This is a genomic window from Agarilytica rhodophyticola (assembly GCF_002157225.2).
Taxonomy (GTDB): domain Bacteria; phylum Pseudomonadota; class Gammaproteobacteria; order Pseudomonadales; family Cellvibrionaceae; genus Agarilytica; species Agarilytica rhodophyticola.
In genome coordinates this window covers 1,245,687-1,303,357 of the sequence record NZ_CP020038.1, presented here as the reverse complement: position 1 = coordinate 1,303,357, position 57,671 = coordinate 1,245,687, and the positions used below count along the sequence as shown (strand labels likewise).

Here is a 57,671-nt window from a genome sequence, read left to right as displayed (position 1 = left end):
TTTTTGGTGAGCGTCCGCCGGAGGCAAAGGCAAGCAGAGCGCGGCAGACGTTAGAGATTGGAAGCCCTCTAGTCCTGCTGTCCTTTAACAGAATGAGCGACTAGCGAAGGTTGGAAAACTCGACCCCGCTGAGGCGGGGGAACACAAAAGTGAAATCTATTCCTATACAGCGCTTTTCCCAAAAACCACCATCACCTCATGTAACTTCCACATAAAGCAACACTCATCATGAAAGGACACAGATATGAGCAAACATATTTTTAAGCAGACCCTAAATGGCATCGAACATCAAATACAAATCGGCTGGGATAAACCACAACGGCAATTTTACGGTACGATCCTCGCCGCCTCAGAAGACGACACGCCCGATGGCAAAACCTATTATGATGATATTGTCTGGATGAATATCTATCCGCCTGTGGTCTATTCCCTTGAGGGGATCATACAAGAAATCACGCGGCAAGGCTTTACCATCCCAAACCAACTATTTGAGAATGTATGCGAAGACTTTTACAACAACACGGTCAATAGATTTAAATATTACGAGACAGACACACCGAAACAACAGGAACACGCACCACAACCACCAAGCTTTTAGAATAACAACTCTAAACAACCACCCAAGCCTCACACAGGCTTGGGTTAAAAAACAAGGTATGTGACAGCTTTCACAAAACCTATTATGTCTGACATCATAAACACTATCTTACATTTTCGCGCCAAACTGATAGTAAACCGGGCATGTTAAAGTTTAGCCATTCATAATCAAATTCTGCATAAGGATATTTATGGCTCATCTAGAACCATCCGATCATATAAAAAACACTCACCTTAAGTCCCTCCTTGATGTTGTTTTTGAGCAATCACAAAAAGAATTAAAACATATGCGCTCACAGCTAGATTCAGATTCTCAGGAGCTTGCAAAAAAAGAGCGCGAATTTATGTTTAAAGAGTGCGCCAAGCTTGAAAATATTGGAAAGCTACAATCAAAACTTGACGCATACCGAGAGGCTAACTCAAGTATGACACCTGCTCAACGAGCTAAAGAATGCTTGGCTACGGATAACTCGGAAAAACTTGGCAATCATTTACGTGCGATTGGACAATTTCGGTGTGGTTTTCGGTGGCAAGCACATCATATTGTGTGTAGCCGTCACGGATCACATGCAGCAGCAAGGTTTATTCTGCTGGCTTATATGCTCATTAATGATCCATTTAATGGCTGTTGGTTACCGCAAAAACACAAATATGCTCAAGGAACACCCTATCCTAATGCGGTGGGGCATGTATATCTTCACACAAATGACTATGCACAATGGGTAACAAGAGAAATTCGACCTGCAAATAACCTCAGTGATTTAATCAGGCGTTTGCAAGGAATACGGCTAAAGCTTATTGATGCACGGAATTTACCTGATATCCTAACGGCAAAAGGCAAACAGGATTTACGAACAATCCGCTAGGACATAAGTATTTATGAGTATTTACCGCATTCATTCCGACATTCAAAACTATATGCTTTTCACTGTTGACGATCTTGATGTTTACACAAAAATGGAGAGTTTTAATATTCAAGCATTTGGACAATCATTACCTTTTGAATGGCAAGCACCTAAAGCTAATTTTCTACCAAGTGATAGCGGCTCAACTGAGAAGCCAGATATGACACAGTGGACTGATACTATCTTAGTCTTAAACAAAAAAGCTGTAGATCATTTAAAAAATATACTGGAAACAACCGGAGAACTATTTCCGTTAGTTGGGTCATGTAAAGATTACATGTTGTTTAACTCTACGCAAAGACAAGGCAATGACATTATTAACCTTGAGCAAAGCACATCATCATATTTTGAAGATGGCGCATGGGAGCGTGTTGAAAAGCTCGTTTTTACCAAGGCTGCACCAAATATTGTACCGCCCCTGTTTACAATCGAATATGACAGGGGATGTGTTTTATATTGTACCGATGCTTTTCGTCATGATGTTCAAAGACTAGGACTATCCGGGCTTGCCTTTCAATTAGAAATTTGTGAATAGCGGCTATTTCTCAAATCCTTCCATCCTTATTCATCCTCGCATCCAAGGACGTTTCCTTGGCCGTTATCCACTGGCGACACAGTGGTCAAAGTCCAGAGCCGAAACGCTGGCGGCATCCAATCGGCGCACGGTTGGGTGACCACCGGAAATAATGAAGTGGCAATGACACTCTGTATTGGGGCGAGGATCACATTGCGCTTCCATAAATTCAGCTAACTTCGAGGAGTTATGCTTTTCTTCTAATCGCTGGCGCTCTGTCATTGACATAGCGCCCATACGGTACTGCTCAATACCACTTTGAATATCTCCTTGGGTCTTAACAAAATTCAAACCTGATATCGTCGGGTTTTTAATATTTGCAAAAGCTTCGATCGTCCGGTCAACCCGGTTAATCTCGTAAACTTTTAAAGTGGTCGACGGAATGGCCATAGATAAATCCCTGTCTCGATTATATAAACAGGGGATTCTATCAGTTGAAAAATATGGTAAATCATTGATTTTCAATAGAATGTCGCTTTTCGTGCCTTTGATTAGTAGTTCTGATTTGAATCACATTGTATGTAGGCTTGACTCAAATTATTACCACTAGTAAGATTATCTTACCACTCGTAAGAAAAGGAGCGCGTCATGGATATAAAAGAGCTAGAAAATGCAGTAATTCTTTGTTTGCAAGAAAACCTCGAACTTTCAGGAGAACCAGTTCCTCCTATTACAAAACACACAAAGCCAGCCAGTGACCTTAGTGGTTTTGATAGCTTGAGAACTATTGAAGTTCTGATATCTTTGGAGGACAAAGTAGGTTGTGATCTTCCCCCCGATAAGCTGTTTGCGGGTAAAAAGTTTGAAGAGTTAACTGTTTCGTCAATTGCACAAGCAATTGACAAAGTAAATAAAGGTAGTGGTAAATGAGTAAAATAGAAATCGCCGGTAGGCTCCGTTCAGCACGAGAGATGGCAGGCTTGTCACAGGGACAGGCGGCCAAAAGGCTTGGTATGCACAGGCCGACTATTAGCGAGATCGAGGCAGGTCGAAGAAATGTAAAATCGGATGAATTAACAAAATTTGCTGATTTATATAGGGTTGAAATAGTGTGGATAGCTGAAGGCAAGGTCAGTGAAGAAAAAATAGACCAGTCTATTCTCGCTGCGGCAAGAGAACTAAGTTCAATGAAGGATGAGGATATAGAAACTCTGATTAATACCATCAAAATGATCAAAAGTTCAGGAGGCGCGGATGGAAAAAATTAGGGCGATACAAATCTCTTCCAAAGCGCTTAAGGTTCGTAAGACGTTTCTTGGAGCCGCCGCCCATCAGCCAATTTGCCCTTATGCACTCTGTGAAGCAATGGGGTTTGAACTTAAGTTCGTAAGGATTCCGTCTTTTGAAGGGATGTATGTTGCAAACCAAAACCTTGTCCTCATATCAGCAGAAAGACCTGAAGGCAGAAAACGTTTTACTTGTGCCCACGAAATTGGACACCATGTTTTAGGACATGGGACAGCTATTGATGAAATGCTGGAAGATGGCTCAGATAAACAAGAGGAGCAGGAAGCTGATTTCTTTGCCAGTATGCTTCTTATGCCCTCATCCGCAGTAAATCTGACATTAAAAAGATACGGGGTCGAGGCAGAAAATATTACACCAAAAGACGCCTATATACTCTCCAAATATTTTGGTGTTTCGTATCGAGGCTTTATTGGCCACATAACTTATAACCTTCGTATCATTACGTATAAACACTATCAATCACTTAAAAACGCAAAGCTGCCGGATATTCGATACGAAATAATCGGACAAAAAACAAAAAATCAGATATTTTTCGTAGATCAATGGTGGGACGATAAAGCGATAGAACTAGAAGTCGGTGACTTTATAGTATCCAAAAAATCGCTTGCAGTAGATGGTCCTAATATAATTGAGCTTGCATTAAGTGATACCTTCAACATATACACTGCCGTAGCACCTGGCATTACACGCCTATTCAATGACAACTGGAGTTGTTTTGCAAAGGTTAGCCGTCTTAAATTTCATGGGTTTTATCAATACAAGTATGACGAGGATGAAGAATGATCTTTCATGGAGACACGGCTATTGAATGCTGGCTAAAAATTTTGATAGAAATCGCTGACGGGAAAGGAAAAGAGTTATCACCTGTTATTGCTAATTTTTCAACCGATAAAGAACCTCCTCCCTATCAAGAAAGCCTTGAAGAAGATCTAAACGAATTGCTTGAGGATGTCGGCCAAAACACTATTGAAACGACAGCAAGCACAATATTTCCTCAGAGCCTTTCAACTGGCGACCCTAAGACGCTATTCGACCGCTTCGATAACATATGGAAGTACGTCAAAAAAGACAGTCAAAATTATAAAGGGCATTATTTTAGACGGATGGTCGCTTTTAATGAAAAAGAAGGAAAGCCCATCAACCAGCTTAAGCATATCATCGATACTTACAATGGAATCGAGGGAGGAAGAAAACCAGTACACAGAAGGTCGGCACTGATTGCGCTCACCTTTGATCCAAAACTTGATCACAAAGCTCAGAAAATGCGTGGGTTTCCCTGTTTACAACAAGTATGCTTCGTTCCTAAAAAAAATGGCAAGATGGCTATCAATGGGATTTACGCAATGCAGCACCTATTTGACCGAGGCTACGGAAACTACTTAGGGCTTCAAAATTTGGGAAATTATATGGCTAGCCAAATGGAGCTGGAATTAGACGAAGTTAACTGCATTGCTAGCGTTCTTGCATTAGGAAACATGAAAAAAACGCAAGCGAAAGAATTTGCAAATAAGTATAGAGAATATGCCAAAAAAGACTAACATAATTATAAAACTTGATCCGGCCAAACCCACTAAAGCTTACGATACCTACTGGAAATTTGCGTATGAGAGGCAAAATGTATTTTATAATCGATTGAATAACTATGAGCCATATACTCTTGATTCGATCTTAAAAGAATACAAATTCACAAATGTCTATCGAGCGTGTGATAGAGTGAGCCAGTTCCTTATAAAAGAAGTTATATACAAGCACAAGGGCGATCTGTCTCATGATGATTTATTGTTGAGAATCTTTCTTTTTAAGCTTTTCAATAAAATTGAAACATGGCAATTGCTTGAAAATAAATTTGGGGAAATCACAACTACCAGCTTCAAAGTTAGCGCTTTCAAGAAGTTTCTTGATGGCGAAATGAATCGAGGTCGGACACTTTACTCAAACGCATATATGATGGCGTCTGGTTGCAAGGAGTTTGATGTCACAAGAAAGCACCACGCGCACTTAATGCTTTTAGATATGATGCTGAAAGACAATCTTGCCGATAAAATAGCCTCATGTAAAAAAATGAGAGAGGCTTATTCGATACTCCTAGAATACCCCCTTATTGGAAGGTTTCTCGCATACCAATACGTGACTGATTTAAATTACAGCACTCTGACTGACTTTGAAGAAACTGAGTTTACCATTCCCGGCCCTGGTGCGAGGGACGGGATAAAAAAATGTTTTTCAAAGCTAGGCGGATTATCCGAAACTGAAATAATTAAAATGATGTCAGATCGACAGGAGCTAGAGTTTGAAAGGCTTGGTTTAGATTTTAAAAGAATTGGCGACAGGCCGCTTCAGTATATTGATATACAGAATATTTTTTGCGAAGTAGATAAGTATTGTCGTGTAGCACACCCTGACCTTTTAGGATTTTCAGGTCGAACACGAATAAAGCAACGCTTTAAACCAAACGATGATCCAATTAAGTATTTCTTTCCACCGAAGTGGAAAGTTAAATTAGGAAGGTAAAATGGAAGTCGATGAGTACCAGGCGCTTGCCGCTGAAACTATGCAGTTTGATAAAAAGGAAAGCACTGCGCTTTCAATTGTTATGCTCGGCTTGAATGGAGAGGTTGGAGGCCTATCTACAGAGTATAAGAAAAAACTGCGTGACGGTGATAATTACGAGATATTTAAGGAGAAACTTATTGAAGAACTCGGTGATATCATCTGGTACTTAGCTTCGATTGCCACAATTGAAGACATTCCACTCTCACAAATTTTGACACATAACCTCAAGAAAACTCAAGACAGGTGGGAAGACTTGACCGACAAGGCTCAGTTAGAGTTGGAGGGTGAGTTTTTCGATGATAACTATGATGAAGATGAACAACTCCCACGGGAATTTGTTGCGGAATTTCGGGAGGGAACTGATAAGCACAATAAAAAATGTGTCAATATTTTCGTCAATGGGGAAACGTTCGGTAATACTATCCGTGACAATCATTATGAGGGCGATTACTACAGATATCATGATCTCTTTCACTTCTCGTATGTGACGGTATTGGGTTGGTCACCAACATCTAGAGGATTAATGCACAAAAAGCGTAGAAGCGATGAAAAAGTAAATGAGATTGAAGATGGTGGGAGAGCAGTAGTTATAGACGAGGCAATCTCTGCACTGGTCTTCGAGCATGCAAGAAACCATAATTTTTATGAAGGCGTCACTACAATAGATGAACAGCTACTCCAAACGATAAGGCTGTTAACTCGACATCTTGAGGTGAGCAAGGCAACTCCCAAACAGTGGGAGCAAGCCATACTGACAGGGTTTGAAGTGTGGCGGAAAATGCGTGTAGAAAAAACAGGACGAGTAATTTGCAATCTTCACGAAAAAACTATGCTGTTCGAGCCTCTAGATAATGAAGAGCATTCCTGAAAACAAGCTAGAAGTTGTCCTATAAAACCCTGTTTTCTGCATCCAAGGACGTTTCCTTGGTCGTCATCTACTGGCGACACAGTGGTCGAAGTCCAGCAGCCGAAACGCTGGCGGCATCCAATCGGCGCACGGTTGGTCTCCATGAAATGGTCATGGGATTGTTAAGGGAGCAGGAACGCTCCTTTGGCTGGTGATTAATCTGCCATCAGATTATGCAAAGGTGTGGTGCAGGAGGATATGCATATATCCTAACCCTGCGCGTGATCCAACGGTAAGACGTTGGGCATGGGGGATGCAACGGGGGCGCGCAGCAAGCCCCCTTGCCAAACTTTGTGTTTGTCTAAATCGGCACGATTTTGTCAGACAAACACACAGCTTGCCTTCGTCAAAAAAGCCATTTTTAAGCGATACAGTAATTTCTCATCAAGCGAGCATGACACGTTCATGCCGCGTCAAATGACCCTATGAAACACTTTTCCCGAAATGACATCAACCGCCTGATATTGTTCTGACCTCGATGAACCAGTAACACAAGGATGTACATATAATGACAGATGATGACATGATTAACCAAGCCCTGAATATTTTAGAAACCCGGCTATATAAACCGGAACAAAATCTTTCCAGTAGCCGAGATACGAAGAACTATCTCACCCTAAAATATGCCGAAAAAGAAAGTGAGAGTTTTAATGTTTTGTATCTTGATAACAAGCATAGGCTCATCGCATTGAAAGAAATGTTTCAAGGAACGATCAATACCGCCGCTGTGTATCCACGTGAAATTGTAAAAGCCACATTAGCATTTAATGCATCGGCGGTGATTTTATCCCACAATCATCCCTCCGGTTGCGCTGAACCTAGCGGGTCAGATAGAGAACTGACACAACAGCTATCAAAAGCATTAAAGTTAATTGATGTAAAAGTGCTAGATCATATAGTGGTGGGTGGCATGGATACCTATTCTTTTGCCGAGCATGGTATATTATAAATAAGACGTAGCGGCCTAGGAGCACTCCAAAGCCGCTACGATAATCCCCTAAGTCCCCGATTTTTACTTACCAAAATGTCGAGCAATAAGCGGGTGTTTGATACGGAAATATAAATCTAACAGCCGCAAGCGCTCCATTTTACGGCTTATACTATTGGGATGGATGCCTGTTTTATCCTCACGCAGGTAATAACCGAGCCAACGTAAATCTGGGTCGTTGCCAAAAACATCATCAAGACAGGGAATAATGAAGGGATGACCATTACGTTGTAAAACATGCCCCGGAAAATCCCGGAATGTATCGGCAAGCTCATCAAGCCATAAGCGCCGCGAAATATTGATATTTTTCACCGCCATCCACAATCGTAGATAGTAGCAGTGGCATGACAGCTCTTCCCGTGTTGCAATATAAATTACTCGTTTTGTATCTGAAATCATTTAATTTACCTTTCTGTTTGATTACGAAAGGCAGCAACTTAAACGGGTAATGACATAATGCTGGGAAAAACTGGGGAAAGTTTTGTATGTTACATGCGGGTGTAGGCATTAATATCAATAAAAGTAAACAACTTGATAAGTTACGACTTATCCTAAATTGTAGTAGCTATGACTCGAAATTATTTAGTACACTATGCTCAAGCAATAGTTTTATAATACCTAATACCCACGTTTACGAGCAATCAGTAAGGACGTTTTCAATTGAAGGAAAGCATCCAATTTTATGTAGGCATATCTTCCTTATAAAACCTTTCAAAATAACTTACATATGCAGCCGTAAGAGAAATAAACGTGTGAACTGAGTATTTGTCTTCGTTTTCTAAAACATATTGTTCGAAGAGATGATATAGAGCTTTCAGATCACCTTCTGTATCAGAATTCCTAAGCTCTTGATACTGAGTCAAATACCTTATATATATCCCTATTGAGTTTGAAAAAGAATCTCCATACATTCCGAAATTACTCTTTGCAAGCTGTGCATAATGAATGAGAACTGACTGTATCGCAAAAAAACCATATTTTTCAAAACCCGTAGCTCTCCTTTCAACAATAATATGACTAATAGTGTAATACCTGCTTGCCAATTCCAAACCAAACCTTTCAAAATTGTCATGTGCTAATGGTTGGATAATGTCAATTGCTCTCATAATTGGCTTAAGAACGGTAGCGTTATCGGCTTCACCTGCGTGATGAAGCGACATGGCGTAGTTGTTGAGTGCTATAGACAAATGAGGTGCGTATAATTGATAATCCTCTCGCACTAATTTTTCATATATATCAATAGATTCTTCGGTAAACTTTCCCCCTTTTTTGGCGCTTTGTGGGTTGTATGGATCAGTATATAAAGTACCTTGTTCCACTAAGCTTTCAGCAAGCAATTGCTTATAGTATAACTTGTCATGTAATGTGACTAATTGCCTTAATATACGAACAGACTCCTTTATACAGTTCTCAGCATTTTCAAAACTATTTAAGCTACTTAACAAAGCTGTTTTTATCTTCAAGTCCTGAGCATAATTTAATCCATACATCCTGACGTTCTTTTCCAGCAAAGGTTTCGTAATATGTAAAACTTTGTTTATTTCTTCAAGCCCGCTTTGAAAAGCATTTTTGTTGAAATAGATGTTCGCTAACAAACGTAAGCAATACAGATACTCTGGTGCATACGTTTCACCGAACATCTTAAAAGTTTTCTCATAAACTGGAAGTATCTTTTTAACAAGGCTAAAGGCTTCATCAAATTTATTCTCACTGAAGTAAAGAACTGATAAATTAAAGCAATATCTTGCCAGTTCAGCTGCGGTTATTTCCTGCTGCATATCAGGGTGATTATGGTTATCCAAACAGTAATGGAGTGAATAGGCAACCATTGGACTGAGATGGTAGGGCATATCTCTACCGGATAGATATTTAGCTATCCAAAAAGCCTTGGCAGGAAGATCTTCGACAAGAGGCTTTAAAATGCTGTCTTGCCACTCTAAACTTAAACGCACCCTCATATCAAAAACCAATCGTCCCAATTTATTAAAGTTTTCGATTACTTTTTCGTTTCTAGTCTGTAACTGCTTATCATTATCCCACATGATAACAGCTGATATCCAATTATGTTCTTGACCACCCGCCCATTTCTCAAAGCAATAAAATAAAAAGTCTGCTGCAAGGATGTCAGGAGAAACTTGCAAGAAATTGTCACCTCTAGCAAACCCACTTACTATATGATCCGCATCTGGTAACTGATATTTTAAACTCATTTCATTAATTCTTTTCACGATAACAACAAGCTCCCCTTTTGCAAACCCCTCAGAAATTGCTGCTACTGCTCTAAGTAAAAAGATACCCTCTACGGGGTAATCAACGAGCTTTTTTAGGCCAAAATATTCGGACACCTCCTTTCGAATAAAACGAATTTCTCTCTTGGTCATATAACGAATGATGTTTTGGGCGGTTAGCTCTAAAATCCCACTAGCTAATGAATCGGGTTCACTATTTATATAGTAAATGAGCGCCATAACCATTAATGGTGTTTTATGTATCAATTGGCGTTCTTGCCATTCTAGAAATTCATTTTTTTTCAAGGCTAATAAATGTTCAGGCTCATTTGACCATCGAGACTGTTCAGTATTTTTTCTTTGATATTCTAATCCATCCCACATATTTTGAGCTAATGCCCACTGTAGGTTTTCAGTACTTAGCCCCTTAAGATGAATAGGTCGATTAGACAACCTTGGAGCTTCCTCTTCAACGAGATCGATAAATTCATCATCACGAGATAACAACAACACTCTAAGTCGTTTGCTTTTAGGAATATCATCCATTTCATATACAGCTTTTAAAAATTGACGAACTGTTGTCTTGCGCTCCTCTGGATAATCAATAATCAACAAAATACCTTTGTCGTTCCAGTGCCAATGGCCTCTTAAGTCACTTGTAGCCTGTCCAGCATCCCAGCCTTTATCAATGGCGATTTCTTCAGCAAAATGGAAAGCCAATCTAGTTTTTCCAGTTCCGCCATCACCAGAAATAAGTTGTATTGACTTATCAGCATCACTATCAAGCCAATCTGTTAAATGCTTTATCTCATCATTACGACCAATAAACGGGGTGATTTGAGATGACCAGCCTAAAACAGTAGAAGGTTGTTCCAAATCGATGTTGTCATATGTGTTAGGGATAATGAGTTGCTTTTGGGCAAAACCTGGTTCAATTCTACAAATTGGAGGTTCATGTTTATTATTCGGCTTTTCCCAAATAAAGCTCAAACCATCAAAAGATTTACCTGATATGCTTGATGTTATTCCTAAACGGAGGAATTCTTTGGTGAGATAATCCCTTTTGTCTTCAATTTCTTTTAGCAATGTTTCTTGACTGTAATTAAATGCTGAAAATAAAAAGCCTCTACCTTTATTTTCTTTACTGCAAAATTCAAGGAAATTTAAAAAGCATTCAAACAACGAAATCCCTTGAGCTCGGCTAATACACTTAAATACATTCTCTATATCTTCTTTGTTCCTGAGTGTTTGATCTGAGCCGTACCTTTGAAGTTTACTTATTGACCATTTGAAAGGCTTATAAATTTCGTTGAGAGTATCATCATCTGCAATTTTATTCTTTGTATAGGTTGTAAATTTAACAAGGTGAAAACCTTCCCACTTTCCTTTCAGAGATTTTCTATCATAATTTTTATTCGGAAATTTTGCGAAGGCAGCATCTAGTCCAGTTTGTGTCATTGAAACACATATTTTATCGAACTGTTCGCTATCGTTTTCTCTAAAGGGTAAGTCATAAGGATTCACGTATATTTACCTTTCCAAGAAATTTATAGAAAGGTTAACGGTAAGCTTCTGTTATATAAAGTATATGATCTAAATAGTAGGGAAATTGACGTTTAGATCACTGTTGGGGCGCGACACTCATCCAAGTCTAATATCCTTACCATACTTAGGTTCTTCTAAATCTATTGCTGCTTGTTTTAATACGGCTTCTTCTAGTTTGACCAAAAGTTCACCAGTTTCCAATGCTCCTTCTTCTGGGTTCTCTTGGTCACCATAAAACAGCTCGGCTTTGCTTGTTACTTTAGCACTTAAAAAATCTGCGATAGTATAATCGGGGTGTTTTTCAGCTATATCCGCTTGAAGGGCGTATAAAAGTAATCCAATATCTACGGGTACTTCCATATTAATAGTCATTGTGGCTTTGCCATCAACATTTTCAAGAATGTGACGTTCTTCCTCTGATAGACCTCCTTTTTTGCTTCGTAGCTTAAACGCCTGTGCTAGCTCTTCTTTCAAATCTTGGTCGTATGTTCCAACAATAGTTTTGATCTTGTCTTTTAAAAGAGAAGTGTGCCTTTCTACCAAATAACGTGTTTTCTCTTCAAAAGCTAGTTCTCTCCAGTTTACATTTTTTTCAAATTCTTTTTTCACTATCGATATTCACTTTCTTTCCTTGTTAAACCAGTACTCCTTCTTTTTTGTACCAATATTTCAATTTTATGTCAATAAAAATGAAATATGCGCCAAAACACAGTTTTTAAGCTGTTCGGAGTGCACAGGGAGCGATTACTCCGTAGCTCCGTTTGAATTTTGGGGGACTCGTTTGAAAATAGCCCTACCTTCTGATTTCAGCAGGTATCAGCAAATAGGCCACTTGCTGATCGAAACAAAACGTACGACTGAAGCAGGTGCCTGCTTTCTCCAACTTAATAGGCGAAAGCGAAATGAAGAGAACAGATTTAAGAAAAGATTCAAACGAAATAGCAGTTAACAGAGAAAGCAAAGATACCCCCATCATTATCGCACCGTCACATATGGTTTTAGATCATGACGCTTTTCAAAGAAAACTGCGAGATGAGATTAATAGGGAATATGCGGAGGCAAAGCTAGAATATGAAAGCCGTTTTGAACTGGCATATTCCAGCCGTAAATTTTACCGTTTCATTGGTGACACGCTTTATGACTATCCGGGCGACATTTACACCTGTGATGAGCAAGGCTGTTTTCGTAAGCATCAATTCCCTGATGTCTCCGAAGCACTAGGCGATGATGCGCGTTGGCTAAGAGGTTTTATGAAACAGCACCGCCCACGCCGTGATCGCTACAAACTTATGTTGCTCGCGGTCTTTATTGGTATCCGTAAACCCTTCTCCTATGAATGGCTGATAACCATTTATTAAATCTAATCCCACCCGTGCCTGAATTGGGTACGGGTGGTTTTTTTAAGAGTGCAAATTCGACCAGCTCTATTTCCCAAAACACGTTGTCATGTGTCTGACAATTTGGATCAACATCGATGAATTTACCAAAGGATTTTAAAGATGAGAACGAAAAAACAAGCACAAGATGCTGTCTTACTCGACCCCACCAAACGTCAAGCATTGGACAACGACATGGATCGTTTTATTGCAAAAGCCCGACGCTTACCCAAAGATGAAGCGATAACATTAGTAAAAGCACAAGCTCCAGTATTATTTGATAGTTACTTCCCGTTCTTAAATGCATTGGAAGAGGCAAAGATACAGGCTGAAAAAAATAAGAAAATTGCTGATGCGCGTAGAGACGCGATAGCTAACGCTCTGCTCGAAACACCTAAGCGATTAGACGCACCGCCTGAAAACGCAAAAGGTTTAATCGGTGGTTTAAGTCAAATAAGCCTCTCCGATTTTATTCAACTTGGGCTTTATGGTGGTCTTGCAACACTTTCTATGTTTACCGCTTACAGTAATGTACTTGCTAACCTGTTGGGTACTGGTTTACCGATTTTTATTGACGACCCATCAAAAGCAAAATTTATAGCTTTGTTGTCTGTGGGTGCAGCGGCAGCTATTAAAAACTTGCCTTCTATGTTTAAAAGGGAGACCGAAAAGTCTCTGTGCAAACGTGTCATTACCGGTATTACTGGACTCTCTGCATTTGCTTGGATGGCATTGTTTTCAGCCGAATATAACGGTTTATCCAGTGATCTCCCTGATCTCGACTTTTCACTAGAGAGTAATAATTCAGGCAATTGGCTTAGCTTCACACAAATCTTTACTGAGGTGATGGTATCAGCCTGCCTATTCATGCGCGTGACAAGCATTTTAGATACCTATCAGCCGCCCCAAAAAAGAGACAACACGGAGCACGGTATGCTCGAAGCCGATCTTGTCGAAGCAGAGGTGATGTGCACGCCTAATAATAACACCTCCGCCCAAGCCAAAAATGCAAACACCCAACTTAAAGCTGAAAAAGAGGCTTTTACCAACGATGCGCTTGCTCGCCTCGCAGTGGCACAAGCTCAATATAACGACCTTCATAAATGAGGAAAATAACATGTTAAATGTATTTAAAGCTTTACCTATCACACTTATTTTTTCTGCTGTTGTATCTCTGCCTGTCAAAGCGGAGACGATACTGGCTGTCATATCACCGCACCAAACTCAAGACAATGCGCTAAAGGATATTAACTTATTACGTTCTTGGCTGTTCGAACAACCCAAGGGAGACAGCATCATTGTGCTTAATGGTTGGAACAGTGACAGCATTGCAACCTTAACCCGTCCAGAAAAGCAGCAATATCAAGCCAAGAGAACGATCTTAATTAAAAACCAAGAAGGCTTTTCCAATCTCAAACAATTTGCAAAAAGCCGCACCACACCCAAACACACAGCTGGGACATTACATATCCCCAAATTAATGAGCGTTATTAGCCAAGATTATCCGCAAGTCAAAGACATTGTGTTAATCGGCTCAGCCAGTTTTGACCTACCAGAAGTCGATGATGAGGCCATCACCAAAGGTCAAACATATCCGGCGGATAGCAATCTTATGCAATCCTATTTTAAAGGTCTGTTCGGAATTAATGATGTGCGTGATCGTTTAAAAGGCAAGCGTTTTCATTTTTTATTATCCAATACCCTCAAACCTTATCATTACGGTCAAGGCGTAGAGCGGTTCTATCATTTATACCTGCATAAGCAACAAGGCAAACTCGTTACCTTTAGCACAGATAAAAGTGTCGTAACAAAGCGGTTATTTAATAACGCTAAGCCGCTCCCCATGAAGTACAAGCTGCGTAGTGATACATCCTCACAACCGCTCAGCAGTTTATTTACTCGCACACCCTCGGTTAATCCTGTCGTTAGTGCCTATAAACCTGTGCGGGTACGTCTTGGCATTATCTGGGAGGGTAAAGTTGATCTGGATATTTACGGGATGCTGAGGGAGGACAGCATACCCGTTTATTACGGTAATAAAACGAGTCGTTATGCCACCCATCACAAAGATATTATGAGTGGCAAACATGATCAGGTCAGTATTTACGAACTCATTACCTATCAACTCCCTATCAGCATCTGCAATCTACGTATTGGCATTAATCACTATGGTGGCAATGCATCAAAAAAAATCAAAGGGACGCTCAGGGTTGAAGTGGGTGATGCCTTAATTGCTAAAGAATATCAGTTCTCCGCCGGGCAAGGCAATCAAGGCGGGGATATGCTCAGCGTACTTGAGACAGGCCACTCAACCATTTACTCCCAGCGGTTTTTACTCCGTGATGTGATTAACATTAAGGGGTGTCGATCATGAACCGAATGCCCCCTAAAGTTCTTAGTAATGCATTAGGAAAAATTCTAGGGATTATCGTTGGCCTGCTTTATACCAAGCCGATTTATGAGCTGACATTAGACTACTTCATCGCACAAATCAGCGGACTATTAAGTCTTGGCTATGTGATGTGGTCGTTTATTTGGCTGGTGCTCGTATTTCTTGCAGTCGTCACCTTAACCCGCTGCACTATTGTCATGCTCATAACATTTTTTGCTCATTTTTTCACGGGGCTTTTGGTACGTCTAAGCCTCCCACGCAGACCAAAGAGGTAAATCTATGAATAATGCGAATGAACGTTACGGCTCTGCCGACCTCGCTAAGGCAGAAGATTTGGAAAAAGCGGGGTTACTTAATAATAACGCCGTGCAAATGGGTTTTACGGATGAAGCCCAACCACGGCAAAGCGAGTTTGATGAGGATAAACCCACCCTTGTAATAGGAGGTGCTGGCTCAGGAAAATAAGTCACCTTGATTAGTTACCAACCGCTACATCCTGAAAACACCACCGTGCTGGATTTAAAGGGTGAAAGCTATGCTATTAGCGCTATGACCTCACCGGATCTTAACGGTTATGCATTTAACCCGCTCGATGTCTTTCAACAAGGCTTAACAAACTTGTTTGAAGAAGTCGATTCATGATCTGACATTGGACTACTTTATTGCACAAATCAGCGGACTATTAAGTCTTGGCTATGTGATGTGGTCGTTTATTTGGCTGGTGCTCGTATTTCTTGCGGTCGTCACCTTAACCCGCTGCATCATTGTCATGCTCATAACATTTCTTGCCCATTTTTTTACGGGGCTTTTAGTACGCCTAAGCCTACCACGTAAACCAAAGAGGTAACTCTATGAATAATGCGAATGAACGTTACGGTTCTGCCGACCTCGCTAAGGCAGAAGATTTGGAAAAAGCGGGGTTACTTAATAATAACGCCCTGCCAATGGGGTTTACGGATGAAGCCCAACCACGGCAAATCGGGTTTGATGCAGATACCCCCATCCTTGTGGTGGGGAGTGCCGGAACAGGGAAACAGACAACACTAATAAGCTACCAGCTTTTACATCCCGAACATACCGTGGTTTTAGATATGAAAGGTGAGAGCTACGCAATCAGTGCGATGATGCAGGCGTTTTTTAAATGCTACGGGTTTAATCCCTATGGATTGTTTACGGACAAACCTTGGTATGCGCCCACGAATTTTAAACTTAATCCGCTTGATGTCATAGAACAAGGCTCTGCAAGCAAGTATGAAGAGTGCATGTCAATGGCGCAAAATCTTATCGCCAAACCCTCAGGCGGTGACGGTACTTCACAACACTTCTATGGTAAAGCCGTACAGATACTTACAGCTATTTTAGTCGTACTTAAAGATAATAATAATCACGCATCATTGGTGGATGTCTATCACGTAGTCGGCGATATTCGGACAGAGGCATTCGAAGCCTTGCATTATCCCGCCATGATCGCCTCACCTTATCACGCCGTTCGACAAGTCGCAGAAGAGCTTTTAACAAAACAAAGCCAAGCCCCCGCAGAATTTGAAAGCATCATGTCCACGGTTTCTAATGCGCTGCAAATTCTCGGCAGTCCGGCGCTACAAATGGCACTATCCAGTCCCTCAACAATAACCCCTCAAGAATTTTGTGCCTCAGAACAAGTCAGCAAATTATTTTTAATGATCCCTGCACATTTAGTCGAAGCCTGCGCCCCTGTTATTCGTTGTATTTTCGCCTCTCTTACTATTGCTCAACAACGCAAACCGACACAAAGGATTCACCTCTTACTTGATGAGGCCGGGCAATTAGGCAATTTTGACGCCATGCCGCGTATGTTTAGCTACGGTAGAGGAAGCAAATCCAGAGTGAGTGCTTACTTTCAAAATATCGGTCAAGGCTTGCAACACTACGGCAAGGATGGTTTTGATACAATTTTTTCCAACGCACAAACGAAACTGATTTTAGGCGTATCCTCAAAACTTTCTGCCGAAATGATCAGCGATTATTTAGGGCAAACCACCTATGAGTATTACCCTAAAAGTAAATCCATTGAGAGGCACGCTAAACAAGTGAAACTTATGCATGACATGTTAAAAAGCGGAGACGTACTTCCCGCCTTACCTGAGATTCAGCGCGAACATGAATTAATGGACTTACCCGAAGCGGTTAAACGTCCCCTTATCACACCAGACGAACTGATACGGATGCCCCCCGATAAAGGATTAATGGCGTTTCAAGGGTTAGGCATACATCCCTATGTATATAAGAAAATCCCTTATTTTAAGAACCCAAACGTCGCTCATAAGTTTTTGCCTAATCCTTATCATCCACCTTTTGATAAGGTGACGTTACCTAAAGGTTTATGGGGTAAAAAAACCGTTCCTATTATCAGCGAACCAGTTCCCAACTGCCTATCCCATCTCCCGCAATATAGCAGCGGTATGTGGTCATACCCTAAGGGCTATCCACCTTATACACCCAGCCTATGGCAACGACTAAAAGGTAAACGGTGAAAGAGTTTAACGATAAAGCAGCCTATCCCCCAAAGCAGAAGAAGACACGGGGTAAGGCTCATCACGCCCAAGAAAAAAGCATGGTGGAACAAGAACAACCTGTTCCGGTTCTCAAACCAAAAGGGATGGAAGAGGTTGACCGTACAAAATATAGGACACGTCTTACCCGTGAACATAATCGTGTGGAGCGGCTCAATGAAAAAGCCCAACAGCTTTATCATAAGTCGCTTTCTCAAGTCCAACAGGCCGCCGCCAATAAACAACGTCATAGTGCCATATTCAATGCTCAGACAGATAGAACGGTATTACCCCCGTTACATCGTGATCAAGCAAAGGGAAAAAAGAAAGTACTGACAAAAGAGGAGGAAGCCGCAGAAAAATACAAAGACTATATTAACATCCTCAGTGATTTAAAACGCTATTATCAGGGGATTGAGAAGCTACAACGTTCCGCCTCAACAATGATGACCTATATGCGCGGAAGTGCTGATATGCTTAACATAGCGAATGATGTTAGCGAGAGCGCAGAGATTATGCTGACTTCTGTCAGGCATCTTCATCATAAAAAAAGAGAGATAGAAAAATCCTATCCTGAGTTTCAGGAAAAAGCGAAAATATTTGGCAAAACACTTAATCGTATCCAAGAAAAGCGCATGCAGCAAAGCCTATAGCGGGACAAAATAAAAAAACGTCTATTTCCCAAATAAAGGCACATCTCCTAGTAGATTGGTGATGTGATGATGGGAAAAGCAAAGTGCTGACATCATCGAACTTAACTAAAAATCTGAAAGGAAATGACAGCCATGTCTAATGACTACGACAACCTATCACCAGAGAAGCAACACTATGTCTCTACATTATCCAATAAGAAACGCCTATATCAGGCCAATACGCAACTGCAAAGTGCGGTGACTGCTGCCTTAACGATGAAGGACAATCCACAAGCGTTAAAGCTAGCGCAAGATATAAGTGCCGCGTCTCAGACGGTGCAAAGCATTGCTAACAACTTGCATCAGCAGCAAAAAGCGATTGAGGAAAAACATCCTGAACTAAAAGCACAAGCGGTGGAATATTCACAAAACCGCCAACATAAAAACGCGCAACAAGTGCATGAAGAACCAAAGCAAAGACAACAGCATCACCCGCAACCTCAGCAAGGCTTTTAATCTGTAGTCGCGTATGACGCAATACCACTCAAAAGGCAGACAATATCCAGTGTCTGCCTTTTTTTATACGTATTTTATTATCAATTATCGGCTTTTATCTTTTTTCTATTTCTCTTCCATTTCCCATTTATTGTCACACATACCTGTAGATTAATCCTCTTGACTACCATTCGTATAAGAGGGTTCAGATGTGACCACAAAGAAAGAGAAACAAGCGTTTTATAAGCTCACTTTTTGGATCAATGAAACACAGTATCATCAACTCGTGAAACAAACTCAAGGACGGGATGTAAGTGCCTATGCCCGTAGGCAACTTTTTCACACCAAAAGGAAAGAGATCAATTTAGGTCGGGAAGATGCCGCCCGTATCTTAGCCTTATTGGGTAAGACCCGCCAACATAGCAATATGAATCAAATCGCTCATGCCATTCATTGCGGCACGGTGTCATTCTCTGATCAGACGGAGACCGCCATTCTTGAAGCCACGGTCGATATTAAAAAGATACGCCAAATTCTGATCACCATGGCAAGTAAAAAAATATAAAAAACAAAATATAAGAATAAAAGCACCATGATTATTAAAGCATCACAGCGTGGCAATGCCGGGGAATTAGCACGGCATCTCTCAAACACACAGGATAATGAGCATGTGACGCTTCACAAGCTGGAACAGATGAGCGCGGATACGCTTCGTGATGCCCTCATGGAAATAGAAGCCACTGCCGCAGGGACGCGCTGTAAACAACCGTTATTTCATTGTAGTTTTAATCCCCCTGCTAATCAGAATGTGTCAACACAAGAGTTTGAAGAAGCAGCAAAGGCCACCGCCAAAAAATTAGGCTTACAAGATCAACCCTACGCCTTTGTCTTTCATGAAAAGCAAGGCCGCCGTCACGCGCATGTGGTGTGGTCACGGATTGATGCCGAGCATATGCGGGCGATTCATCTTCCGTTTTTTAAAAACCGTCTGACAGAACTCACCAAAGAAATTTACCTTTCCAAGGGCTGGACATTACCACATGGTCTGATTGATAAATCTCTTAGAAATCCATTGAACTTTACCCTCACTGAATGGCAGCAAGCCAAGCGCAGTAAAAGCGATCCACGCCTGATTAAACAGATTCTACAAAAGCATTGGCTGCATTCAAAAAATCAAAAAATATTTGAGCACAATATTGAGCAGCACGGCCTCAAACTTGCTAGAGGCGATAAGCGCGGCTATGTGGTAGTGAATTGGCAAGGGGAAGTACATTCGCTCTCACGACAGCTTGGCATGAAAGCCAAAGACTTAAAAAGCCAGCTTGACCCAACCGACACACTGCCAAGTGTAGATGAAGTGAAAGCGGCCTTTGATCAAGAGAAAATTAAAAAACTTAATCATTTCCTTAAAGAAGTGGAAAAACGTTATGTTCCTAAATTTAAAGATTTAAGACAGCAACGACAGGCAATGCAACGCGCCCATAAACAAGCGCGGCATCATTTAAAAGAAAAACAGCAGCGCCGACAACAGGCCGAACAAGAAGAGCGCCAGCAGCGCTTTAATAAAGGCTTGAGGGGATTTTGGGATAAAATCATAGGCCGTAAAAATCGCATTGAACAACGCAATCAATATGAAGCGTACCAAGCCCTGTTACGCGACCAACAAGAAAGGGATCATCTCATTTATAGCCAACTACAAGAACGACAAGAGTTACAACAGCAGATAGATAAACAGCGTGCAGATATACACCAAGAAAGAGAACATGCTGTAACAACCATGTTTGAACAAGAGCGCCCCAAAGAAATAGAACAACACTTACAACGTACAAAACAACGCTCAATTAAGCGAGATTTCAATTTGAGTTTATAGATGTAATCAATAGGTACTTAATTGATTTGCCTTTGTCTATTTCCCAAATGTTATTTCGTTTCTTTCGATAATCCCCAGTGAATTTTTCAAATTCATCAGATCAATACTAAGGGGATTTAATGCGTGTTTATTACAATGAATGTAACAAGAAAAAATGTTCAATGCTTAACGCTCTTATGTGCGACGGGCATATTTCAAAAGGAGACATAGATGATAGATCAATCAAAGATGTTGAAGCAAAAGATTTGCACGGTTATGACCGGTGTCACTTCTTCGCAGGCATTGGGTTGTGGGATTACGCCCTTAACCTCGCAGGATGGAAAAATAATTTACCCGTTTGGACAGGCTCTTGCCCATGCCAGCCATTTAGTACAGCAGGTCGACAAAAAGCTCAGGAAGACGATAGACACTTATGGCCTGAATGGGAACGCCTCATTAAAGAGTGTCGCCCTGCAACAGTCTTTGGAGAACAAGTTGCAAACGCAATTACCAAAGGGTGGCTTGACGATGTTTATCAAGGGTTGGAAACGCAAGGCTACGCCGTCGGGTCGGTTGTATTGCCAGCTTGCAGTGTCGGTGCACCCCACAAACGAGACCGATTATGGTTTGTGGCCGACACCGAATACGGGTGGCAGGGGCGCAACAAAGCTAGACTTAGTAGAAAATGGCTCGACTATTCGAAGAAGGAAGAGCGGTCAGCGGCGAGGCATGAATTTGGAAACGGCTGCTCTATGGGTAACAACAAAAATACGGGATTACAAAATTGGAGAAAAAAAACCAGTATTCAATCCTCACTACTCAAGCAACAATTTGGACAGCCACGCAGTAACGATTTCTGGCAAGCAACGGAATGGATCAATTGCCCCGATAACAAACCAAGGGCAATTGAACCCAGCATTCCCCTGTTGGCTCATGGGGATACCGAGCGAATGGGTCTTATCCATGCGGCGGGGGATGCAATCGTACCGGAAGTCGCAGCAGAATTTATAAGCGCCTATATATTGGCTCAAGAGTAAGTTAAATTAGCAAGGACGTACTTAAAAAAAGAACACGCTGTAACAACCATGTTTGAACAAGAGAGACCCAAAGAAATAAAACAACACTTACAGCGTACACGAAAACGCTCAATTAAGCAGGACTTTAATTTAAGCCTTTAATGTACTATTAAATTAAGGGTATACGTGGAAGGAATTTTATTGACAAATCCTTAATCTTTAGGCCATATAATAAGAAAAAGCGGTGATGATTGCCGCTGAGTTAAGACATATAATCTACTATGCTATAAAAGCACTTCGATTAATAATTGGAGTGCTTTTATCATATGATAAAGAAACTCCAACAAAAGCAACAAGTCTGCTGCCATGCCATCACCTCCTTTCTGCTGTTATTCCAGAAAGGATTTTCTGGAAACCCGAAAAATTCTTACGCATCCGCTTAAGATTGAGTTTCACAAAAAAGACGGCAACCACCACCGCTTATGGTTATGCCTATTTTTATAGGACTAATCAAGTCATCAAAATTACACAATTAATTCTCTCCGTTTCCCAATATTCGCCGCACTTTTTTTTATAACAAGCATATCAGCTAACCCCCTTAACTCTAAACTGATGAGGCAATAGATGAATTGTAATCTTGATGATTATCGCGGTGATATAGCCGAGTTCAATTTAACCAAAGAAGAGGAAGACGAACTCTTACTCACGCTGTGGGAGATGATGAGAATGTTTGTTCAAATAGAGCATGGTATAGATTCTACCAATATGTTTTCCCCTGATCTTTTAGAAAATTCTGATCAATCCTGAAAGCTTCAATTCGTAATACAGAAAGGATATTGTCTATGAAGCATATGCGGCAAAAAGTGCTTATTTATTGCCGGGTGAGTACAAGGCGACAACTTCATGAGGGGTCGGGCTTGACCTCACAAGAAAAACGTTGCCGTATTCATGCGGAACAACAAGGCTATGAGATTGAAGCGGTCTTTCCTGATGATGTCACAGGTAGCGGAAATTTTATGGATCGCAAAGGAATGGTAGCAATGTTGGAGCATATTAAATGTCACCCCAATACCTCTTATGTTGTTATCTTCGATGATTTAAAGCGTCTTGCTCGTGATACCAAATATTATCTTATCTTGCGTGAGACATTGGACGCATTGAAGGTGCGGGTGGAATGTCTTAACTTCACCTTTGAAGCTTCACCAGAAGGCGAGTTTTACGAAACGGTTATTGCAGCAGGTGGTCAGCTTGAGCGTAAACAAAATGCACGGCAAGTCCAACAAAAAGTCAGTGCGCGATTTGAAGCAGGCTATTGGGGGTTAGCCGCACCTTTAGGCTATAAAATGCAGATGGATAAAAAGAAGCCTCGCATTTTAATTCGTGATGAGCCGATCGCGTCTTATATACAAGAAGCATTAGAGGGCTTTGCCTGTGGTCGTTTTCAAACACAAAGTGAGGTTGCACGTTTTTTAGAAACTTGTCCTGAGTTTCCGCGCACACGCAATAAGGGGCGACAAGTACATCGAGATTTAGTCAAGAAGCTTTTGACGAAATCGGTCTATGCCGGAATGGTCGAATTAAAATGTCGAGGAATTGGGCTGCGTGAAGGGCATCACGAAGGATTGATCACTATGACCACCTATCAGAAAATACAAAATCGTTTGAACGGTAAGACTGTTGCGCCAACACGCAAAGACTTAAATCAAGATTTTGTTTTAAGGGGTGCGGTGTGCTGCACAGATTGTAACAACCCTCTGACCGCTAACTGGAGCAGTGGACGCAACAAGAAGTATCCTTATTATCTGTGCCGCACAAAGGGCTGTGTGAGCTACGGCAAATCTATTTTGCGTGAGAAAATGGAAAGCCAATTTGAAACCTTGTTAAAGCAACTCACGCCAGCCAAAAGCTTAATGAAAACCGCGACAAAAATGTTTAAATCTCTATGGGACAACGAAACAAAAGATAAGAACCGTCGTAAGCAAGACCTGCAAAAACACATCAAACAGCTTGATCGTGAAAAGGAAAAGATCATTGATAAATTGATCAAGACGGATATTGAATCGGTCATAGCAGCCTATGAGAAACGCATTCAAGATATTGAATTAGACAAGGTGGTTATAGAGGAAAAACTAAGCAATCTTGGAAAAGAAAGCGCCAGCTTTGACAAAAATTTTCGAACCGCCAAAGAATTTCTTTCAAACCCTTACAGGCTCTGGGATAGAGGGCAATACCTAGGCAAAAGAGCCGTGTTAAAACTGGCTTTTCCTCAGCACCTTATATATGACCGAAAAACAGGGTTTCGAACCGCCGCTATCGCACGCCCTTTCAGGCTTCTAGAGGGATTGAAGAAGGGGGATTCCGAAATGGCGGAGAGAGAGGGATTCGAACCCTCGATACCTTTCACAGTATACTCCCTTAGCAGGGGAGCGCCTTCGGCCACTCGGCCATCTCTCCGAAGTAGGTGTCAACTCAATAATTACACGATTTAGTTGCTCTGTGTATTTATGTCTTTGACTCAATTTAGGGGCGGCATGATATCAATAAAAAGCACAAAGTCAAACACTCTTGTTGATGATTTTGAGTTTTTATTGATATTTGCCAGATCAGCTATTACCTTGCTGCTCTTCTTCTTCTTCGTGCTGTTGTTGCTGATGTTGGTGCTGTTGTTCTTGTTTTTCGCGTTGAATTCTTTGGTAGATTTCTTCACGATGGACTGCAATTTCTTTTGGCGCGTTAACACCAATTCGAACTTGATTACCCTTTACACCTAAAACAGTTACGGTGACATCATCACCAACCATCAAAGTTTCACCTATACGGCGGGTTAAAATAAGCATTGTTGTATTCTCCTTACGTCATCCTGTGAGCACGGCAGCTTAATGTTTATGCGAATTAGCCGCTACCGTAGGTTATTATCTGACCCTTTTTGTTATTAACTCTTATACTTGAGCTTTAGTGATGGATCTTTGCATTAAACCAGCTAATTCTTGATATTCCGTCACTGAACCACCACAACTTGTACCTTCCGGTTGTGACTTCGCGCCTCCTGGCTTGCATTAAGACTCTTCTATAGTGTTATCAAGCCCAAATGCGGTATGAAGAGCTCTGACAGCTAGCTCCAAATACTTTTCATCAATGATTACCGATATCTTTATCTCAGAAGTAGTAATCATCTGAATATTGATATTTTCTTCTGCCAGTGCACTGAACATTGTCGATGCTACACCTGCATGGGAACGCATACCAACCCCAACTATCGACACTTTTGTAATCTTGTCGTCTGCACGCACTTCCCGAGCGCCAATATCGGTGGCTACATTTTTCAGTATGTGTTCTGCTTTTTCAACATCATTACGGTGCACTGTAAATGTCAAATCATTACTCTGGTCGGCAGCGATGTTCTGTACGATGACATCAATCTCTATGTTAGCTTCGCCGATGGCAGATAAAATCTTGTATGCAACGCCTGGTGAGTCAGGGATACCTAAGATCGATAGTTTCGCTTCATCACGATTAAACGCGATACCTGACACAACAGGTTGTTCCATATCTGAATATTCCTCGTCGAGAGTAATTAAAGTACCAGTACCATCTTTAAAGGTCGATAAAACACGCAATGGTACATTGTATTTGCCAGCAAACTCGACCGAACGTATTTGCAGCACTTTCGACCCTAAACTTGCCATTTCAAGCATTTCTTCAAAAGTGATACGCTCTAACCTGCGTGCTGATTCCACAACCCTAGGGTCAGTAGTATACACGCCGTCAACATCAGTGTAGATCTGACACTCGTCTGCTTTTAGCGCCGCAGCCAAGGCTACACCTGTAGTATCTGAGCCACCGCGCCCCAGCGTTGTGATATTATCTTCTTCATCGACTCCCTGAAAGCCTGCGACTACAACCACCCTGCCTTTATTGAGGTCAGCGGACATCTTTTCAATGTCAATTTCTTGAATACGAGCTTTTGTATGAGAGTCATCTGTTAAAATCTTAACTTGGCCGCCAGTATAAGACCGAGCTTCATACCCCAAGTCTTTTAAGGCCATACATAAAAGAGCAATGGTGACCTGTTCTCCGGTGGAAACCAACACATCCATCTCTCGAGCATCAGGCACTTTTTGCATTTCATGAGCAAGACCAATGAGGCGGTTAGTCTCACCACTCATGGCAGAAACGACAGCAACAATATCATGACCGTCGTCTCGAAAGCCGGCAATCTTCTTAGCTACTGATTTGATTTTCTCCGTAGTACCTACGGATGTCCCACCAAACTTCTGTACAAACAAACTCATGTGTTAGCTTTACCAATCCTAATTTTCAATCTTCAGAGGCTAGAAAAAGGGCGCCAATTAAACACTAATTTAACCCAAAAGTTAACCACTGCATCTACTTCTATCAATGTTTATTATCGACTTGCGATATTCTCTGCCACCCACAAAGGAACAGACGCCATAGCTTCGGGAAGCGCGCCAACATCCGTGCCTCCACCTTGTGCCATATCTGGACGACCTCCCCCTTTTCCGCCAATTTGGGTAGCAACGTGCTTAACAATATCACCTGCTTTTATGAGGCTTGTGGCATCTTTGGTAACACCTGCAGCTAAGGAAATTTTGCCACTATTATTCGTGGCTAAAAGTACAGCGGAGGTTCCCAATTTATTTTTCAACTGGTCAACAATATCGCGCAAGGATTTCGCATCGGCCCCTTCAAGTGTTTTTGCTAGCACTTTTACACCTGATATTTCTTGCGCTTCACTCAACCAAGCATCCACTGATGAAGAGGCTAATTTTGCCTTGAGTTGATTAAGCTCTTTATCCAACTGACGATTTTGTGAGAGTAACTGCTCCAATTTTTCAGTGATTTTCGAAGGCGCGGCTTTCAGTCTTTTCGCTACGCTGTTGAGCTCCATTTCCTGAGACTGATAATGCAATAATGCCTTTTCACCTGTAAATGCTTCTATACGCCGAATACCCGCTGCCACACCACTTTCAGAGACGATTTTGAAAACACCTATCTCTCCTGTTCTACTGACATGTGTTCCGCCACATAATTCCACAGAAAAACCATTACCCATAGATAATACGCGCACTTCATCGCCGTATTTCTCGCCGAATAAGGCCATTGCACCCTTGGCCATAGCGGTATCCATATCACAAAGCTCAGTGCTAACTTCGGAGTTCAAACGAATTTGATCATTAATCAGCTTGCTTATCTCTTGGATCTTGTCTTCGCCAACCGCTTCAGAGTGAGAAAAGTCGAAACGAAGCTTTTCGGAGTCAACCAGCGAGCCTTTTTGAGTAATATGCTCACCTAGCACTTTGCGCAGTGCTGCATGCAGCAGATGCGTAGCGGAATGATTAAGGGTTATAGCCTGCCTAACATCACCATCAATTATCGTCTGTACTTCATCGCCTTTAGCTATCCTACCGGCTAACATCACACCAATATGGATATGATTATCGCCGTGTTTTTGGCAGTCACGAACTTCAAATTTAGCGTCATTTATTACCAGATATCCTGTATCGCCAATTTGGCCACCAGACTCGCCATAAAAAGGCGTCTTGTCCAAAACAACAATACCTTCATCACCTTGTTCAAGGGCACCAACTTCGGTTTGCTGTTTGTATAAGCCTTTGACCGAGCCTGTACCATTAACATCTGTGTAGCCAATAAATTGCGTCTGACCCGCTATATTCAGGTTATCGGTATAGTCTACAGTAAAACCGCCGGCGGCTTTGGACGAAGCTTTTTGTTGCGCCATTAATTTTTCATAGCCATCGCTATCAATGCTCAAGCCTTTTTCTCTAGCGATGTCATTAGTCAAATCAACGGGAAAGCCATAGGTATCATAAAGAGCAAAAACCGTTTCTCCTGGTATAATATCTCCCTCTAATTTGGCCAGCTTATCATTTAACACCGCCATACCTTTATCGAGCGTTTTGGCAAATTGTTCTTCTTCACCCAATAATACCGATTCAATATGGTGTTGTTTTTCTCTTAGCTCTGGATAAGCATCTCCCATCTGCTCAACTAATGTAGCAACGAGCTTGTGGAAGAAAACGGCTTCTTGTCCAAGCTTGTGACCATGGCGAATCGCCCTTCGGACAATTCTGCGCAAAACATAACCCCGGCCTTCATTTGAAGGCACAACACCGTCAGATACCAGGAAGGAACATGAACGAATGTGATCGGCAATAACGCGCAATGACTGATTGCTCATATCATGGGTGCCGGTGATTTCAGCAACAGATTTCAGCAAGGCTTGGAAGAGGTCTATTTCGTAATTGGTATGCACATTTTGCAATAGCGCGGCCACTCTTTCCAAGCCCATTCCAGTATCTACCGAGGGTTTTGGAAGAGGAACAAGTGAACCATCACTTTGGCGCTCGTACTGCATGAATACGAGATTCCAGATTTCAATGTAGCGGTCTAGATCATCATTTTCACTACCTGGAGGCCCTCCAGGTACATCAGCACCATGATCATAAAATATTTCAGAACTGGGACCACATGGACCGGTATCCCCCATCTGCCAGAAGTTATCTTCATCGAGCCTAGAGAAACGATCGGGACTCACACCCACTTCTTTTAGCCAAATGTCTGCTGCTTCATCATCGGAAATATGAACCGTTACCCACATTTTTTCTTCAGGAATCTTTAGCACTTTGGTGAGGAATTCCCAAGCAAAAGCGATCGCGTCTCTTTTAAAGTAATCGCCAAAGCTAAAGTTGCCCAGCATTTCAAAAAATGTGTGGTGACGTGCTGTATAACCTACATTTTCAAGATCATTATGTTTGCCACCAGCTCGAACACATCGCTGAGAACTAGTTGCGCGAGTATAAGCACGCTTTTCTTGACCTAAAAAAACATCTTTAAACTGCACCATGCCGGCATTGGTAAAAAGCAGAGTTGCGTCATTACCAGGCACTAAGGAGCTACTAGGTACAATGGTATGGCCCTTACTTTCAAAGAAATTTAAGAAAGCATCTCTAATTTCCGCGCACTTCATAAAACTGTATTCCGATAATATATTTTTAAATAAATTCTATTCAATTAGCCATAGCTGGCCTAAGACATAGCCAGGGAGTCTTCGCTAAACTTTTTATTTGCGAGAATATGGAGATGTAAATGAAAAACCGTTTGGCCGGCATCCTCACCATTATTTATAAGTACTCGAAATGCATCCTCGACACCTAACTGTTTGGCGATAGTGCCAACAGATATCATTAAATGGCCAAGTAAAGCTTTATCTTCCTCATTAGCATCTACCAGGCGAGGAATAGGTTGTCTGGGAATAACAAGCACATGGGTTGGCGCCTGCGGGTTGATATCCTTGATACAAATACACAGTTCATCTTGATAAACAATGTCAGCAGGAATATCGCCGTTGATTATTTTAGTAAAAATCGTTTCTTCAGCCATTACAAGCCTTTTTAAAATTAGTGCATTCGAGCGAATTAGGTTTTTTTCGAAGCGAAATATTCTTTTTCTTCCAAGGATATTTCACGTGCTTCTGATTCCAGCATAACAGGGATAGCGTCACGAATAGGGTAGGCAAGACCACTGGCCACACACACCAGCTCATCTTTCTCTTGGTCGTATATTAATGGAGCCTTACTCACCGGACACACCAACATACTAAGCAATTTTTTATCAATCATATCTCTTGTACATACTAAATCGAAGAAAAGCACGAATATTACACTGCTTACCCCTGCTGTGTCTCTATCTCGCGGAGCTCCTCGTGATTTATTGAGATTTCGAATCAGAAGACGGCAATAACAAAGCAGGATCTAGGCGCTGATTAAACCAATTGATACGCCAATCTAAGTGCGGGCCAGTCACCCTGCCGGTGGCACCAACTTCGGCAATAGGCTCAAGGACATCAATCATATCACCTTCAGATACCAGTATTTTACTCAAATGAATAAATGTAGATGAGATACCCTGACCATGGTCAATGATCAAGGTGCCACCGGAGTAGTACATGTCTTCATGCACTAGTCTGACAATACCGGCTGCAGGCGCCTTTACTACTGCGCCAACAGGCCCCGCGATATCTAAACCATAGTGTGGCCGTTTAGGTACACCGTTAAAAACCCTTTGGCTGCCATATACTCCAGTAATAGGCCCTTTAAGAGGTAGCTTAAATCCTACTGTAAAAAAATCATGGGTGGAGAATTGTTTGCGCGCAGCTTTAACTTGCGCAGCTTCGGTTTGTATTCTGCGTGTCACCTCTTTTGGAGGGGCGACATACTTCTTCGCTACGCCTTCAATTTTCTGTGTAGGGTATTGGCGCTGCTTAACATCATAAAAATAGTCTTGCACTTCTTTTGATGGTGCTTTAACCGAAATTTTAAATTTGTTAGGAGTATCTCTTCCTAGTCCGAACACAAATTCGCCTTGCTCAGAAACGTAAACATCACGATCAAAAATTATCACTTTATTTGCAGGTGATGTCTTACCCTTTAATAAACCACCCTGTATCCACTCGCCGGATATTTGTAAATCGGAAGCCACACTAGACACAGAAAAAAGATATACAAAGAAAATTAAAATGCGCACAATTTAAGCACTCTTACTTAATACAGTTAAGGTTAGGCGTGTATTTTTATCATACTATTGGACTTAACCACCAATAATATGCAACATTCAACAGTATTCGCAAATCAATAGATAGAGTTATACACTTGAGTAGAGATATTTTTAAGCCATCCGTTTGGATCGCGAATACACATGTGCAGAACCTTATTACAAGCAGCCGTTTAAGAAGAATACTGTTAAAAAGAGAGTATTCATCGCTAATAAAAAACTCACAGCAAGTCACTCTTGAAATTGCAAACGACGTTCGCTTAAGTGGTATGAAAACCATACACAACGATAAGACCACCCGGCCTTTACTTATATTATTTCATGGTTGGGAAGGCTCTTGTGATTCCGGCTATGTTTTGTCATCTGGAGGCAAAGCGTTCGAATCAGGATTCAATATTTTTCGTCTCAATTTCAAAGATCATCATGATTCACATCATCTTAACGAAGGCATTTTCAACTCATCACTTATTGACGAGGCAATGGACGCTATCGCTAAAATCCAAACACTTATACCCCATACACACTGCTACCTTGCAGGCTTTTCATTAGGCGCAAACTTCGCCTTGAGAGTAGGCACTCGTGCCACCGAGCTACCTCATGCATTAGCTCGTATTGTATCTATATGCCCGGTAATAAGACCCGACCATAGTACGCAAGCAATAACAGACACTCTACCTTTTTACGAGTGGTACTTCGTGCGCAAGTGGAAACATTCCTTACAGAAAAAATTGAATTTATTTCCTCAGTATAACTATCAGACACAGTTAGAAAGCCTGAACACACTGGTAAAAATGAATGACTTTTTTATACCTGAATATACAGGGTTTGATTCCGTTGAAGACTACTTTCAATCCTACACGATCACGCCGGAGCTTTTATCAGAAATAAAAGTTGAGACACTGTTGATTGCAAGTAAAGATGACCCCGTAATTCCCATAGAGGATATCGAAGCCATACAAAAGAAAAACTGTAGTGAGAAGTTAACGTTTGATATTCAAGACTATGGATCACACTGCGCTTTTATAAAGCATATCCGCCGAGCAAGCTGGGCCGACGAACGCATGTTAGACTTTATTACAGCTTATGGAGCCTGATAACAGGTTCCATAAGCCACTAGTCCTAATCAGTAATAATATTGTTGTTATCTATGAGGTTTTGAATAATGCTCTGATCAGCGCCAAAAGTCGTCAGATCAACCCCTTGTAGCACAATGGTCATATCAGCCCCTGAACCATCACCATCCACATCAATAGATATTGTTGTATCCGTACCGTCAGATGAAAAGTCTAAGTAATCATCCAAAACTAAGGCAGAATCACTCTCGCCTTGCAGTAAATCAGAGACATCTAAAACATCACCACCAACGCCAATAGTGAAGTCGGTAATAGTGTCAACCGCCGATGAGGCTTCATCGCCTGCCTGCCAAACAAATGTGTCAGCACCAGAGCCTCCCGTAGCAGTATCATTACCCAGACCACCAAAGATCACGTCGTCGCCTACCAGTCCGGATAGCAGATTACCGTCATCGTTGCCTGCAATAAAGTCGTCTTGATCAAAACTATAACTTGCGTCCGCATTCAGGTTAATGGTGTTGACCACACTAGTATTGCCATCAGTATCGGTGACTCTAACCTCTACTTGTCGAGGTTCACTTCCCAGTGTTTCCGAGCTGGCAACCTGTATCTGCGACAAAATTTCTTCGTACTGCGCAATGGAGGCGGTTCCGGAAAAGTTGAGGGTTCGAGAAACAGCGTCATATTCTACAGTAATACCGTAAGAAGCTGCCAAATCTTCCGTAACATCCAACAAAGTGAGCTGATCCGCTTCTCGACCTAAAATAAGATTTACTGCTGCAGCTTGTAAGTCAGTGCCATCGTCAACAATTTCGAGGTTGGATGCCACACTTGCCACATTTTGTGCAACACCTGAGATTTCAATGCTAAAAACAAAGTCTCTTAAGTCCCAGTCGACGCCAGAATTAGGACTTGATGGGTCGGAGGCAATAAGATCTTCAAAACCAATCACCAGTCGACTTGGATCACCAGCATCAACACCTGAATCAGAATGCTCCAGTCCATCTGGATTTAAATTGGGGTTGCTAGCATGTAAAGTTGGCGGCAACTCTAGCCTGAAGCCTGCAGGGCTATTCTCATCGCCATCACTGTAGTAAACAAGTACAGCACCCGGCGTAGAGGTTGTCGCTGGGTTACCGGCAGAATCCTCAAAACGGAAGAAGCCGCTTCCTCTGGATAACAGAGCATTCACATCGCTAAAACCATTTTGCACAAGAAAAAAGCCTATACGACCTTCACTCACGTTATTAAGTGTAATGCTTTCATCGGCCGACGAAATGTTATTGGAGTCTGCCCAGATAAACTCCGTATTAACAATGCGACCACTATCATCTATCTGATACCAACCAATAGAGCTACTAAAGCCCGCCGATTCGGAAACAAAGTTAACTGTAACATTGCTTTCTGAATTCAACGAGAGGTTGGCAGGATCAACGCCACCGGCATCAGTAAAATCATCTTGAGGTGTTGGATCGAAATCATCGCCTACAAACTCAAAGTCTAAGTTAACGGTAGTGGGCGTAATATCCGAATCATCTACAAATACATCTGGAACCCCATTGAGATCACCTCTGATGGTAATCACAATATCTTGAGTAGTAACACCATCAGCATTAGTCACAGTAATGGTATCAGTTAGGTTATCAGTGGCGTCGGTCAAGCGCTGTATGGCTTCTTGATCATTCGCTGCACTATAAGACCAGTTGCCGTTAGCATCGATGGTTAGCTCACCATAGGTACCGGTGATCGTTTCCGGAACAAAAAGATCTTCGCCTGCATCACCTCCGCTAGCGTCAAGATCCCCTGTTACTGTCAATGATGGCGCGTCATCTTCCGTCAGAAGACCGGTGGTATCTCCGGTAATGGTGGGAACATCATCAGCACCGTTTATCGTGATGGCTACAGTCTCAGCAGTCACACCATCGGCATTCAATACTGTGAATGTATCTGTCAGAGCAACCCCAACCGCCAGTTGCTGAATAGCAGTTTGACTATTATCGGCGCTATAACGCCACTCGCCATTGCGGCTAATTTCAAGAGTGCCATAAGTTCCAGTTAAAGTGGCATCGGTGAATTCATCTTCGCCTGCATCGCCACCTGCTGCGTCCAAATCACCGGAAACCGTTAACGTGGCGGCATCGTCTTCTGTCACGGAACCGGCGGTATCGCCGGTAATCGTAGGCACATCATCATTGCCATTGATGGTAATCACGATATCTTGGGTGGTCACCCCATCCGCATTGGTGACAGTAAAGGTCTCAGTAATTGTCTGGCCGGGCGCTAGCGCTTGAATAGCACTTAAACCATTATCTACAGAGTACTCCCACCCACCATTAGCATTTATGATAAGTACACCATAAGTGGCAGTTTGAGTCTGTGGAGTAAATAAGTCTTCACCTGCATCACCGCCGGCTGCATCTAAATCGCCAGAAACTCTTAAGAATGTAGCATCATCTTCAGTGACCGAACCGGTAGTATCCCCGGTAATGGTGGGCACATCGTCGTTGCCATTGATGGTAATGACAATATCTTGGGTGGTCACCCCATCCGCATTGGTCACGGTAAAGGTGTCGGTCAAGGTTTGACCTGGGGCTAAGGCTTGAATGGCCGCTTGGCTATTGTCGGCCGTGAAAGTCCATTCCCCCGCCGCGTTAATTTCAAGTTCACCATAGGTGCCGGTCAGGGTTTCGGGATTAAACTGATCTTCTCCCGCATCACCGCCAGACGCGTCAAGATCGCCCGAAACCGTTAAGGTGGCGGCAGCGTCTTCAGTGACCGAGCCGGTGGTATCCCCGGTAATGGTGGGCACATCGTCGTTACCATTGATGGTAATCACGATATCTTGGGTAGTGACTCCGTCCGCGTTGGTGACAGTAAAGGTTTCCGTGAGCGTTTGACCAGGCGCTAAGGCTTGAATCGCGGCTTGGCTATTCACAGCCGAATACGTCCATTCTCCAGCCGCATTAATCGTGAGATCACCATAGGTGCCGGTCAGGGTTTCAGCGTTAAATTGATCTTCTCCCGCATCACCGCCGGCCGCGTCAAGATCGCCCGAAACCGTTAAGGCGGCGGCATCATCTTCGGTGACCGAACCGGTGGTATCGCCCGTAATCGTAGGCACATCGTCGTTGCCGTTGATGGTAATGACAATATCTTGGGTGGTGACTCCGTCCGCGTTGGTCACGGTAAAGGTGTCAGTGAGCGTTTGACCTGGGGCTAAGGCTTGAATTGCGGCTTGGCTATTGTCGGCCGTGAAAGTCCATTCCCCGGCGGCGTTAATTTCAAGTTCACCATAGGTGCCAGTCAGGGTTTCGGGATTAAACTGATCTTCGCCCGCATCGCCGCCGGCCGCATCTAAATCGCCAGAAGTGGTGAGGGTCGCGGCATCATCTTCGGTGACCGAGCCGGTAGTATCCCCGGTAATGGTGGGCACATCGTCATTGCCATTGATAGTAATGACAATATCTTGGGTGGTCACCCCATCCGCGTTGGTCACGGTAAAGGTGTCGGTCAAGGTTTGACCTGGGGCTAAAGACTGAATCGCCGCTTGGCTATTGTCGGCCGTGAAAGTCCATTCCCCGGCGGCGTTGATTTCAAGTTCACCATAGGTACCGTTCAGAGTTTCAGGATTAAACTGATCTTCGCCCGCATCGCCGCCGGCCGCATCTAAATCGCCAGAAGTGGTGAGGGTCGCGGCATCATCTTCAGTGACAGAACCGGCAGTATCGCCGGTAATCGTGGGAACATCATCATTGCCATTGATGGTAATCACGATATCTTGCGTGGTCACCCCGTCCGCATTCGTGACAGTAAAAGTATCCGTTAACGTTTGACCCGGGGCTAAGGCTTGAATCGCCGCTTGGCTATTGTCGGCCGTGAAAGTCCATTCCCCCGCTGCGTTGATTTCAAGTTCGCCATAGGTGCCGTTCAGAGTTTCAGGATTAAACTGATCTTCTCCCACATCGCCGCCGGCCGCATCCAAATCACCAGATGTAGTCAACATTGCCGCATCATCTTCGGTGACCGAGCCAGTGGTATCGCCTGTAATGGTGGGCACATCATCATTGCCATTGATGGTAATCACGATATCTTGGGTAGTGACTCCGTCCGCATTCGTGACGGTAAAGCTTTCCGTGAGCGTTTGACCAGGCGCTAAGGCTTGAATCGCGGCTTGGCTATTCACAGCCGAATACGTCCATTCTCCAGCCGCATTAATCGTGAGATCACCATAGGTGCCGTTCAGAGTTTCAGGATTAAACTGATCTTCGCCCGCATCACCGCCGGTCGCATCCAAATCACCGGAAACCGTTAACGTGGCAGCATCGTCTTCTGTCACGGAACCGGCAGTATCGCCGGTAATCGTGGGCACATCATCGTTACCATTGATGGTAATGACGATATCTTGGGTCGTCACCCCGTCCGCATTCGTGACAGTAAAAGTATCCGTTAACGTTTGACCCGGGGCTAAGGCTTGAATCGCCGCTTGGCTATTGTCGGCCGTAAAAGTCCATTCCCCCGCTGCGTTGATTTCAAGTTCACCATAGGTACCGGTCAGTGTTTCAGCGTTAAATCGATCTTCACCCGCATCACCGCCGGCCGCGTCTAAATCACCGCTGGTTGTTAGGGTCGCGGCATCATCTTCAGTGACCGAGCCAGTGGTATCGCCCGTAATGGTGGGCACATCATCGTTACCATTGATGGTAATCACGATATCTTGGGTCGTCACCCCATCCGCATTCGTGACGGTAAAGGTTTCCGTTAACGTCTGACCCGGGGCTAAAGCCTGAATCGCCGCTTGACTATTGTCGGCCGTAAAAGTCCATTCCCCGGCGGCGTTAATTTCAAGTTCACCATAAGTACCGGTCAGGGTTTCGGCGTTAAATTGATCTTCTCCCGCATCGCCGCCGGCCGCATCTAAATCGCCAGAAGTGGTGAGGGTCGCAGCAGCATCTTCAGTGACAGAGCCAGAAGTATCACCCGTAATCGTAGGCACATCATCGTTACCATTGATGGTAATCACGATATCTTGGGTCGTCACCCCGTCAGCGTTGGTGACAGTAAAAGTATCCGTTAACGTTTGACCCGGGGCTAAGGCTTGAATCGCGGCTTGACTATTGTCAGCCGTGAAAGTCCATTCCCCCGCGGCGTTGATTTCAAGTTCGCCATAGGTGCCGTTCAGAGTTTCAGGATTAAACTGATCTTCTCCCACATCGCCGCCGGCCGCATCCAAATCACCAGATGTAGTCAACATTGCCGCATCATCTTCGGTGACCGAGCCAGTGGTATCGCCTGTAATGGTGGGCACATCATCATTGCCATTGATGGTAATCACGATATCTTGGGTAGTGACTCCGTCCGCATTCGTGACGGTAAAGCTTTCCGTGAGCGTTTGACCAGGCGCTAAGGCTTGAATCGCGGCTTGGCTATTCACAGCCGAATACGTCCATTCTCCAGCCGCATTAATCGTGAGATCACCATAGGTGCCGTTCAGAGTTTCAGGATTAAACTGATCTTCGCCCGCATCACCGCCGGTCGCATCCAAATCACCGGAAACCGTTAACGTGGCAGCATCGTCTTCTGTCACGGAACCGGCAGTATCGCCGGTAATCGTGGGCACATCATCGTTACCATTGATGGTAATGACGATATCTTGGGTGGTCACCCCGTCCGCATTCGTGACGGTAAAAGTGTCAGTCAGCGTCTGCCCTGGCGCTAAGGCTTGAATCGCGGCTTGAGAATTGACCGCTTCGTATGTCCATTCCCCGGCAGCGTTAATTTCAAGTTCACCATAGGTGCCGGTTAGCGTTTCGGGGTTAAACTGATCTTCTCCCGCATCACCGCCAGCCGCATCTAAATCACCAGAAGTGGTGAGGGTTGCGGCAGCATCTTCAGTGACAGAGCCAGAAGTATCGCCCGTAATGGTAGGCACATCATCGTTACCATTAATGGTAATCACGATATCTTGGGTCGTCACTCCGTCCGCATTCGTGACAGTAAAAGTATTCGTTAACGTTTGACCCGGGGCTAAGGCTTGAATGGCCGCTTGGCTATTGTCGGCCGTGAAAGTCCATTCTCCGGCAGCGTTGATTTCAAGTTCACCATAGGTACCGGTTAGCGTTTCAGGATTAAATTGATCTTCTCCCGAATCACCGCCGGCAGCGTCCAAATCACCAGATGTAGTCAACATTGTCGCATCATCTTCGGTGACCGAGCCAGTGGTATCGCCCGTAATCGTAGGCACATCATCGTTACCATTGATGGTAATCACGATATCTTGGGTAGTGACTCCGTCCGCATTGGTCACGGTAAAAGTGTCGGTCAAGGTTTGACCCGGTGCTAAGGCTTGAATCGCTGCTTGGCTATTGTCGGCCGTGAAAGTCCATTCCCCGGCGGCGTTGATTTCAAGTTCACCATAGGTACCGTTCAGAGTTTCTGGATTAAACTGATCTTCGCCTGGATCACCACCAGCAGCATCTAAATCTCCAGAAACGGTTAGTGTGGCCGCATCATCTTCCGTAACACTTCCTGCTGTATCGCCACTGATAGCCGGAATATCATCCACTGCATCGATAACAAAATCATCACTATCATTGGAGACATTGCCAGCTAAGTCACTGCCGCTGATGGAAGCCGTGTAATTACCGTCGGCCAAGGCATCGGGGTCTGGGATAGTAAATACCCAAGCGCCGGTGGTGGCATCTGGCGTTACGGTGTAGTCAATACCATTGACAGTCAGCGTAAGGTAGCCATCGATATTTGCGCTGGTACCAGAGAAAGTAGGGAGCGGCGAATCAACGGTATCCAAATTATTAATGGTGACGATGGGAATGTCGTTATCTACCACAAAATCATCGCGATCTGAGGCGGAGTTGCCCTGGGCATCATTGCCGATAATGGTGGCGGTGTAATTACCGTCTGGCAATACGTCTGATGGCGGCAGAGTGAAAGTCCATGAGCCATCGGCCGCAGGTGTTACCGAATAAGACATACCGTCGACGGTCAGCATCAAGTCGCCATCAGTGTTGGCCGAAGTGCCCGAAAAAATCACAGTACCAGAGACAACCGATTGATCATCTATTGTGACTTCCGGCGCAAAGGCATCAACAACGAATAAATCATCAGCGGAAGCCGTATTACCCTGCGCATCGCTTACAGTAATTTGCGCGGTGTAATCTCCATCAGGCAAGGCTGCGGGAAGGGTAAAACTCCAGTCCCCATTTGGCTGAGGTGTTACTGTGTAATCAACACCGTTGACTGATAGAGTGAAGTCCCCATCGGTATTAGCACTCGTACCTTCAAAGGTAGGGAAGCTATTTGATACCGAATTTTGATCGACAATAGTGACCGTTGGTAACAAAGCATCAACGATGAAATCATCAGTAGCTGTGGAATCATTGCTGAGTATATCTGTGCCGGAGACACTCACTTGATAATTGCCATCAGGCAAGCTTGCACCAGCAGGTATAGTAAAGTTCCAGCTACCATCTGAAGCTGGAGTAACGCTGTAATCGACGCCATTTACAGTAAGCGTGATATCCCCTTGGATATTCGCACTTGTACCTGAGAAGCTGGGAGTATTCGTGTTTACAGTGTCACTATTATTAATTGTCACAACACCTGGGTCATAAACAACAGACACCGGAATTGTGGTTTGGCTTTCACCGCCATTACCGTCAGATAGGGTATATTGAATAGTATCCGTGCCAAAAAAACCGTCGTTGGGAGTATAGGTTAAAGTACCATCGCTTTCGATTACGACACTGCCGCTTGTGGCGCTAGCACCAGTGATGGATAAGTCATCGCCATCAACATCGGTATCATTTCCCAAAGCGTTTACGTTAACAGATGTCAGCGGAACGGTACTGACAAGAGAATCGGCATTGGCTATCGGTGCATCATTAACAGCATCAACCGCAAGAGAGATTGTATTTTCAGCTTCACCTCCTTGGCCATCGGAGACGGTATAAGAAAATTGGGGATTTCCGAACCAATTTTCCGAAGGAGTAAAAGTAAAGGTTCCATCACCGTTGTCAATAACTTCCCCCTCGCCAGACACTAAGCTAACACCTGAAACCGTTAGAATATCGGAAGCGTCAATATCCGAAGAACCCGCCAATAGTTGTGTCGCATTAAAAACAATACTTTGATCTTCGTTAATTTGCCCAAGGTCAATGGGAGCACCGGCGATAGGAGCATCATTAACGTTGTTAACATTGAGATTAAATGTTGTCGTTACTGAATTGTTAACAAAGCCCGAGTTATCCGTGGCTGTCACAGAAATAAGGTACTGGCCATCTTGCGAAAATGCAGCGTCATTAGTGGGGGTTCCACTTAACACTCCAGTCTGGGGGTCGAAGGACAAACCTTCAGGCAACGAGCTAACAGTAAATTGTAGACTTTGCGCTACATCGATATCAGAAAAAGACTGAGATAAATCGAAGGATACTGGAACATCCTCGTCAATGCTGACATCTGCGATTCCGGTGGTACTCGGCGGGTTGTTAAACTGCTGAAAATTTTCAGCGTTTGTTTGTGTGGCGACACGAGTTAAGCCCGATGTTTCAAAACCACTTTCTGGGGTTATTCTACCAGCGGTCAACTCTACCCGTGCAGCGCTACCAGCAGACGAACTAGAACTGCCATCTGGTGAGCCGCCTGCAGCAGGTGCTTGCAGCAAATCTTCAATAGATTCACCTCCCTCTAAAGCCTGGGCTATAAGCTCAAAATTAACACCTTCACCGATTCCCTCTTCGAGGATTTGATCAAGTAAGGCTAGTAGCTCCTGATCGAGTGTAAGTTCTTCATCGTGACCAAGGCTGACCACACCATGACCATCAACCGAGAGCAGCACAACACTGCTGCCCATAGTTTTAACAGTACTTCCATACGGCAATGACTGACCTACCTGCCCCGGACTTTTTACACCGTTGGAATCAACAACAATAATATTGCCTTGGATTCCTTCGATTTTTCCGAGAACCTTTACTCCACTGTCTGTGTTTGAAGTTTCATTTGCCATGTGAAAAATACCTTCATTTCATCAAAAAAATTTATTGGTAGCTAATATTCATCGCTGCCAATAATGTACCCAGCGCATTAAAAATACGGTAGCGGGCAAATAACTGGTCATACTGAGCATTGATAAGTGCGCGTTTGGCTTCAACAACTTCAGTTTCAGTATTCAATAAATCTAGTAATGTTCTACGCCCAATATTAAATTGTTTGGCGTAGGCTGCTTTGGTGGATGTGGCAGCCTTATAATGCCCTTCTAAAAACGTCATCTGGGCACTTAATGCTTTGTGAGCATTCCAAGAAAGATTTGTACTTTCTACCACCTGTCGGCGAGAGTTATTACGTATATCTTTCGACTGTTCTATTAATTTGGCCGTTTGCTTTCTTCTTGCTCTATCAGCACCACCGTTGTATAGATTGTATTGCAAGCGCAAAGCCACGATCAGATCTTCATCTTCACCTTCAATGCCGCCTATATTTTCATCCCAACGTTTCTCTGCTTCTAATCTTAAGGTTGGCCAATATCTGCTGCCAGCAGCTTTATACTGCTCCTGAGCTGCCTTGAAATCTGCTGTCGCCGAGTGCAAGGTAGGATGTTTTTCTACCGCCGCCGCAACCGCATTTTCAATAGACTCTGGCAACTCACCAATCTCTTCAGGCTTAGCCATATTTTCAAGGTTGGGATAAAAACCCGCGACTCGAAAAAAGTTAGCTTGAGCATCAGCTAAATTATTTTGAGCAACTACCATATTGGCATTTGCCAGAGCCAAACGAGCAGCGATTTGATCGAGATCGGCTTTGCTACCCACACCTTTATCACTGCGCAACTTCATCTGATCATATATATTTTGATGCTCCCACAAAGTTGCGCGGGTTAAATCCAACAACTCTTTTTGTCTTAGCACATTGATATAAACCTCTGCAGTACGCAAGGCGATATCCTGTGCAGTGGCATTGGCCACATACTCTAAACTTTCCACGCGAGCTTTCTGCCGGCGAATCTCTGCATTAGTTCCGAAGCCATCAAAAATAAGTTGCTCGGCTTGCAAAGACAGTTCTTCGCGGGTGAGGTCTATATCCTCTCCACCTGTTACCGGCGCATTTCGCGTTTCCTCACCAACACCTGCATTTAGGTTTACTGTTGGTAAATATTCAGCGCGCGCTTGCTTTACTTCATAGGTTCGCGACTGTAATTCATGAATAACAGACAGCATTCTCGGGTTAGTCTTTAAGGTCTCCTCCACTGCTTCGCTTAATGTATACGCTTGCGTTGACATCCCCACAAACGAAATAATTACCACTACAAGAGCCTTCACATGTAGACTATTCATCCATCCCCACCTAGTTTTTTTCAGTTCAAATTGGACACTGCAAATAATGTGCTAACTCTTTAGGAATATGCAAAAAATGCCGTTTTTATTGCCTTTATGCGTTTATTACATAACTAAAGATTCGGCACATACATCGCTTATTTATTTTTATTCATAAAAACAGCATTAATAAATTCACTGGACATTAGAAAAAATGCTGTTAAAACGATTATGTAAAACAACTCGACACAAGATTCTTTATTCTTACGCCAGATACTTCTTTTGTTTATAATGACATCACTTTTTATTCTTTAAAACAAGAACAAAGAATAAAAAACAGTCATCTTTCCCTTAGAGCGAGACGTTTAGTTTTAAGAATTGGCTTTAATATATAGTCGAGTATGGTCTTTTCTCCGGTGAGAATATCAACGCTCACCGTCATTCCAGGAATTATTGGCAACTCAGTACCATCAGGGCCAACGAAAACACGGCTAGTTTCTACTTTTACTAAGTAAAAACTCATATTTTCTTCGTCAGTGATAGTATCGGGACTAATATGGACGACGTTGCCATTAAGCCCACCCATTACCGAAAAATCATAGGCTGTAAATTTTATCTTAGCTGTTTGCCCAGGATGCAAATATGCAATATCAGAAGGCCTGACTTTCGCTTCGATCAGCAACACCTCTTCACTGGGAACCACTTCGGCGATATCCATACCAGGCTGGATAACACCTCCTATAGTATTCACCAATAAGCGCTTAACCGTGCCAGAGACCGGCGAAACAACGAGTGTTCTTTCAACTCGATCAGCAAGAGCTTCACTGGTTTCAGCCAAACGAGAAAGTTCTAATGTAATTTCGTTCAATTGTTCTCGTGCTTCCCGGCGAAAAACCAGGCTCAGGTTATTTAATTTCTCTTCGGCTTCTCTCAGACTGGATTTTACTCGTGGCAAAGCGAGTTCTGCCGCAGCCAGCTCACCGCTTAAATCATTGAGTTGCCTTTCAAGTCGCAGTAATTCCACTTCTGAAACAGCCCCCTCTGACGCTAACGGTCGTGTTAACTCTAATTCAGTATTGAGTAACTCATAGCTTTTTTGTAACTGCTTATACTTGGCGCCAAGTTCAGACTGTTCTTGCTTCTTTTGAGATATTTGTTGTAATAAAACCTGACGATTACTATTTAATTCACTTTGACGAGAATCGTAAAATGCCTTTTCTTGAGCGCTTAAAGTTGGATCCCATTTTGAATCGGTGGGAATTTTAAATTCTTGGCCATCGGCCTCTGCTCTCAATCTTGCTGAACGTATTTGTAATTGCGCCAAAGTCACACCTGCCTCTCTCAGAGAAGAAGCAAAACGTGTGTCATCAAGCCGTACTAAAGGCTGGCCTCTTTTCACAAGATCGCCTTCAGCGACAAACAGCTCCGCCAGTATCCCGCCCTCCAAATTTTGGATAATTTGCACTTGTTGAGATGGAATCACCTTACCTTCTCCCCGAGTAAACTCATCGACAAAAGTGAAACCGGCCCATAAAAAAAAGCTGATAAAAAAGAGTAAAACCACCAATAAAAGCTGCCGCCCACCCTTCGGTGTTTGCTGTAAAACAGCAGCTTTAGCAGAAGAAATATAATCTAAGTCTTCGTCTACGAGGGAGATTTTGTCATCATCATGACGACAAATATCGCGAAAAGTGCGGTACATCTTGTGTATTTTATTTAGCGACACGAAGCTGACCTTTTTTTAATGCATCAAGAATTTTATCCTTTGCCCCGTCGGCGATAATTCGTCCCGCTTCAAGTACAATAATACGATCCACTAATTCCAACATAGCCGACTTATGCGTAACTAGCACGAGCGTCTTACTAGCAAGCTCTTTTTGTAAGTTAGCCAACAAACGTAATTCACTGGCATTATCCATTGCCATACTTGGTTCATCGAGCAAAGCAATAGGAGCTTTACTCACCAGCGCGCGAGCAATATTAATCGCTTGTTTTTGGCCTCCAGAAAGACCTTCACCTCGTTCACCTACAATTCGCTCAAAGCCCTTGGGGTGCTGATTCACAAAATCCATCACACCGGCAATATCAGCTGCGCGGATGATCTCCTCATCACTAAGGTTTGTCTGGTGAAAGGCAATGTTTTCTCGTATTGAACCGTAAAACAACACACTTTCTTGAGGGACATACCCAATATTATTACGGAGCTGAGCGGGGTCAAGTTGCATAATATCAATGCCATCAAGCAAAATTGATCCGTTACTTACCTGATACAGCCCCATTAACAACTTATGTAAAGTGGATTTGCCCGATCCTATACGCCCAATAATGCCGACTTTTTCCCCCGGGTTAATTTTAAAACTGACACCATTTAAAGAAGCAATAGTTTCATTTGGGTAGGAGAAATCAACGTTTTTAAATTCTATCGCTCCTTGAAAACTTAGCCTTTCAATAAATTTTTTATGCTTCGGCCGCTCTTGTTGTCGGGTTACAATTTCTTCTAAAGCATCTAAGGCCAACTTAGCTTGATGATACTGCACAAGTAAGCCAGAAACTTGTGCCAGAGGTGCAAGTGCTCGACTAACCAGAATGACACTGGCGATAAGTGCTCCTTGAGTCAGTTCATTTTCAGCAATACTATAAACCCCAACAACTACGACAAACACCCCTGCCATCTGCTGCACAAAGGCTGAAAACGTGGTGGCACTGGAAGAAAATATTCGCCAGCGCAGCCCCCACAAGGATAGAGTTCCAACCGCAGACTCCCATTTACGAATAACGCGACCTTCGGCACCTAAGCCTTTCAATGTTTCAAGGTTGGATAGGGCTTCAACTAAGGTGGCATTTTTCTGTGCTGATGCGACAAAAGTATTCGACACCAACAGTTTCAATTTTCTTTGTACAAACCATGAGTAACTTAAAATAAGCGGAATAGCCACAATTGGCACCCACGCAATTGGCCCTCCAATATAAGTCACCACAACAATAAAAAGAGCAACAAATGGCAAATCGACAAATGTGGATATTGTCGCCGAAGTGATAAAATTCCTTATGGCTTCAAATTCTTTAATTTTACTGGCGAAAGCACCGACAGATTGGGGATGCTCAGAATAATGAGCTCCCAAGACTTTCTCCATAATAAAAGTCGACAGCAATACATCGGACTTTTTACCTGCCACCTCGATAAAATAAGTACGCAACAAACGTAAGATAAAATCAAAAGAGTAGAGCACTAATATTCCTAGCGCCAACGCCCAGAGAGTTTCAATTGCGTTATTTGGCACCACCCTATCGTATACATTCATAACAAACAGAGGGTTAGCGATAACAAAAATATTGATCATGAAAGATGCAATAAGAACATCTCTATATATCCGCCATGAGCGGCCTAATGTACTCCAAAACCAATGAGGCTCAGTACGGGTCTCGCCTTGTTCGACACGAGCTTCTAATGAATAATCTGAACGAATATAGATGCAGAGCCCTGAATAATCCTGCTGAAGTTCATCAAGAGTTGCACGGGCATTCTCACCTATTTGAGGGTCAAAATAACTATAATCTCCCTCTTCATTTATTCCCTCAATAACAAGAACTTTGTTGTCTGCAAATAAAGCGACAGCCGGAAGAACGAGTGCCGATATGGCTTTAAATTCGCGCTCTACAATTTTTGCTTCAAGGCCTGCACGAGCAGCAGCGCGTAAAAACAACTCTGGAGAAAGTTTGCCATTGACTAAAGGCAGCTCCGCCAGTAAAGCAGACCGGCCGACAACTTTTCCTTCGAGGGAGCATATGTGCACAAGCGATTCAAGAAGAACATCTTGATCATTTGCACTACTTGTCATGTTATTTTCGTTTTGATCCACGACTACTCTTTACCTTTTGTAAACCCTGTTATCGTTTTTCCATAAATATAATATAGGACAGGGTTAAGCAATATCGAAAATAAACACATTTTTAATAAGCATATACACAACACCAACTTGTAGCAGCTTATTTTTCATCAGTTGAGTATCAGCTCTAATAGCACCTGCCAATGACATCAAGGACGACATTCTGACTGATCTTAATAAGTAAGTATACGCTTAGGGTGTAAATCGGGTTAGCTTTTATATCTTTTATGTAAAAGCTTTTACATCTTTTTTACATTTAGAACTAGCAGTTAACCTGTTAATGGTATGTTTTCTTGTTCAACTGGCATATTACAAGTCATAACATTTGCGCAAATTTCATACAGGAGTGCTGCTGATGTGGATATTGGAATTACAGACATGATAAGGCCCCGGCATATACCGGGGCACTTTAGGTTCAATGTTTAGTTGTTTCCTTCAAAAGGCTGCATAATAACTGGGCAGTTAATCACAGCGTTGGACGCTCGCAAACCAAATAGGAAAGAGTTTTCTATACCAGGGCTACCGCTAAAGCTGGTGACTAAACCTTGGTCGATAAGCTCACGTAGATCTTCAAAGCTACGAATTGCTCGGCGCTGATCACCACCAGGACCATTAATTGCCGCATCGGTCCACATATTTAAATGGGCATCCCACATGGGTGAATAGTTATTACCTTCTTCAAAGCTATTGTCTGGATCGAAAGGAAATATATTCACTGGATCTAAATCGTTATCCAAGATCGTAGAACCAAGTCCTTGTCGATTAACATCATCAGCGGCAAGATTATTTTCCGTAATACTCAAGCCATTCACATTGGGAGAAAAGCCAAGTAAGACACTCTCGCCGTCAAGACCACTTTGGCCAAACACAGGAAGGTTTGCCATACGAGGGGCATATGTGCCTAACTCGATTGTCGCAGGACCTGGATCAGAGGCATCTGTGACTAGGTGATAGTAAAAGCGATCACCACCTTGCCAGCCATCAAGTAGTTGGAAGTTAGCCCAACGTTCTTCGATATTGATTTCATTGATACGGTCATGAACACCTGTGCGGTTAGCAATAATTTGCGCGTTAATCACTAAGCCACTGGGAAGTACTACGAGCGAGGAGTATTCTGCGTCACCCACTGCACCTGGCTGCGCCACTGCTGGAGGAAAAGCACCATCGGTACCGGCTTGTAAAATACGCTCTGGGCTAAAGTCCACATCACCCTTAAAGATAATACGGCCATTAGGTGATAGTTGCACTCGTTGCGCAGCGGCTGCCGCCGAGGGTAACGCTCCATAGCGAAGTTTAGGCGCTAAAATTGTACCCAAAATTTGCGACGTTTCTTGCGTAGACGTTTCAGTGATAATGAAATACGTTGGCTCACCGTTAGGGCCAATACCTTCGTAAATAGGCAGTGTTACATTTGCACGTGTATTATCACGCAAATTCGCTTCATCCACATCGATCGCACTAGGTAAGAATACATTTAGTTCATCGCGGAAACTGCGGCTTGAACCAGAGAAATCACCCACACTGCGGTTAGCTTCTTGTGCACCAAGTTCAACAATTAAACGTGCTTCTTCTGCAGGAGTATAAGGTTCAGTACGAGGTGTTTCACCCGGTGCTAATTCACCTTCGAAAGGTTGCAAAATAACAGGGCAGTTAATTACCGCATTACTTGCGCGCAAGCCAAAGAGGAATTCATTTTCAATACCAGGACTGCCACTAAAGCTCGTTATGAGACCTTGCTCGATAAGTTGGCTTAAATCTTCGAAGCTACGTATTGCACGACGTTGGCCATTAGCAATGGCTTCATCTGTCCACATATTTAAGTGGGCATCCCACATAGGTGAATAATTATTGCCTTCTTCAAAGCTATTGTCAGGATCGAAAGGAAAGATATTTACAGGGTCGCGATCATTATCCACGATGGTTGATCCTAAACCTTGGCGATTTATATTATCTTCCGCTAGTCCATCTTCACTAATCGTTAAACCATTTACGTTAGGAGAAAAACCAAGTAAAACAGTTTCGCGATCGATATCACTGCGTCCAAATGTAGGCAGGTTGGCCATACGTGGAGCGTAAACACCTAGCTCGATAGTGGCAGGGCCTGGGTCAGAAGCGTCTGTTACCAAATGATAGTAGAATGGATCTCCACCTTGCCAGCCATCCAAGAGTTGGAAACGCGCCCAACGCTCGTCCATATTTGCTTCCAAGATACGATCGTGGACACCCGTACTGTTAGCAACAATTTGCGCGTTAATAACTAAACCACTAGGTAGTACCACAAGCGAGGAGTATTCATCATCCGCAACTGCACCTGGCTGCGCAACAGATGGAGGGAATGCGCCATCAGTGCCACGATCAAGCCGTCTTTCAGGACTAAAATCTACAGTTCCTTTAAAAATAATACGACCGTCGTCAGTGAGATCAACATGTTGTGCCGCCGCCGCAGAAGCCGGTAAGGCACCATAGCGTAATTTAGGCGCTAATATTGTTCCCATGATTTCGGAGGTTTCAGAGGTAGAAGTTTCGGTAATGATGTAATAAACATCTTCACCTTGCGGGCCGACTCCTCGGTAAAGAGGTAAGATGGCATTAGCCGCTTCGTTATCACGCAAGTTTGCCATGTCGATGGACATAACACTTGGCAAAAATACATTTAGATCAGAAGAAAACTCACGATTAGATCCATTGAAATCTTCTAAAGTACGATTAGCTTCATTAGCCGCAGCAGTTACAATTGCTCGCGCTTCTTCGGCTGGAGTTCTCGATACAATATTTTCACCTTCAAAAGGTTGCATAATAACAGGACAGTTAATAACAGCATTACTTGCACGTAGACCGAATAAAAACGAATTCTCAATGCCAGGGCTACCGCTAAAACTTGTCACCAAACCTTCTTGTATAAGGTTTTGCAAATCATCAAAGCCTCGGATTGCCCGTCTTACATCACCGTTAGGACCATTAATAGCTTCGTCGGTCCACATATTTAAATGAGCATCCCAAAATGGCGAATAATTATTACCTTCTTCTATTGAATTATCTGGGTCAAATGGAAACACGTTTACAGGATCAAGATCTTGATCGAGAATGGTTGAACCAAGCCCTTGACGTTCATTGCCGCCAACACCGTCTTCACCAACAGAAAGACCATTTATATTCGGAGAAAAGCCGAGTAGTACACTCTCACTATCTAGCTCACTTTGACCAAACACAGGAAGGTTAGCAAGACGAGGAGCGTAAACACCTAGTTCGATAGTCGCTGGCACAGGATCGGAAGCATCTGTTACTAAGTGATAATAATAACGATCTCCACCTTGCCAACCATCAAGTAATTGGAAGCGTGCCCAGCGTTCTTCTCGATTAATTTCAATTAAGCGGTCATGCTCGCCAGTGCCATTGGCAATAATTTGCGCGTTAATCACTAAACCACTTGGCAATACAACTAAAGAAGAATACTCTGCATCACCCACAGCACCGGGTTGCGCAACAGCAGGAGGAAAAGCACCGTTTTCACCTGGCTCCAAAATTCTCTCAGGACTAAAGTCTACATCACCACGGAAAATAATACGGCCTTCATTGTCTAGCTCAACTCGTTGTGCCGCATCCGCTGCACTTGGTAAAGCACCGTAGCGTAATTTAGGCGATAGAATTGTTCCTAAAATATTGGACGTTTCTTGGGTTGAAGTTTCTGTGATAATAAAATAAGTAGGTTCACCTGAAGGGCCCACACCTTCGTAAATAGGTAGTGTGACATTCGCCTTGGTATTATCTCTTAAGTTGTCTTCATCCACATCGATAGCGCTGGGAATAAAAACATTAAGTTCACTACGGAAGCTTCTATCTGATCCAGAAAAGTCTTCGACGCTACGATTTGCCTCACGTGCACCGAGAGTAACAATCATGGTGGCTTCTTCAGCTGCAGTTAATTCTGCTGCTGGAGAAGGGGTAGGTGTTGCAGCCACAGGGCCATCGTTATCACTACCACCACATGCAACTAGAATTGTCGTCGTCGAGATGACGGCAACTGAACGCACAAATACTTTTTGCGAGTTACTAACGGCATGAACAGTAGAAGCGATAATATTTTTTGTAAACTTCATTAGTGGTGTTGCATTGTTATTTTGCAATCGTAATGAAGTACCTCTAGCAATTGCTTTTAATTGAGAGTAGGTAATATTCATATTGTTATCATTTAAGGTAAGTGAAGGATGTGTAAAGAAAAACGCAATAATTCAAATACGATTATTTTTTCTTATGCTTTACAACAGGCAATAACGCTCGCTGATGAGAATGATTATTGAAAAACGAAAAATGCAATTCATCACGCCAAAATAACGTTTCAAATAATATTTGAGAGAAATAAAAACAAAAAAATACATCATAGAAAGATCAAAAACGAAAATTATTTAAAAATCCTATTAAGCTAAAAAATAAATTTTATTAATAAACAAAGAAGTGAAAACCAAAGAGATGGTCTTGTGATAACTGCTGAGCAGGAAGAGATATAAATACAACTAAAAAAATAGAGCAAAATAGCGTTGTAGATATTTTAGAGAATATAATCGTGACAAAAAAGCGAGATAAGAATAACAAGGCCGGGATAATTTTGTTACCACTTATACAACACAAAATTAACCAAAATATACATTCCTCCGTTATTTTTAGAATATAAATTTGATATCTTTTATAAATTAAGAAAAACTACTGCTTTAATTTACTATTGCTATCGAATAAAAAACCGTCAATTATAAATAGTGGTAAAGTTAAAATTTGATTGGGGCTGATATCAATCTATAGAAAATCACATACAGCTATGTTAAGGGGTATGAGTGCAAAGATAACACCTAGAGTTTTAAGCTTTAGTTGTTCACGTTAGTTGTTCATGTATTATTAAGAGATAATTCCTTTTTAGGAAGAACTAAAGTCGCAATGGCACAAGCCGCATGCACGCTCACTAATACTCGAAACGGAGCAATAATGGGGTCTATCACAATAAAGAGAATGATGACAGCTTCTAACGGTAGCTTTAAGGCCGACAAAATAAGCCCTAACATCGCCAATAATGTCACACCAGATGAACCCGCAGTGGCAGTACCGGCGATCACCGACCCAACAATCACAACGAAAATAGACTCTAGATCTAGTTTAACATCGTATAATTGAGCCACGAACATTGTTGCCAAGGCAAAATACATGGTAGGTCCGATACGACACAAAGTGAAGGACAAGGGGATAATTAAATCAACGGAACGCTTATTGTAGCCCAGAGTTTTGTTCATTGCCGTTATTGTCGCCGGCAAAGCTGCCATAATACTAGAGGTCACCAAGGCCAACAAAGCGGGCTCGCGTAATGCCTTCACCGAGAGATCTAATGAGCCTGTTCTGCGCCATACGATTATACCTGAGCCCAGTGAGAGAAAAATATAAGACCCTATTACAACGCATACAAACTTTATTAATCCGACAAGCGCTTCAACACCTATTTTACTTAGAGTAGAAGAAATCAAACCACAAAAAGCAAAAGGCAGTAAATACATAAGCCACTGCACAATTTTAATGAAGGTACCTGAAACACTGTCCATGACTGAAATTAACGCAAGAGAAGATTGTTTTTTCAATGCCCCTATGCCGGTACCAAACAATATGGCAAAGAACAGCACTTTTAAATTATCACCTCGGCTCAATGCATCAAAAATATTATTGGGAACAAGGTCAAATACAAAACCGACAATAATAGACTCTTTCTCCGGCTCTATATAAGGTGTCGATAGTGACATTTCTAAGTTAGGCTTACCTGAGCTCTGAACAACCGATCCCAAAGTAGTCAAAGCGTTCGTATCTAAATTGCTACCGGGTCGAGTAATAAAACCTGACGTAGTACCCAATACACTGGCGAATGTGATGAATATCAAAAATACTATAAGAATTTTTTTGATATAATCTGAACCACCATGGTCTACCATAAGCCGACTAATACTGACAGTAATAGCCGATAGCAAAATTGGTAGTACACACATTTCCAAGATATCTAAATAAATCTCTCCCATTGGTGCCACCAAGCTGACATACTCTTTTTTTTCTACACCAATATAAACACCAACACCAGCGCCAATTAGTACCGCCCAAATACTTTTTAACGACTCAAAATTAATTACTTTTTTTAATCTATCGTAGAAAAACATACGAGTTTCCTATTCTGAAAATATATAAATACAACCCAAACCATAAACTATTCAGAAACTATCTTGTTATCAGCTAACGTTTTAATGTGTATTTCGATAAATTTTTTCTAGCACAGTATCGTATTCAAAAAGTACTCGATCTGCTGTCAAATCTAAATCTAAAGAAGTAATGTATTGATCGATTAAGAATTTAAGGTGATAGGATTCCCACGGTATAGCAATCCCTTTTTGATCTATAGCATCTAAAAAAACAACAGCAAATAAATCTATTGCAGCATCAGGGTCATCACGTATAACTTTTTTTATTTCACTATCATCGCGATAAGCAGCAACGATTTTGTTATCTGTTACAGCAGTAACCACATTCTGCCAAGAGTCAAATCCCGTGATTTCCATCCCTTTAAAACGTTGTTGGGCATATCCAACATATGAAGAGTTTGAAATGACACCAATCCTACCTTCTAAGTTTTGTATAGTTTCTTCTCTACTACGCCCATTTTGTTGCTTAGACAAAGCTAACCGACTAACTAATAGTCCCTGATATAAACGCAAGTAGGGTTTTGAAAAACTAACTTTAGAAGCTCGTGAAAACGTAATGCTAAGTTTGCAAATTGCCAAATCGACCTGCTTAGAAGACACTTTTTCAATAACATCGTCTAGTGAATTAGCAGACCGGTCAAAAACCACGTCGACATTGAGTAAACTGGCAAATCCTTTTATAAGCTCTATATCGATGCCTGTGAATTTTCCGTTATTATTAACATAGTAATAAGGCTCAGTATCTTTACTATAAACGGCTACTTTTAGAGTACCACGATCAATAATTTCTTTTATGTCATAAGGTATATCTTGCTGACTATCTAACTCCTTACCACTACTACTGTAACAAAAGAAAACAGAACTTAGTAAAAGTAATCGAAGCACTATTAAATACATAAATAACACCTATACTTCTATTTATTAATAATATTAAAATGGATACTTTATACTCATTTGTATGCGGCTGACCTTACCTTGCCTATTATCATACAGCCTGGCTTTGGCCAGCGAATATTCCACACCGATATCGGTCTTTTCAAACCAGCGCCAAATTAAATTTACATGCAGGGACTGATAGTGCGAAAAAAAAACTTCACCATTTTCAAAAGTAATATTGAAAGCATCATCCCAATTAATTCTCGTAAAGCCAGTATTGATATTAGAACGCACCTTATTATTCCATTGATACTGGAAGCCAATATAACCGCCATAAGCTTGCTGGCTAACAAGGGTGTTAACAGTGTCGCTATCATAAACAATGGCAGCACTATTACTTGCTTCTTGAATATAGCGACCAATACCATCACCGTAACTAAAATGAAAACGAATAATGTTTTTACTAGAAACAAACTTTTTTCCCGAAATTCCTATACCGAACCCCGTCGTTGATAACGAAGAGCCATTTCGATAAGCTTTTATTTCTCTAAGAACTGTCTGTAAAGAGTAGTGGCTTTTATTATTTTCATATAACAACTTAGCGGTAAAATCAGGAAGTGAGTCTTTTGCACCTGGACGTTTGTTACCCTCGAAATCCACAAAATCACTTTCGGGGTTTTCAATTGCTATTGAGGCTATGATAGCGCTAATTTTCTTTGTAAAACGTATTTGCGGCTGTAAGATGAGTGACTGCCCCGTATCATTGGCGAAATCAAGATTTTCAGGAAAGGAGCGGACATCGACATAATTCGACCAACTCTGACCAATTAACCACGAACCAACGTTAATTGAAGCATGTCTTAAGCGGAGTCCTACTGAATTAGTCACAAGCTCAGACCCCGGGGCACTTTCAGTACCATCCCCAAAAAAGTCGACTTCAAAATAGAGTTTTATAAGCTGATCTTGTATTTTTCTTTTAGAAAACAAGCCTATTCTTGACTCCTTTAAATGCATACGAAAATGATTGCTATTATTTGCTTGGACTGATCCATCAAGAGGAATCGATAAATAATTAATCCGGTCACCACTTTTCGCGTGAAGGTCATAGAGTGCATCAGCTTTTATATAGCCGTTTACTTTAATTACTTTTTTACCATCTGAATATGTTGTTTTTTCTGCTGTCTCTATTTTTTTCAAGCGCTGATTAAGACGAATATTGTCTTCCTTAAGTTTCTTAATTTCTTGCAATATATCTTGCACTTCATAAGCATAAAGATTATTACCTGAAAAAAGTAAAAACATATATGTAACTAGTCTTACATATCTTACAAAAGCATCAAGGCTAAACATAGAGTCACTTAGTATTTGAAAATCCCATTTCCACATATCAAAGATATTTAAACGCTCATAAAATGATAAGAACAGAGTTTTAATTAAACATCTTTTTTCTTCTGAAAAATCGTGCGAACTAAGCTTTTTTTGCTCTCTTTTTATTATTTACAAAGTTAAATTTACTATGAAAGCTATCTTTTGTTTTGAATAAAGAGGTAAGCTAAAGAAGTGCATTAGATGGTGATATAATTGATTGTTTTTTCTAAGAATGTGTTTATTAATAAACGGAGGAAAAATCGGTTGCAGCTCACTATATAAAGTAAATAAAATATAATAACACTGCCGATAATAAACTATTTAAATATGGCTATAAGCCATAAAGAGTTGAAAAAAAGAAAGGTGCAAGCATTAGAGTTATGGATAATATATCGCTAAGTAACTTTCCTTAAAAAATGATACTTAGCGCAAAAAGCAGGCTAGTTACTTAACAAACTCATAACATTATCAGCGGAAAATCCACGGGATACCATAAAGCGAATACGGCGCGCCTTATCTTTGCTGTCAGCCACAGGGGTCATACCAAATTTCTTTGTATATACTTGCTTAGCCAACTCTAACCAGTCTTCATCATTTTCGTATACATATGAAGCGATAAGGTATTCACTAACACCTCGTTGTCGCAACTCCTGTTTAATAAACTTTGGTCCCTTACCGTGATTTTTCTTTGCACGTATAAAGGATTCAACAAAGCGCTCTTCACTTTGTAAGTTGTCCTTGGCTAAGGCATCCAGCTCTTGCTGAACCTTTTGCGCATCGGAAAACTTACGGGATAATTTGGATGCTAATTCATATTTTGAATGCTCTCGGCGTGCTAGTAGAGCCAAGGCGGCATTTTTGATAGAAGCGTCACTGCTCGCTAAATTTTTCAATATTTTAACCACTATTTAATAGTTATAGTTGCTAATAAAATCTTTTATTTAAGCAAAAGTGTTTGTGCATAAAAACAGCAACTTACTAGACTCTGCCCAAATAAAGCTCCGTATATTAATGTCCAAGATATTAAAGCTATGTTACATGAAAAAAAATATCTGATAAAAAAAATGCGAAGTAAACATCGCATTTTTTAGACCGTTTATCTCAATTTTATTTTTAAATCCGCTAGACACTATAGATTGTAGTTGATATTTCAGTTTTTTCTATCAAATGCAAAATATCAACGAAGTGATTATTAACAATCTATTTTGCGGCAAAATAATTCTTTAGATGCAACTAACACCATAAAAGTTCAGTTAAGCTGCTTCATTTTCGGTTGCATCTTCACCTTCGGCAATCACACCATAGTCAACAGTTTCTCCTAGACGACTAATATCCGGATCATAAAGTATTGAACATTCATCCTAATTAAAGGAAAGAGCAACTTTATTTTTGACAATTTTGACTCAAGTTTCGGAGAAGCCACCTTTGACAACATCAATACGTCGAATATCCACACGAACAGATGAATAAGATTTCAAAGCGTTACTAACAGAGGCACTTACAATATCAGATCAATCATATACCAAAAAGACCATTTTTTGCACAAATCATTACCTCAGAATAGGTGTTAGATGATCTGTCTTAAAAACCCCTCTTAATAAAAAGCACTCAAACGAAGCTAACATGCAAAAATTTCATTGCCAACTATTTCAACACCTTGCATGATTTTTTCTACCGATATGGAAGAGTAACCCAACCTGAATTCTCGATGGGGCTTGGTGAAATCAGCAAAAAAAGGGGCTCCAGGTTCAATCAGAACACCTTTAGGGTAGAGACGTTCTGCTAAATCTAAGGAATCAATACCTTCAGGCGCACGTATCCATAAACTGCTTCCCCCCATGCGGGAAGCGGCAATGTCGGTAATATTCGCAGTATCTAATGCTTCAAGTAAAGCAAACCGACGCTGAGTGAGAATGCGCTTAATACGTTGATGATGTGTATCGTAGTGACCAAGTGCAATAAAGTTAGCCACTGTGCGCTGTAACAGGCCTGCTGGGTGCCGCAGCATTAAAGCCCTGATATTACGCGCATGACGAATAAATTCACGGTCGGCCACCATATAACCTATGCGAACACCAGGAAACATCGACTTAGAAAAGCTGCCTATGTAAACGACTCTGCCGTCTTTGTCCATGGATTTTAAAGATTTAATTGGATTCGACAAAAAACGAATCTCAAAGTCGTAGTCGTCCTCAACAATAATAAAGTCGTTCTCAGACGCTTTTTCTAGAAGATGCTCCCTCTTAGCCAAAGGCATGGTAACCCCTGTCGGAGCTTGATGGCTTGGAGAAGCAAACACCACATCAGCATTAGAAGGGATTTGTTCTATTTTTAGACCTTCACGGCCAATATCCACATAACTTATTTGGTTTTCAGCCAAGCTTAGCATCGTGGCAATATCAGGGTAACCGGGGTTTTCACACACGGCATGTGCACGCTTACCTAAAAGTTGAACAGAAAGCCATAACGCATTTTGCGCGCCTATAGTAATCAATATTTCTTCATGATCAGCATGAATGCCACGGCGGGGTAAAAGTTGGGTGCGAATTAATTCAACCAATACAGGATCGTCAGCTGCTACCACGTCACTTGCCATATTCGCAAAATCAACTTTCGAGTGTGCCTTACGTGAACAATCTTGCCAGGCAGAAATTTCAAATACCTCTGGATCCATTTGTCCGTAGATAAATGGATAAGGAAATCCTCGCCAGTCTCGAGGTTTGCGAATTTTTCGCCGTTCATCAATAACTGAACTTTTTAAACGATGCTGCCAAACTGAAGGTTTTTCACCCATATTTTTTTGCTGATGCTTTGAAATAAAATTTTCGATAGGTGGCAGATCAGCAATGCGATAAGCACTTCGTTCATGTGCAACGATAAACCCTTGAGAAACCAATTCTTGATATGCAAGAGAAACCGTTGGCCGCGACACACCTAAATATTTTGCGAGCTTTCGGCTAGAAGGCAGTTTAGCCCCAGGTAACGCTGCACCACTGCGAATCTTATTGAGGATCGCAGCACACAGCTGTGTTTGCATGGTATTGCCTAATAAAGGGTCGAGTTCGAACAACTCAACAGACATCTCAGATAGCGTCATAAAAACTGGCCATATAAAAAAACTCAACTGGATATATTTTTCATCACGCTGTATTGCTAACGTAATTACACCAATTAAAACAGTCTCTCAGAGAACTTAATGTGAAGCCGCAAATGAAAAAACAAATTAAAAAGTCGTCACTATTATGTCAACTGATACTTTTATCAACAACAACAATTAATTCTTGTTTTGCCAGTGCAAGCGATACCCAATTGGAAGATGAGGTGGAAAAGCTTAGACGTGAACTAGCAACACTGCAAAATAAAATCGCGGCATTAGACGCTAATGCGAACACTCCCCTAGAAGGTGAAGCGAAACTATACGTCACCTTGCGTCCAACCTTTGGTTACATCGATGAAAGTGCCGTAAAAGTATGGGATACAAGAGATGCACTTAGCCATG

General features: G+C 42.2%; 46 protein-coding genes, 1 tRNA gene and 1 pseudogene (1 of these 48 only partly in view). 27 read left to right on the top strand and 21 right to left on the bottom strand.

The genetic code is table 11. The features are described from left to right. Positions 1–244: 244 nt before the first annotated feature. From BVC89_RS05535 to BVC89_RS05525, 3 genes are all read left to right on the top strand, one after another. Complete coding sequence (locus BVC89_RS05535; protein WP_086930227.1) at positions 245–598, top strand: hypothetical protein; 354 nt, start codon at positions 245–247, stop codon at positions 596–598. A gap of 190 nt (positions 599–788) precedes the next feature. Further along, a complete protein-coding gene (locus tag BVC89_RS05530; protein ID WP_245929350.1) occupies positions 789–1,463 on the top strand; it encodes an AHH domain-containing protein in 675 nt (224 codons plus the stop codon). Between the two features lie 13 nt (positions 1,464–1,476). Next, positions 1,477–2,037, top strand: a complete 561-nt coding sequence (locus tag BVC89_RS05525; RefSeq protein WP_086930226.1) for a hypothetical protein — start codon at positions 1,477–1,479, stop codon at positions 2,035–2,037. Between the two features lie 63 nt (positions 2,038–2,100). On the opposite strand, the gene BVC89_RS05520 is transcribed toward BVC89_RS05525, so the two are convergent. After that, complete coding sequence (locus BVC89_RS05520) at positions 2,101–2,466, bottom strand: hypothetical protein (RefSeq protein WP_086930225.1); 366 nt, start codon at positions 2,464–2,466, stop codon at positions 2,101–2,103. A 198-nt stretch (positions 2,467–2,664) separates the two neighbouring features. Between BVC89_RS05520 and BVC89_RS05515 the strand changes: the two genes are divergently transcribed. The 7 genes from BVC89_RS05515 to radC all read left to right on the top strand — a co-directional run bounded on the left by BVC89_RS05515 (position 2,665) and on the right by radC (position 7,733). Next, positions 2,665–2,946, top strand: a complete 282-nt coding sequence (locus BVC89_RS05515; RefSeq protein WP_086930224.1) for an acyl carrier protein — start codon at positions 2,665–2,667, stop codon at positions 2,944–2,946. Further along, complete coding sequence (locus BVC89_RS05510) at positions 2,943–3,284, top strand: helix-turn-helix domain-containing protein (protein WP_173780726.1); 342 nt, start codon at positions 2,943–2,945, stop codon at positions 3,282–3,284. The genes BVC89_RS05515 and BVC89_RS05510 overlap by 4 nt, the downstream gene beginning before the upstream one ends. Then, positions 3,271–4,107 carry an ImmA/IrrE family metallo-endopeptidase gene (locus tag BVC89_RS05505; RefSeq protein WP_086930223.1) on the top strand — a complete coding sequence of 279 codons (837 nt, stop codon included), beginning with the start codon at positions 3,271–3,273 and terminating at the stop codon, positions 4,105–4,107. Before BVC89_RS05510 ends, BVC89_RS05505 begins: the two co-directional genes overlap by 14 nt. Continuing rightward, positions 4,104–4,862 carry a thymidylate synthase family protein gene (locus tag BVC89_RS05500; RefSeq protein ID WP_086930222.1) on the top strand — a complete coding sequence of 253 codons (759 nt, stop codon included), beginning with the start codon at positions 4,104–4,106 and terminating at the stop codon, positions 4,860–4,862. The genes BVC89_RS05505 and BVC89_RS05500 overlap by 4 nt, the downstream gene beginning before the upstream one ends. Next, on the top strand, positions 4,846–5,835 hold the full coding sequence (locus tag BVC89_RS05495; protein ID WP_086930221.1) for a nucleotide kinase domain-containing protein: 990 nt from the start codon (positions 4,846–4,848) through the stop codon (positions 5,833–5,835). The genes BVC89_RS05500 and BVC89_RS05495 overlap by 17 nt, the downstream gene beginning before the upstream one ends. Position 5,836: 1 nt before the next feature. Further along, the gene (locus tag BVC89_RS05490) at positions 5,837–6,745 is read left to right on the top strand and encodes a nucleoside triphosphate pyrophosphohydrolase family protein (protein ID WP_086930220.1); all 909 of its coding nucleotides are present in this window, start codon (positions 5,837–5,839) and stop codon (positions 6,743–6,745) included. Positions 6,746–7,292: 547 nt separating this feature from the next. Further along, positions 7,293–7,733: a RadC family protein gene (radC, locus tag BVC89_RS05485; RefSeq protein ID WP_086930219.1), complete on the top strand. Its 441-nt coding sequence runs from the start codon at positions 7,293–7,295 to the stop codon at positions 7,731–7,733. A 63-nt stretch (positions 7,734–7,796) separates the two neighbouring features. Here radC and BVC89_RS05480 read toward each other — a convergent pair whose 3' ends face one another. From BVC89_RS05480 to BVC89_RS05470, 3 genes are all read right to left on the bottom strand, one after another. Beyond that, the gene (locus tag BVC89_RS05480; RefSeq protein ID WP_158657796.1) at positions 7,797–8,171 is read right to left on the bottom strand and encodes a hypothetical protein; all 375 of its coding nucleotides are present in this window, start codon (positions 8,169–8,171) and stop codon (positions 7,797–7,799) included. A 281-nt stretch (positions 8,172–8,452) separates the two neighbouring features. After that, complete coding sequence (locus BVC89_RS05475) at positions 8,453–11,524, bottom strand: hypothetical protein (RefSeq protein ID WP_086930217.1); 3,072 nt, start codon at positions 11,522–11,524, stop codon at positions 8,453–8,455. A 117-nt stretch (positions 11,525–11,641) separates the two neighbouring features. After that, the gene (locus BVC89_RS05470) at positions 11,642–12,154 is read right to left on the bottom strand and encodes a hypothetical protein (RefSeq protein WP_086930216.1); all 513 of its coding nucleotides are present in this window, start codon (positions 12,152–12,154) and stop codon (positions 11,642–11,644) included. A gap of 293 nt (positions 12,155–12,447) precedes the next feature. On the opposite strand from BVC89_RS05470, the gene BVC89_RS05465 reads away from it, so the two are divergent. The 15 genes and pseudogenes from BVC89_RS05465 to BVC89_RS30695 all read left to right on the top strand — a co-directional run. Continuing rightward, positions 12,448–12,903, top strand: coding sequence for a hypothetical protein (locus BVC89_RS05465; RefSeq protein ID WP_086930215.1), 456 nt, complete (start codon positions 12,448–12,450; stop codon positions 12,901–12,903). Positions 12,904–13,044: 141 nt separating this feature from the next. Further along, complete coding sequence (locus tag BVC89_RS05460; protein WP_086930214.1) at positions 13,045–14,028, top strand: hypothetical protein; 984 nt, start codon at positions 13,045–13,047, stop codon at positions 14,026–14,028. Next, complete coding sequence (locus BVC89_RS05455) at positions 13,973–15,295, top strand: hypothetical protein (protein WP_158657795.1); 1,323 nt, start codon at positions 13,973–13,975, stop codon at positions 15,293–15,295. Before BVC89_RS05460 ends, BVC89_RS05455 begins: the two co-directional genes overlap by 56 nt. Beyond that, positions 15,292–15,588 (top strand): hypothetical protein, encoded by a 297-nt coding sequence (locus tag BVC89_RS05450; RefSeq protein WP_086930212.1) that lies wholly within the window; start codon positions 15,292–15,294, stop codon positions 15,586–15,588. The genes BVC89_RS05455 and BVC89_RS05450 overlap by 4 nt, the downstream gene beginning before the upstream one ends. Positions 15,589–15,592: 4 nt before the next feature. After that, entirely contained in the window at positions 15,593–15,778 is a 186-nt protein-coding gene (locus BVC89_RS05445) for a hypothetical protein (RefSeq protein WP_086930211.1), read from the top strand. Between the two features lie 6 nt (positions 15,779–15,784). After that, positions 15,785–15,955, top strand: coding sequence for a hypothetical protein (locus BVC89_RS29560; protein WP_158657794.1), 171 nt, complete (start codon positions 15,785–15,787; stop codon positions 15,953–15,955). Between the two features lie 209 nt (positions 15,956–16,164). After that, positions 16,165–17,826 carry a type IV secretory system conjugative DNA transfer family protein gene (locus tag BVC89_RS05440; RefSeq protein ID WP_086930210.1) on the top strand — a complete coding sequence of 554 codons (1,662 nt, stop codon included), beginning with the start codon at positions 16,165–16,167 and terminating at the stop codon, positions 17,824–17,826. Further along, on the top strand, positions 17,823–18,497 hold the full coding sequence (locus BVC89_RS05435; protein ID WP_086930209.1) for a hypothetical protein: 675 nt from the start codon (positions 17,823–17,825) through the stop codon (positions 18,495–18,497). The genes BVC89_RS05440 and BVC89_RS05435 overlap by 4 nt, the downstream gene beginning before the upstream one ends. A gap of 132 nt (positions 18,498–18,629) precedes the next feature. Further along, entirely contained in the window at positions 18,630–18,992 is a 363-nt protein-coding gene (locus BVC89_RS05430) for a hypothetical protein (protein ID WP_086930208.1), read from the top strand. 190 nt (positions 18,993–19,182) lie between these two features. Next, complete coding sequence (locus BVC89_RS05425; RefSeq protein ID WP_086930207.1) at positions 19,183–19,536, top strand: hypothetical protein; 354 nt, start codon at positions 19,183–19,185, stop codon at positions 19,534–19,536. Between the two features lie 27 nt (positions 19,537–19,563). Next, a complete protein-coding gene (locus tag BVC89_RS05420; RefSeq protein ID WP_086930206.1) occupies positions 19,564–20,841 on the top strand; it encodes a relaxase/mobilization nuclease domain-containing protein in 1,278 nt (425 codons plus the stop codon). 119 nt (positions 20,842–20,960) lie between these two features. Then, complete coding sequence (locus tag BVC89_RS05415) at positions 20,961–21,857, top strand: DNA cytosine methyltransferase (protein WP_086930205.1); 897 nt, start codon at positions 20,961–20,963, stop codon at positions 21,855–21,857. Between the two features lie 226 nt (positions 21,858–22,083). After that, positions 22,084–22,413: a hypothetical protein gene (locus BVC89_RS05410; RefSeq protein ID WP_103654237.1), complete on the top strand. Its 330-nt coding sequence runs from the start codon at positions 22,084–22,086 to the stop codon at positions 22,411–22,413. Between the two features lie 47 nt (positions 22,414–22,460). After that, positions 22,461–22,643 carry a hypothetical protein gene (locus BVC89_RS05405; protein ID WP_086930204.1) on the top strand — a complete coding sequence of 61 codons (183 nt, stop codon included), beginning with the start codon at positions 22,461–22,463 and terminating at the stop codon, positions 22,641–22,643. Between the two features lie 35 nt (positions 22,644–22,678). Continuing rightward, positions 22,679–23,137, top strand: a pseudogene (locus BVC89_RS30695) (recombinase family protein); the annotation flags it as partial. A 1,063-nt stretch (positions 23,138–24,200) separates the two neighbouring features. Here the strand turns inward: BVC89_RS30695 and BVC89_RS05395 are convergent. From BVC89_RS05395 to BVC89_RS05365, 7 genes are all read right to left on the bottom strand, one after another. Further along, positions 24,201–24,290, bottom strand: a tRNA-Ser gene (locus BVC89_RS05395). Positions 24,291–24,439: 149 nt separating this feature from the next. Then, positions 24,440–24,673 (bottom strand): carbon storage regulator CsrA, encoded by a 234-nt coding sequence (gene csrA / locus BVC89_RS05390; RefSeq protein WP_086930203.1) that lies wholly within the window; start codon positions 24,671–24,673, stop codon positions 24,440–24,442. A gap of 219 nt (positions 24,674–24,892) precedes the next feature. Next, positions 24,893–26,128 (bottom strand): aspartate kinase, encoded by a 1,236-nt coding sequence (locus tag BVC89_RS05385; protein WP_086930202.1) that lies wholly within the window; start codon positions 26,126–26,128, stop codon positions 24,893–24,895. Positions 26,129–26,241: 113 nt separating this feature from the next. Further along, positions 26,242–28,845 (bottom strand): alanine--tRNA ligase, encoded by a 2,604-nt coding sequence (alaS, locus tag BVC89_RS05380; RefSeq protein WP_086930201.1) that lies wholly within the window; start codon positions 28,843–28,845, stop codon positions 26,242–26,244. A 59-nt stretch (positions 28,846–28,904) separates the two neighbouring features. Continuing rightward, positions 28,905–29,258, bottom strand: coding sequence for a histidine triad nucleotide-binding protein (locus BVC89_RS05375; protein WP_086930200.1), 354 nt, complete (start codon positions 29,256–29,258; stop codon positions 28,905–28,907). A 35-nt stretch (positions 29,259–29,293) separates the two neighbouring features. Continuing rightward, on the bottom strand, positions 29,294–29,497 hold the full coding sequence (locus tag BVC89_RS05370; RefSeq protein WP_086930199.1) for a Trm112 family protein: 204 nt from the start codon (positions 29,495–29,497) through the stop codon (positions 29,294–29,296). Between the two features lie 88 nt (positions 29,498–29,585). Further along, positions 29,586–30,356 (bottom strand): M23 family metallopeptidase, encoded by a 771-nt coding sequence (locus BVC89_RS05365; protein ID WP_245929349.1) that lies wholly within the window; start codon positions 30,354–30,356, stop codon positions 29,586–29,588. 170 nt (positions 30,357–30,526) lie between these two features. On the opposite strand from BVC89_RS05365, the gene BVC89_RS05360 reads away from it, so the two are divergent. Further along, entirely contained in the window at positions 30,527–31,522 is a 996-nt protein-coding gene (locus BVC89_RS05360; protein ID WP_086930197.1) for a YheT family hydrolase, read from the top strand. 25 nt (positions 31,523–31,547) lie between these two features. Here BVC89_RS05360 and BVC89_RS05355 read toward each other — a convergent pair whose 3' ends face one another. The 10 genes from BVC89_RS05355 to pdxR all read right to left on the bottom strand — a co-directional run bounded on the left by BVC89_RS05355 (position 31,548) and on the right by pdxR (position 57,269). After that, the gene (locus BVC89_RS05355; protein WP_087684106.1) at positions 31,548–40,520 is read right to left on the bottom strand and encodes a retention module-containing protein; all 8,973 of its coding nucleotides are present in this window, start codon (positions 40,518–40,520) and stop codon (positions 31,548–31,550) included. A gap of 31 nt (positions 40,521–40,551) precedes the next feature. Continuing rightward, positions 40,552–41,844: a TolC family outer membrane protein gene (locus tag BVC89_RS05350; protein WP_086930196.1), complete on the bottom strand. Its 1,293-nt coding sequence runs from the start codon at positions 41,842–41,844 to the stop codon at positions 40,552–40,554. A 319-nt stretch (positions 41,845–42,163) separates the two neighbouring features. After that, positions 42,164–43,549 (bottom strand): HlyD family type I secretion periplasmic adaptor subunit, encoded by a 1,386-nt coding sequence (locus BVC89_RS05345; RefSeq protein WP_245929348.1) that lies wholly within the window; start codon positions 43,547–43,549, stop codon positions 42,164–42,166. Next, positions 43,536–45,683, bottom strand: coding sequence for a type I secretion system permease/ATPase (locus tag BVC89_RS05340; protein WP_086930194.1), 2,148 nt, complete (start codon positions 45,681–45,683; stop codon positions 43,536–43,538). Before BVC89_RS05340 ends, BVC89_RS05345 begins: the two co-directional genes overlap by 14 nt. A gap of 449 nt (positions 45,684–46,132) precedes the next feature. Next, positions 46,133–49,888, bottom strand: coding sequence for a hypothetical protein (locus tag BVC89_RS05335; protein WP_086930193.1), 3,756 nt, complete (start codon positions 49,886–49,888; stop codon positions 46,133–46,135). Between the two features lie 699 nt (positions 49,889–50,587). Then, complete coding sequence (locus BVC89_RS05330; RefSeq protein WP_086930192.1) at positions 50,588–51,889, bottom strand: dicarboxylate/amino acid:cation symporter; 1,302 nt, start codon at positions 51,887–51,889, stop codon at positions 50,588–50,590. An 81-nt stretch (positions 51,890–51,970) separates the two neighbouring features. Next, on the bottom strand, positions 51,971–52,825 hold the full coding sequence (locus tag BVC89_RS05325) for a substrate-binding periplasmic protein (protein ID WP_086930191.1): 855 nt from the start codon (positions 52,823–52,825) through the stop codon (positions 51,971–51,973). A gap of 33 nt (positions 52,826–52,858) precedes the next feature. After that, positions 52,859–54,106 carry a DcaP family trimeric outer membrane transporter gene (locus tag BVC89_RS05320; RefSeq protein ID WP_158657793.1) on the bottom strand — a complete coding sequence of 416 codons (1,248 nt, stop codon included), beginning with the start codon at positions 54,104–54,106 and terminating at the stop codon, positions 52,859–52,861. Positions 54,107–54,612: 506 nt separating this feature from the next. Next, positions 54,613–55,065, bottom strand: coding sequence for a regulatory protein RecX (locus BVC89_RS05315; protein WP_086934526.1), 453 nt, complete (start codon positions 55,063–55,065; stop codon positions 54,613–54,615). Positions 55,066–55,790: 725 nt separating this feature from the next. Continuing rightward, positions 55,791–57,269 (bottom strand): MocR-like pyridoxine biosynthesis transcription factor PdxR, encoded by a 1,479-nt coding sequence (gene pdxR / locus BVC89_RS05310; protein WP_216825094.1) that lies wholly within the window; start codon positions 57,267–57,269, stop codon positions 55,791–55,793. A gap of 113 nt (positions 57,270–57,382) precedes the next feature. Here pdxR and BVC89_RS05305 point away from each other — a divergent pair, with 113 nt between their 5' ends. After that, positions 57,383–57,671, top strand: the 5' portion of a protein-coding gene (locus BVC89_RS05305) for a porin (protein ID WP_158657792.1). The gene runs 815 nt beyond the window's last position; 289 of the gene's 1,104 nt are visible here — the first part of the coding sequence; the start codon lies at positions 57,383–57,385; its stop codon lies beyond the right edge, outside the window.

What these genes read in the sequence shown, in the direction of transcription:
- BVC89_RS05535 (WP_086930227.1), top strand. Translation starts at nt 245, where the DNA reads ATGAGCAAACATATTTTTAAGCAGACCCTAAATGGCATCGAACATCAA.
- BVC89_RS05530 (WP_245929350.1), top strand. Translation starts at nt 789, where the DNA reads ATGGCTCATCTAGAACCATCCGATCATATAAAAAACACTCACCTTAAG.
- BVC89_RS05525 (WP_086930226.1), top strand. Translation starts at nt 1,477, where the DNA reads ATGAGTATTTACCGCATTCATTCCGACATTCAAAACTATATGCTTTTC.
- BVC89_RS05520 (WP_086930225.1), bottom strand. Translation starts at nt 2,466, where the DNA reads ATGGCCATTCCGTCGACCACTTTAAAAGTTTACGAGATTAACCGGGTT.
- BVC89_RS05515 (WP_086930224.1), top strand. Translation starts at nt 2,665, where the DNA reads ATGGATATAAAAGAGCTAGAAAATGCAGTAATTCTTTGTTTGCAAGAA.
- BVC89_RS05510 (WP_173780726.1), top strand. Translation starts at nt 2,943, where the DNA reads ATGAGTAAAATAGAAATCGCCGGTAGGCTCCGTTCAGCACGAGAGATG.
- BVC89_RS05505 (WP_086930223.1), top strand. Translation starts at nt 3,271, where the DNA reads ATGGAAAAAATTAGGGCGATACAAATCTCTTCCAAAGCGCTTAAGGTT.
- BVC89_RS05500 (WP_086930222.1), top strand. Translation starts at nt 4,104, where the DNA reads ATGATCTTTCATGGAGACACGGCTATTGAATGCTGGCTAAAAATTTTG.
- BVC89_RS05495 (WP_086930221.1), top strand. Translation starts at nt 4,846, where the DNA reads ATGCCAAAAAAGACTAACATAATTATAAAACTTGATCCGGCCAAACCC.
- BVC89_RS05490 (WP_086930220.1), top strand. Translation starts at nt 5,837, where the DNA reads ATGGAAGTCGATGAGTACCAGGCGCTTGCCGCTGAAACTATGCAGTTT.
- radC (WP_086930219.1), top strand. Translation starts at nt 7,293, where the DNA reads ATGACAGATGATGACATGATTAACCAAGCCCTGAATATTTTAGAAACC.
- BVC89_RS05480 (WP_158657796.1), bottom strand. Translation starts at nt 8,171, where the DNA reads ATGATTTCAGATACAAAACGAGTAATTTATATTGCAACACGGGAAGAG.
- BVC89_RS05465 (WP_086930215.1), top strand. Translation starts at nt 12,448, where the DNA reads ATGAAGAGAACAGATTTAAGAAAAGATTCAAACGAAATAGCAGTTAAC.
- BVC89_RS05460 (WP_086930214.1), top strand. Translation starts at nt 13,045, where the DNA reads ATGAGAACGAAAAAACAAGCACAAGATGCTGTCTTACTCGACCCCACC.
- BVC89_RS05455 (WP_158657795.1), top strand. Translation starts at nt 13,973, where the DNA reads ATGCGCTTGCTCGCCTCGCAGTGGCACAAGCTCAATATAACGACCTTC.
- BVC89_RS05450 (WP_086930212.1), top strand. Translation starts at nt 15,292, where the DNA reads ATGAACCGAATGCCCCCTAAAGTTCTTAGTAATGCATTAGGAAAAATT.
- BVC89_RS05445 (WP_086930211.1), top strand. Translation starts at nt 15,593, where the DNA reads ATGAATAATGCGAATGAACGTTACGGCTCTGCCGACCTCGCTAAGGCA.
- BVC89_RS05440 (WP_086930210.1), top strand. Translation starts at nt 16,165, where the DNA reads ATGAATAATGCGAATGAACGTTACGGTTCTGCCGACCTCGCTAAGGCA.
- BVC89_RS05430 (WP_086930208.1), top strand. Translation starts at nt 18,630, where the DNA reads ATGTCTAATGACTACGACAACCTATCACCAGAGAAGCAACACTATGTC.
- BVC89_RS05420 (WP_086930206.1), top strand. Translation starts at nt 19,564, where the DNA reads ATGATTATTAAAGCATCACAGCGTGGCAATGCCGGGGAATTAGCACGG.
- BVC89_RS05415 (WP_086930205.1), top strand. Translation starts at nt 20,961, where the DNA reads ATGCGTGTTTATTACAATGAATGTAACAAGAAAAAATGTTCAATGCTT.
- BVC89_RS05410 (WP_103654237.1), top strand. Translation starts at nt 22,084, where the DNA reads ATGATTGCCGCTGAGTTAAGACATATAATCTACTATGCTATAAAAGCA.
- BVC89_RS05405 (WP_086930204.1), top strand. Translation starts at nt 22,461, where the DNA reads ATGAATTGTAATCTTGATGATTATCGCGGTGATATAGCCGAGTTCAAT.
- csrA (WP_086930203.1), bottom strand. Translation starts at nt 24,673, where the DNA reads ATGCTTATTTTAACCCGCCGTATAGGTGAAACTTTGATGGTTGGTGAT.
- BVC89_RS05385 (WP_086930202.1), bottom strand. Translation starts at nt 26,128, where the DNA reads ATGAGTTTGTTTGTACAGAAGTTTGGTGGGACATCCGTAGGTACTACG.
- alaS (WP_086930201.1), bottom strand. Translation starts at nt 28,845, where the DNA reads ATGAAGTGCGCGGAAATTAGAGATGCTTTCTTAAATTTCTTTGAAAGT.
- BVC89_RS05375 (WP_086930200.1), bottom strand. Translation starts at nt 29,258, where the DNA reads ATGGCTGAAGAAACGATTTTTACTAAAATAATCAACGGCGATATTCCT.
- BVC89_RS05370 (WP_086930199.1), bottom strand. Translation starts at nt 29,497, where the DNA reads ATGATTGATAAAAAATTGCTTAGTATGTTGGTGTGTCCGGTGAGTAAG.
- BVC89_RS05355 (WP_087684106.1), bottom strand. Translation starts at nt 40,520, where the DNA reads ATGGCAAATGAAACTTCAAACACAGACAGTGGAGTAAAGGTTCTCGGA.
- BVC89_RS05350 (WP_086930196.1), bottom strand. Translation starts at nt 41,844, where the DNA reads ATGAATAGTCTACATGTGAAGGCTCTTGTAGTGGTAATTATTTCGTTT.
- BVC89_RS05335 (WP_086930193.1), bottom strand. Translation starts at nt 49,888, where the DNA reads ATGAATATTACCTACTCTCAATTAAAAGCAATTGCTAGAGGTACTTCA.
- BVC89_RS05330 (WP_086930192.1), bottom strand. Translation starts at nt 51,889, where the DNA reads ATGTTTTTCTACGATAGATTAAAAAAAGTAATTAATTTTGAGTCGTTA.
- BVC89_RS05325 (WP_086930191.1), bottom strand. Translation starts at nt 52,825, where the DNA reads ATGTATTTAATAGTGCTTCGATTACTTTTACTAAGTTCTGTTTTCTTT.
- BVC89_RS05320 (WP_158657793.1), bottom strand. Translation starts at nt 54,106, where the DNA reads ATGTTTTTACTTTTTTCAGGTAATAATCTTTATGCTTATGAAGTGCAA.
- pdxR (WP_216825094.1), bottom strand. Translation starts at nt 57,269, where the DNA reads ATGACGCTATCTGAGATGTCTGTTGAGTTGTTCGAACTCGACCCTTTA.